The following is a 57,671-nucleotide window of genomic DNA, read 5'->3' on the forward strand; positions in this document are numbered from 1 at the left end:
GGGGTGGGGCTGTTTCACGTGAAACAGCCCCACCCCGGCTGCGCTCTCAAGCCTCAGTCCTGCGCGGCCCACCACTCCTTGAGCGCCGCCCCGGCCGCCTCCCGCTCCATCGGCCCGTTCTCGAGGCGCAACTCCAGCAGGAACTTGTACGCCTTGCCGATCACCGGGCCCGGGCCCACGCCCAGGATCTCCATGATGTCGTTCCCGTCGAGGTCGGGGCGGATCGAGTCCAGCTCCTCCTGCTCCTGAAGGCGGGCGATGCGCTCCTCCAGACCGTCGTACGCGCGCGACAGGGCATTCGCCTTGCGCTTGTTGCGCGTCGTGCAGTCGGAGCGGGTCAGCTTGTGCAGACGCTCAAGGAGCGGGCCCGCGTCGCGTACGTAGCGTCGTACGGCCGAGTCCGTCCACTCTCCCGTGCCGTAGCCGTGGAAGCGCAGGTGAAGCTCGACCAGACGCGAGACGTCCTTCACGAGCTCGTTGGAGTACTTGAGCGCGGTCATCCGCTTCTTGACCATCTTGGCGCCGACCACCTCGTGGTGGTGGAACGAGACCCGGCCGTCGCTCTCGAAGCGCCGCGTCCTCGGCTTGCCGATGTCGTGCAGCAGCGCCGCGAGCCGCAGCGTCAGATCAGGACCGTCCGTCTCCAGTGCCATCGCCTGCTCGAGGACGATCAGCGAGTGGTCGTACACGTCCTTGTGGCGGTGGTGCTCGTCCCGCTCCAGACGCAGCGCCGGCAGCTCGGGCAGGACCCGCTCGGCCAGCCCCGTCTCCACGAGGAGGGCAAGGCCCTTGCGCGGGTGTGCGGAGAGGAGCAGTTTGTTCAATTCGTCCCGCACACGCTCCGCGGAGACGATGTCGATGCGCTCGGCCATCGCCTTCATCGCGGCGACCACCTCGGGAGCCACCTCGAAGTCGAGCTGCGCGGCGAAGCGCGCGGCCCGCATCATCCGCAGCGGATCGTCCGAGAAGGACTCCTCGGGAGTGCCGGGGGTGCGCAGCACACGCTCCTCGAGATCGTCGAGCCCGCCGTGCGGATCCACGAACTCCTTCTCGGGGAGTGCCACGGCCATCGCGTTGACGGTGAAGTCACGGCGCACGAGGTCTTCCTCGATGGAGTCGCCGTAGGACACCTCGGGCTTGCGCGAGGTCCTGTCGTACGCCTCCGAGCGGTACGTGGTGACCTCGATCTGGTAGCCCTCCTTCTGGCTGCCGACCGTGCCGAAGGCGATCCCGACCTCCCATACCGCGTCGGCCCACGGGCGGACGATCTGCAGTACGTCCTCGGGGCGGGCGTCGGTCGTGAAGTCCAGGTCATTGCCGAGCCGGCCCAGAAGGGCGTCCCTGACCGAGCCGCCGACCAGGGCGAGGGAGAACCCGGCCTCCTGGAAACGGCGGGCGAGATCGTCCGCGACAGGGGACACGCGCAGCAGTTCGCTGACCGCGCGGCGCTGCACCTGGCTCAGTGCGCTGGGATTGTCTTCATTGGCGTTCGGCACAACAGAAAAGGGTACGTGGCCCGGACGCCCGCGGCCGACCCGATTCCTCCCCGGCCCCACAGGGCTCCCGCCGCCGCTCCGGACAGGTCTTCCGATCACGTGGAGCAGTCCGCGGCACTTCGCCACAGCGCGCATCGTTACCATGCGTGGACGCACAACCGACGACCACTGACGACGAGGGACGGGCGAACGCGTGGCCGAGGCGGCAGACACCCCGGGGACAAGCCCCTCACCTGCCCGCCGGTGGCTGCGGCGCACCGCAGCACTGCTGGTGGGTACCCCCTTGCTGGCCGGCCTCCTGCAGGTCCCGGCAGGTCCTGTGGCACACGCCACAGGGCCCGGCGCCAGAAGCGCCGCCGTGCAGAGCGCGAAGGCCGACGCGACAGGCTCCCGTACCGTCGACGTCTCTGTGGACTCGCTCACCCCCACCGCTCCCGGTGAAGGTGACACCCTCACGGTGTCGGGCACGGTCACGAACAACGGCAAGCAGACGGTGACCGGGGCGCAGGTGGGCCTGCGTGTCGCACCGGTCAGCTCCCGGAGCTCCATCGAGAGCGCCGCCCGGCGCACGGGCTTCCAGCCCGGGTCCGAGGGCACGGAGGTCGGCGGGAAGTACGTCGACAAGTTCAGCAGGCTCGCTCCGGGGGTCCGGCAGGACTTCAGCATCTCCGTACCGGTCAAGGAACTGCCCCTGGGCATGGACGGCGTCTACCAGCTGGGGGTCGCCCTCACCGGCCAGACGAGCGCCCAGCCCTACCCGCAGGTGCTGGGCATCGAGCGCACCTTCCTGCCGTGGCAGCCCGACGCCGCAGGCACGAAGACGAAGACCTCGTATCTGTGGCCGCTCATCTCCACCAACCACCTCACGGCGAAGACCGGCTCCGACGAACAGCAGACGCCCGTCTTCAAGAACGACGACCTGGCCGATGAACTGGCCACGGGCGGGCGCCTGGAGCAGCTGCTGTCCCTCGGCAGCGGCCTGGACGTCACCTGGGTCGTCGATCCGGGCCTGCTCGCCTCGGTGGATGCGATGACGAAGAGCTACCGGATCGAGAACCCCGACGGGAAGACCACCAGGGCGGGCAGGCACCAAACGGTCGCCAATCAGTGGCTCAACAACCTCCAGGCCGCCGTCAAGGGCAAGAAGGTCGTCGCGCTGCCCTTCGCCGACCCCGACCTCGCCTCCCTCGCGCACACCGGCAAGGCGGTCACCGGCTCGCTCGGCCACCTCAAGGAAGCCACCGACGTGGGCGCCAACGCGGTGAAGACGATCCTCCAGGTGAAACCGAGCACGGACTTCGCGTGGCCCGCCGACGGAGCGGTCGATCCGTCGATCGTCGACGTCGCCACCTCCGCGGGCGCCCACTCGGTGATCGCCCGTAGCGACAGCATGGGGGAATCGGACGACCTGCAGTACTCGCCCAACGCCGCCCGCCCCATCGGCGGCGGCACAACCGCCGTGGTGGCCGACGCGCGCCTCTCGACGGCCTTCCAGCGCGACATGACAGAGGCCGAGAACTCCACACTCGCCGTCCAGGAGTTCCTCGCCCAGAGCTTGATGGTCAACCTGCAGAACCCCGACAAGCAGCGGCACATCGTCGTCGCCCCGCAGCGCATGCCGTCGGCGAGCCAGGCCCAGGCCATGCACAAGGCGCTCTCCGCTCTCGCCGACGAGAAGTGGTCGCAGCCCGAGGACCTGCCCGCCGCGGCGAAGGCGAAGCCGGACCCGCAGGCCACCACCCGGGTCCCGTCGGCCGGTTCCTACCCGGCATCGCTGCGCAGGCAGGAGCTGCCGCAGCGGTCCTTCGAGAACATCCAGAACACCCATAACCGGCTCGCCCGCTTCCAGGTGATCCTCACCGAGAAGGATCGCGTGGTCACCCCCTTCGGGCGGGCCATAGACCGTGAGATGTCCACGTCCTGGCGGGGGCGCCCGAAGGAGGCGAAGGCCTACCAGGACAGCGTCTGGGCCTACCTGAACGACCTCACCAGGCAGGTGTCCCTGATCCAGCGGGCCGACGCGAAGCTCTCCGGCCGCAGCGCGACCATCCCCGTGTCGGTGCAGAACAACCTGGTGCAGGGCGTCGAGCACCTGGTGCTGCGGCTTTCCTCGAGGAACCCCACCCGTCTGAAGATCGGCGACGGGCAGTTCGAGGAGAAGCCGATCAAGATCTCGGGCGGGCACTCCCAGTCCGTGAAGTTCACGACCACAGCCAATGCCAACGGTCCGGTCCCCGTGTACGCCCAGCTGTACACGGAGGACAACGAGCCCTACGGCGAGCCCGTCCGCTTCGACGTCAACGTCACCGAAGTCACCCCCACGGTGATGCTGGTCATCGCCGGCGGGCTTCTGCTCCTCGTACTGGCCGGATTCCGGATGTACACGCAGCGCAAGCGCGCGGCCCGGAAGCAGGCCCAGGAAGGCCCGGACACGGGGCCGGGCGACGGGCCGGAGGGCGAATCCGGCACCGAACCCGGCAAGGACGACCCCGAGCAGCCGAGTGACCCGACACCGGACACCGCCCCGGAAAGCACCGACCCGTCGGACACGGGTGAGAGAGTGGACCGTTGAGCGATGTCGTGGCCGGTGGGCCCGGGGACGATGAGGTGGGGTAACCATGAACGCGCCGTACGACGGTGACCGTGGCCAGGGCACGGGCGGTTCCGCCTCGCCCGAGGGCCCACCGCCCGGCTCCCCCGAGCACGGGCAGGTACCCCCGCAGCCCGCGCCGGACATGTATCTCCAGGACGCCTACGACCAGGATCCCTACCGGGCGCAGGACCTCTCCGCTCAGGACCCGGTGACCGAGGCGCTCTACGATCGCGCGGCGCACCCCCCGCCCCCGCCGGGCACCTACCCGCAGCAGCCGCTCTACGCCCAGCCACCCGCCTCGCAGCACTCGCCGGACCCGCGCGTGTGGGCGCAGACCCCGGCCCCCGAGCCGGAGGGGGTGACCCGGCACCTCCCGTACGGCGACGACGCCCGTACGACGCAGTTCGTGGGCGTCGACGACCTGGTCACCCAGGCCGGCGAGGAACGCCACGAGCCGGATGCCTTCGCTCACCTCTTCCGCGACCAGCAGCCCGGTGGCTACCGCGGTCGACAGGCCGACTATCAGCAGGACGCGCCCCCCCAGGCCGGCTATCAGCAGGGCGGGTACCAGCAGAGCGGCTACCCGCAGGGCGCGTACCAGCAGGACGGCTATCCCCAGGACAACGGTTACCCGCAGGACAACGGCTACCAACAGGGTGGCGGTTACCCGCAAGGCGACGGCTATCAGCAGGGCGGCGAGTACCCCCAAGGCAACGGTTACCCGCAGGACAACGGCTACCAGCAGCCCGTCGGCGGCGGCTATCAGCCCGCCGCGGAGCAGCCGATCGTCCCCGCGCCGGCCGCCGACCCGACCCCGCCGCCCGCTCCGGCGCCCGCACCCGTGCCTGCCGGCAAGTCCGGCGGCCGCGCGTCGAGTCTGCTGAAGTCCAGCGCCGTCATGGCGGCGGGCACGCTCGTCTCACGCCTCACCGGCTTCGTCCGCTCCGCCCTGATCGTCTCGGCGCTCGGCGTCGGCCTGCTCGGTGACACCTTCCAGGTCGTCTACCAGATCCCGACGATGATCTACATCCTCACCGTCGGCGGCGGCCTCAACTCCGTGTTCGTACCGCAGCTCGTGCGCTCCATGAAGGAGGACGACGACGGCGGCGAGGCCTACGCCAACCGCCTGCTGACCCTCGTCACGGCCGCGCTCGGCGTGCTCACCGTCCTCGGCATCGTGCTGGCTCCGCAGCTGGTGCGGCTGATGTCCGTCCCGGTCGCCAACGATCCGGCGGCCACCGAGGTCGGCACCACGCTGCTGCGGTACTTCCTGCCCTCGATCTTCTTCATGGGCGTCCACGTGGTGATGGGGCAGATCCTCAACGCACGCGGCAAGTTCGGCGCGATGATGTGGACCCCGGTCCTCAACAACATCGTCATCATCTCCACGCTCGGCATGTTCATCTGGGTGTACGGCACCTCGGAGTCGTCCGGCATGACCGTCACGAGCATCCCGCCGGAGGCCGAGCGCCTCCTCGGCATCGGTGTTCTTCTCGGTCTCGTCGTCCAGGCCCTGGCGATGATCCCGTACCTGCGCGAGACCGGGTTCAGGCTGCGCCCGCGCTTCGACTGGCGGGGCCACGGCCTGGGCAAGGCCGCCAAGCTCGCCAAGTGGACGATCCTGTTCGTCCTCGCCAACCAGGCGGGCGCCCTCGTCGTCACCCAGCTGGCCACCGCGTCCACCGTCGACCTGCCCTCGACGAGTGGCATCGGCTTCGCCGCCTACGCCAACGCGCAGCTCATCTGGGGCCTCCCGCAGGCGATCATCACGGTCTCCCTGATGGCGGCCCTGCTGCCGAGGCTCTCCCGTTCCGCGCAGGACGGGGACACCGGTTCCGTCCGCGACGACATCTCCCAGGGGCTGCGCACGACGGCCGTCGCCATCGTGCCGATCGCCTTCGGATTCGTCGCGCTCGGCATCCCCATGTGCACGCTGATCTTCGGCTCCTCGGGCAGCGCGCAGGCCACGAACATGGGCTTCATGCTGATGGCCTTCGGTCTCGGCCTCATCCCCTACTCCGTGCAGTACGTCGTGCTCCGCGCGTTCTACGCCTACGAGGACACGCGGACGCCCTTCTACAACACGGTCATCGTCGCCGTCGTGAACGCCGCCGCATCAGGGGGCTGCTACGTCGCCCTGCCCACGCGCTGGGCGGTGACCGGCATGGCCGCCGTCTACGGCCTCGCGTACGCCATCGGCGTGGGCGTCGCCTGGCGCAGGCTGCGCAAGCGTCTCCGCGGCGATCTGGACGGCGCCCACGTACTGCGTACCTACGCCCGTCTGGGCATCGCCGCGCTGCCCGGGACACTGCTCGGCGGCGGCGCCGCCTACGTGGTCACCAAGGGCCTCGGACAGGGCGTCATCGGGTCCCTGGCAGCGCTTCTCGCAGGGGGTGTGGTGCTGCTCGGCGTCTTCTTCGTCGCCGCGAAGAGGATGCGCATCGCGGAGCTCAACTCGATGGTCGGCATGGTCCGCGGCCGTCTCGGTCGCTGAGATGGTCGGCCTCGCACAACCATCGTCGGCCACCGTGTGTCGTGCATAGCGCCAGACTGTGGGCACAATTGGCTTTGGCGTCTGACGAAGCGCAACGGATGGGGAGGCAGGAACGACGGTGGCGGAACGGAGCACGGCTGCCGTCGACGTGGCAGACAACAGCGGTGACGAGCCGCTGACCGCCAAGGCGGAGCAGGCCACGGCCGACGGGGTGGCCCAGACCCGGGAGCGGGAAACGGCAGCAGAAGAAGACGTGGCGGAGAACGACGAACCCACGAGCCACGGGGCCTCCTCACCCCCAGAACTGCACAGCGGCCACAAACTCGCCAGACGCTACCGACTCGAAGAATGCGTCACCCGTCTGGACGGTTTCAGCAGCTGGCGTGCGGTCGACGAGAAGCTCCGCCGTGCCGTCGGCGTGCATCTCCTGCCCGCCGACCACCCGCGAGCCCGCTCGGTTCTCGCGGCGGCCCGCTCCTCGGCGCTGCTCGGCGACCCGCGCTTCGTGCAGGTCCTGGACGCCGTGGAGGAGAACGATCTCGTCTACGTGGTCCACGAGTGGCTGCCCGACGCCACGGAGCTGACCACGCTCCTGGCCGCCGGCCCGCTCGAGGCGCACGACGCCTACCAGCTCGTCAGCCAGGTCTCCCAGGCCATGGCCGCCGCACACCGCGAAGGCCTCGCGCATCTGCGGCTGACTCCAGGAGCCGTACTGCGCACCTCCACGGGCCAGTACCGCATCCGAGGTCTCGCCGTGAACGCCGCATTGCGCGGCATCAGCTCCGAAACCCCTCAGCGCGCGGACACCGAAGCGATCGGCGCCCTCTTGTACGCCTCGCTGACCCAGCGCTGGCCGTACGAGGACGACGCGTACGGCCTCTCCGGGCTCCCCAAGGACATCGGCCTCATCGCCCCCGACCAGGTCCGCGCGGGCGTCCACCGCGGCCTGTCAGAGCTCGCCATGCGTGCTCTCGTCAACGACGGCGCGACCGCGTCCCGCCAGGATCCACCGTGCACGACGCCGGAGGAACTGGTGAAGGCGATCGGCGAGATGCCCCGCATCCGTCCGCCGGAGCCGGTGTTCACCGCGCCGCCCGAGTACCAGCGCACCACGTACCAGCAGGGCACCTACGGCCGCCCCGCGGCTCATCCGGGGGCCACCCAGCCCGTACCCGCTCCGCTGCCGCCGCTGCAGAGCCGTACCGGCAAGGCACTCAAGTGGACCGTCTCCGCGCTGCTCATCGCCGCGCTCGGACTGGGCAGCTGGCAGCTGGCGGACGCCCTGATGGACCGCGAGAACTCCAGCGACCCCGGCACGTCGCACACCAACGGAGGCGGCGGCGACAAGGGTCAGCCGAAGCCCGCGAAGCCGGTTCAGATCAAGAGCGGTCAGGAGCTGGTCCTGAAGGGCGACCCCCAGGCTCCGGAAGACGTCCCCAACACCTTCGACAACGATCCCTCCACGCTCTGGCGTACCAAGACGTTCAAGGAGGGCCCGCCTCTTGCCCCGTACAAGCCCGGTGTCGGTATCGTCTACGACCTCGGATCGGAAAAGGACGTCTCGGAGGCGTCGGTGGCCCTGCGCTACCAGGGCGACCGCACCACGGTCGCGCTGTATGCCACGGACTCGCTGACGCCGACCACCGACATCGCATCCATGAAGAAGATCGGCACCGCCACCACATCGGGCAAGACGGCGACGATCAAGAGCAAGAAGCCCGTGAAGTCGCAATACGTTCTCCTCTGGATGACCGAGGTGCCCAACTCCGGCCAGGACGGGTACTACCGGGCGGGATACAAGCAAGCCATCACGGACGTGCAGCTCAAGGGCTGAGGGATCGGCCCGCCACGGCGCTGGGGGAGGGGGTTCGGCGATGGACGGCACCGCGCACGGTGACCTGAGCGATCAGGAACTCCTCACCCGCCATGTGGCCGGCGACAAAGACGCCTTCGGCGAGATCGTGCGGCGCCATCGCGACCGGCTCTGGGCCGTGGCCCTGCGCACGCTCGGCGACCGCGAGGAGGCCGCCGACGCGGTGCAGGACGCCCTGGTCTCCGCCTATCGCGCGGCGCACACGTTCCGCGGGCAGTCCGCCGTGACGACCTGGTTGCACCGGATCACCGTGAACGCCTGCCTGGACAGGGCGCGCAAAGCAGCCTCGCGCAAGGCCACACCGATCGACGACACCGAGCGCCTCGAGCAGCTCCTGGAGCCGGCGGAGTCGGCTGCCGCCCCGGTCGAGCGGGGCGACCTGCACCGGGAGCTCATGGAGGCACTGGGCACTCTGCCCCACGACCAGCGCGCCGCTCTCGTCCTGGTCGACATGCAGGGCTATCCCGTGGCCGAGGCGGCCAGTGTCCTCGACGTTCCCACCGGGACGGTCAAGAGCCGCTGCGCACGCGGCAGAGCCAGACTCCTGCCGCTTCTCACCCATCTGCGTACGGAGTCGGCTCCGGGCAACGGGGACGGCGGCGCAGGCGAAGGAAGCAGGAAGCCCGGCTCGGGAAGGAACCGGACGCAGGGGACATCCGTCCCACCGGCAGCGGGGCCACGGGATACAGGACCGAGCGATTCAGCTGCGGTGAAGGGCGGAGGTGGGCGAGCGTGACAACCACGACCGATACGGCCGGGCACCCGGACGTCGCTGAGATCTCCGATCTGACCGAGGGACTCCTCTCCCCGTCGCGCACGAGCGACGTGCGCAGGCACTTGGACAGCTGCGAGCTCTGCGCCGACGTCTATGCCTCTCTGGAGGAGATCCGCGGCATGCTCGGCACCCTTCCGGGCCCACCACGGATGCCGGACGACGTGGCCGGGCGCATCGACGCGGCACTCGCGGCCGAGGCGCTCCTCGATTCCACCCCGTCCGGAGACCTTTTCTCGGAAGATGCGAACTCGGAGAGGGCGACCTCGGAACCGGCAGGCCTCGCCTCTGCGCCCGCTGCCGCACGTGTTTCACGTGAAACATCGCCCGCCCCTGCCGCGGCTGGGGCCACCGACAGGCCCGCGGGCCATTCCCGTGCGGCCACCGGACCAGGACGTGGCGGCCGCCTTCGGAGCACGCGCCGACGGACGACCGTGCTCGGCGCCGTCTTCACCGCCGCCGCCATCGGCCTCGGGACTCTGCTGATCCAGACCCTGGGCAGCGACACCGACGGGACGGCCGGGTCTGCCTCGAAGAGGCCCAACACCGCGAACTCCTTCTCCGAAGGAAAGCTCGAGGGACGCGTCGCCGACCTCCTCAACAAGAACCACGTGCGGAAGCCCCAAGGACAGTCGGACGCCTCGACGCCGTCCTTCGACACACGCTCCAGCTCGGAGTCCCCCAAGAAGAACTCCCCGATGACCACGGTCCAGGTACCGGAGTGCATCCAGCGCGGCATCGGTGACAGGACACCGCTCGCCGCCGAAGAGGGTTCCTACGACGGTAAGGACGCCTACCTCGTGGTCGTCCCCCATGACTCCGACACCACCAAGGTCTCCGCGTACATCGTCGACGCCGCCTGCGTGGGCAAGTCCTCGTCGGCCACGGGCAAGGTCCTCGCGACGCACGCCTACCCGCAGGGCTGACAGTCCCGGGCTTTTTCCTCCCCTCGCCCGGGCCGCGCTCGGCGCTACGGCCAGCGCTCTTGTGGCACATGGCACTCTTCCGCCTGCCGTGCTTCCGTGCGCTCGGCCATGTCGGGGAATGCATGCCCCGTAGGATCCGTTGGGTGGGGTGAGAGTCCTGAGACGGGCACCCACCAGCACTACACAGCAGTCCCCAGAGACGAGGAATCAAGCCGTGACCGACGTCCGTAACGTGATCATCATCGGCTCCGGGCCCGCCGGCTACACGGCGGCGCTCTACACCGCGCGCGCGTCGCTGAAGCCGCTGGTGTTCGAGGGCGCCGTCACCGCCGGCGGTGCGCTGATGAACACCACCGAGGTGGAGAACTTCCCCGGCTTCCAGGACGGCGTCATGGGTCCCGAGCTCATGGACAACATGCGGGCCCAGGCCGAGCGCTTCGGTGCCGAGCTCATCCCCGACGACGTCGTCGCCGTCGACCTCAGCGGTGAGATCAAGACCGTGACGGACACCGTCGGCACCGTGCACCGCGCGAAGACCGTCATCGTCACGACCGGGTCTCAGCACCGCAAGCTGGGCCTGCCGAACGAGGACGCCCTCTCCGGACGCGGCGTCTCCTGGTGCGCCACCTGTGACGGCTTCTTCTTCAAGGACCAGGACATCGCCGTGATCGGCGGCGGCGACACCGCGATGGAGGAGGCCACCTTCCTCTCGCGCTTCGCCAGGTCCGTGAAGATCGTGCACCGCCGTGACACCCTGCGTGCCTCCAAGGCGATGCAGGAGCGCGCCTTCGCCGACCCGAAGATCTCGTTCGTCTGGGACAGCGAGATCGCCGAGATCAAGGGCGACCCGAAGCTCGAGGGCCTGACGCTGCGCAACCTGAAGACGGGCGAGACGTCCGAGCTGCCGGTGACGGGCCTCTTCATCGCGATCGGCCACGACCCGCGCACCGAGCTCTTCAAGGGGCAGCTCGAGCTGGACGACGAGGGTTACCTGAAGGTCGAGGCGCCCTCGACCCGGACGAACCTGACCGGTGTCTTCGGCGCCGGTGACGTCGTCGACCACACGTACCGTCAGGCGATCACGGCGGCCGGCACCGGCTGCTCCGCCGCTCTCGACGCCGAGCGCTACCTGGCGGCACTGTCCGACGCCGAGGCCCCGGAGCCCGAGAAGACCCCGACCGCCAGCGTCTGACCTACCCCACCTGTGCACCACCCCGAGAAATGAGGAGCCCGCAGTGGCCGGCAACCTGAAGAACGTGACGGACGCCTCCTTCGAGGAGGACGTCCTCAAGAGCGACAAGCCTGTCCTGGTGGACTTCTGGGCCGCCTGGTGTGGCCCGTGCCGTCAGATCGCGCCCTCCCTGGAGGCGATCGCTGCCGAGCACGGCGACAAGATCGAGGTCGTCAAGCTCAACATCGATGAGAACCCGGGCACGGCCGCCAAGTACGGCGTCATGTCCATCCCGACGCTGAACGTGTACCAGCACGGTGAGGTCGCCAAGACCATCGTCGGCGCCAAGCCCAAGGGCGCCATCGAGAAGGACCTGGCGGACTTCATCGCCGAGTAATCGGCGGCTATGTTTCACGTGAAACACGAATGGACCAGCCCCTCCGGGGTTGGTCCATTCGTCGTTCAGTGACCTGAGTTCTGCGTTCAGCGACCTGAGTCTGCTCGGGCTCCGGGGCTCCCGCGAGACCCGCGCGCCGGTTCACAACGGTCGGAGCGCGGGCTCCTTCTGCACCGCCCCCAGCAGCCGGTCGAGCGCCAGCTCGACGTCCTCCTTCCAGGAGAGCGTCGTCCGCAGTTCGAGCCTCAGCCTCGGATAGGCGGGATGCGGGCGGACCGTCTTGAAGCCCACCGCCAGGAGATGTTCCGCGGGCAGCACACACGCGGGCTTCTCCCACCGTGCGTCCCCGAAGGCCTCGATCGCCTTGAATCCTCTGCGCAGCAGATCCTTCGCGACCGTCTGGACCATCACTCGGCCCAGCCCCTGTCCCTGATACCCAGGCATGATCCAGGCCGTCATCAGCTGGACGGCATCCGGAGACACCGGGCTCGTGGGGAATGCCGTGGAGCGGGGCACGTACGCCGGAGGCGCGTAGAGCACGAAGCCGACCGGCACGTCGTCGACGTAGACGACGCGGCCGCAGGACCCCCACTCCAGCAGGACGGCGGAAATCCACGCCTCCTTCTCCGTCTCCGGGGTACCGGCCTTTACCGCGGCCTGGCCGCTGACCGGGTCCAGCTCCCAGAAGACGCACATCCGGCACCGCTTGGGGAGATCCGGGAGGTTGTCCAGTGTGAGCGGTACGAGCCGACGCCCCATGAAGGCGGATCCTCATTTCCATCGGCCGCCGCACTACGGGCGGCTGTCAGAGCGCTGCGTTCCCTGAGCAGGCTGCCGACGAAGCCGCCGACCGCTCCCAACCCCAGGCCCGCGGTCATCAGTCCGGTGCGGCTCATCGATCGCATGGCCCCTGCCTCCCCATAGAGGTGCCGTCAGGTGGATGCGCCATACCTGATCGCATCGTATCCACGATGTGATTGCATCGAAACCGTAAGAAAGCAAAGAGCGGGCCGTGTTCCGGTACCAACCGGACACGGCCCGCTCTCGCGGTGCCGACCCCTGAGGGTCAGCCCTTGTCGTCCTCGTGGGCGTCCTCCGACTCGTCCTCGCCCGGCCCGTTCTTCAGCACCGGCCCCTCTCCCGGCGCCAGGGTGCTGAGGATGCGCTCCAGGTCCTCCAGAGAGGCGAAGTCGACGACGATCTTCCCCTTCTTCTGGCCGAGGTCCACCCGGACCCGGGTCTCGAACCGGTCGGAGAGCCGCGTGGCGAGGCTGCTCAGCGCCGGCGAGAGCCGGGCGCCCGCGCGCGGTCCCTTCGCCTTAGGGGCCCGCTGCGGCCGCGAACCCATGAGGGTCACGATCTCCTCGACAGCACGCACCGAGAGGCCTTCTGCCACGATCCGGTGGGCGAGTCGGTCCTGCTCCTCCGAGTCCTCGACGGAGAGCAGCGCACGGGCATGCCCCGCGGAGAGGATCCCGGCCGCGACGCGGTTCTGCACCGTCGGCGAAAGCTTCAGCAGCCGCAGAGTGTTGGAGACCTGCGGGCGGGACCGGCCGATGCGGTCCGCCAGCTGGTCGTGCGTGCAGTTGAAGTCCTTGAGCAGCTGGTCGTAGGCGGCGGCCTCTTCCAGCGGGTTCAGCTGGGCACGGTGCAGGTTCTCGAGCAGCGCGTCCAGGAGGAGCTTCTCGTCGTCCGTGGCCCGCACGATGGCCGGGATGCGCTCCATGCCCGCTTCCCGGCACGCACGCCAGCGCCGCTCGCCCATGATGAGCTCGTAGCGCGCGGGCCCCAGCTGCCGTACGACGACCGGCTGGAGAAGCCCGACTTCCTTGATGGAGGTCACCAGCTCGGCGAGAGCGTCCTCGTCGAACACCGCACGCGGCTGCTGCGGGTTGGGCTTGATGACGTCGAGCGGCAGCTCGGCGAAGTGCGCACCGGCGACAGTCTGGTTCTCCGGCACCTCCGCGGCGTGCTGAGGCGGCTCGGCCGTTTCATGTGAAACAGGGCTCTGCGGAAGCGCCGCCACCTTCGCGGCCGCCACTCCTCGCTCGGCGGTCAGTACCGGCACTGCCGAGGGAGAGGTAGAGGCTCCTCCCGCGCTCTGCGAGGGCTGCCTCTCCGTCGGGGCCGCAGGGATCAAGGCGCCGAGGCCTCGCCCCAGTCCCCTCCGTCGCTCGCTCACTGCATCCCCTCCGTCATGCTGTGCTGGTCGTTCTGAGCGCCCGTGTGGGCGTGCTGGACGTCGTAGCGCACTCCGACTCCTCGCAGCGCGATCTCTCGTGCCGCTTCGAAGTAGGAGAGGGCGCCGCTCGATCCCGGATCGTAGGTGAGCACCGTCTGGCCGTAGCTCGGCGCTTCAGAGATACGGACCGATCGCGGGATGCTCGTCCGCAGGACCTCTTCGCCGAAGTGGCTACGCACCTCGTCCGCCACCTGGGAGGCGAGCCGTGTCCTGCCGTCGTACATGGTGAGCAGGATCGTCGACACATGCAGGTTCGGGTTGAGGTGCCCGCGCACCAGGTCGACGTTGCGCAGGAGCTGGCCGAGCCCTTCCAGCGCGTAGTACTCGCACTGGATGGGGATCAACACCTCGGCGCCTGCCACCAGGGCGTTGACCGTCAGCAGGCCCAGCGACGGCGGGCAGTCGATGAGGATGTAGTCCAACGGCTGCTCGTACACCTGGATCGCTCGCTGCAGTCGGCTCTCCCGTGCCACCAGCGACACCAGCTCGATCTCCGCACCGGCGAGATCGATGGTGGCCGGGGCGCAGAAGAGTCCTTCTACATCGGATACCGGCTGGACGACGTCGGAGAGCGGCTTGCTCTCGACCAGGACGTCGTAGATGGACGGGACCTCGGCGTGATGGTCGATGCCGAGAGCCGTGGAGGCGTTGCCCTGCGGGTCGAGGTCGATCACCAGGACACGGGCACCGTGCAGAGCGAGCGAGGCGGCGAGATTGACGGTCGTCGTCGTCTTGCCCACCCCGCCCTTCTGGTTGGCGACCACCATGACGCGGGTCTGCTCAGGACGTGGCAGACCCTCGCCTGCGCGGCCGAGTGCTTCTACTGCCAGTTGGGCAGCACGACCGATGGGTGTGTCGTCCATCGGGGTCGGTGTTTCACGTGAAACATCCTCCCCCGCCGATTCGGTACGGGGGCCGGGGACCGGATCGGTCATCGGTCCCGCGATGTTGGCGTCGGACCGCAAGGATTCACTCTCCTCGACATCAGGCTCGCAATGAACAGAGCCTCCCATGCTTTGAGGTTCGTGAACCAGCGAGGTCCGGTCTTCTGTGGACGAATCCACCTCTGTGGAAAACTCCGTGCCCTTATCGAGGGAACCGAGTGGCCGACGGTCGCGAGGTTCCGCGGCGCGGCCGCGACTGATGATGCCATGCAGCAGTGAGCGACGTTTCACGTGAAACACGATGCACGGCAGCCGGGGTGCCGCTCGTGCGACACCCCGGTATGGGTACGTTTGACTGCTTTTGTGGAGTACGGCTCGTCGTCAGGACGGATCAGCGGCGACGCTGCGAGAAGTTCAGCGGCGACGACGGGCACGGCCGGCGCGGGCGGCCTTGGCCCGCTTCGCCGCGAAGCGCACACCGCCGGGGCTCTCCCCGACCTCGACCCGGACCACGGTGGACCGCGGGTCCACCACGCCCTCGCCCACATGCAACACCGAGGTGTCCACCGCGCCGAGCTTGCTCAGGGCGGCGCCCGCCGCCTTGACCTCTTCCTCGGCGGTGTCGCCCTTGAGCAGCAGCATCTCCCCGTACGGACGGAGCAGCGGCACGCCCCAGGCCGCCAGACGGTCCAGCGGCGCGACGGCTCGCGCGGTCACCACATGGACGGGCGGCAGCTTGCCGAGGACTTCCTCGGCACGACCCCGCACCACCGTCACGTGGTCGAGCCCGAGCAGCTCCACGACCTCGGTGAGGAAGTTCGTGCGCCGCAGCAGCGGCTCGAGGAGCGTGATCTTCAGGTCCGGGCGGACGAGCGCCAGAGGAATGCCCGGCAGTCCGGCGCCCGAGCCGACATCGCACACCGTGACGTTCTCGGGCACGACCTCGGACAACACGGCGCAGTTCAGCAGGTGCCGCTCCCACAGCCGGGGTACTTCGCGAGGGCCGATCAGGCCTCGCTGCACTCCCGCATCGGCCAGCAGTTCCGCGTACCGGACCGCGTCCGAGAAGCGCTCACCGAATACCGTCCGGGCCTCTTCCGGCGCCGGGGGGAGTTCCGCTGCCTCCGTCACGGGGACCGTCCTTCCGTACCGCACTGGGGTGGCTGTCTATCAGGCTGACAAAGATCGGCCCCGCCTGCGAACAGACGGGGCCGGGAAACGCTGTGCCGATCAGGCAGGGAGGACGACGACGAAGCGCTGCGGCTCCTCGCCCTCGGACTCGCTGCGCAGGCCGGCGGCCTTGACCGCGTCGTGCACGACCTTGCGCTCGAAGGGGGTCATCGGCTCGAGCTTGGCCGGCTCGCCCGAGCTCTTCACCTCGGCCGCGGCCTTGGCGCCCAGCTCCGAAAGCTCCTCGCGCTTCTTGGCACGGTAGCCCGCGATGTCCAGCATCAGACGGCTGCGGTCACCGGTCTCGCGGTGGACGGCGAGACGGGTGAGCTCCTGGAGGGCCTCAAGGACCTCGCCGTCGCGGCCGACCAGCTTCTGCAGATCGCGGCTGCTGACGTCGCTGATGATCGAGACAGCGGCCCGGTCGGCCTCGACGTCCATGTCGATGTCGCCGTCGAGGTCGGCGATGTCGAGCAGACCCTCAAGGTAGTCCGCCGCGATCTCCCCCTCCTGCTCGAGGTGGGAGAGGGTGTCGCCGGCCTCAGCTGCGGCGGAGGTGGTGGTGCCTTCCGTCACTGGATGGGCTCCTTCTACTTCTTGGAGGACGGGTGCTTGGGCCGCTGCTGGCCCTTGCGCTGCTGTCCCGACTTGGCTCGGCTGCGCTGACCGGAGCCGGGCTTGTTGCCCTGCTTGTTGTCGCCACCGGTCTGCTTGGTCATGGGGGAGTCGTCCGCGGGCTCGGCCTCGGACTTCTCCAGCGACGTCTTCGCGTCGGGAACGGCGTCCGCCTTGGTGGCGCCGGCCGCTCCCTGTGCCGGGGCCGCCTGGCGCTTGGACTTGCTCTGCCGCTTGGGCTGCTGGCGCTTCGGGGCGCCTCCGGCGGAAGTGCCGTCCTCGGTCTCGGTGACGACGGTGCTGTCGCTCTCCACCACGGTGCCGTCGGTCTGGGCCACGAGGCCCGCCTTGGTCAGACCGTTGATGAACTTGCGCTCGAACTCGTTGCGGTCACGGCCCTTGGCGACGATCGCCTTGATCACGTTCGTGTTGCCACGCCCCCGCACCGACTTGGTGTGCACGACCTGCTTGTGCAGGCGCTCCAGGAACGCGGCCTGGGCCTTGGAGCCGGGGGTGGGGTTCCGGCGGATGACGAACATCTGCTGGCCCATGGTCCACACGTTGGTGGTCAGCCAGTAGACGAGGACACCGACCGGGAAGTTGATGCCGAAGACGGCGAACATGACCGGGAAGACGTACATCAGCATCTTCTGCTGCTGCATGAACGGCGTCTTGACCGTGGTGTCCACGTTCTTCGTCATCAGCTGGCGCTGCGTGAAGAACTGCGACGCCGACATCATGATGATCATGATCGCGGTGACGACCCGGACATCGGTCAGGGTGGCACCGAGGGAGGCGACCTTGTCCGCGCCGTCGGTGAACTTCGCCGCCAGCGGAGCACCGACGATGTGCGCCTTACGCGCGCTCTCCAGGAGCTGGTCGTCGATGACGCCGATCGTCTTGCCGGTCGCGATGCCGTTGAGCACGTGGTACAGGGCGAAGAAGAACGGCGACTGCGCCAGGATGGGAAGGCACGAGGAGAGCGGGTTGGTGCCCGACTCCTTGTACAGCTTCATCATCTCTTCGGACTGGCGCTGCTTGTCGCTCTTGTAGCGCTCCTGGATCTTCTTCATCTCGGGCTGCAGCGTCTGCATCGCCCGAGTGGCCTTGATCTGCTTCACGAAGAGCGGGATCAGGCAGATCCGGATGAGGATCACCAGGGACACGATGGACAGGCCCCAGGCCCAGCCCGTGTCGGGACCGAAGATCTTCCCGTACACCGAGTGGAACTGGACGATGACCCACGAAACTGGTGTCGTGATAAAGCTGAAGAGACTGGCAATCGTGTCCACTAATCAGGCTCCTTGAGCATGGGACGGGGTCTCGGTCTCGGCGGCCGTTCCCGGGGGCAGGTTCCCGGTCGGCGCGCCTGCGGCGGAGGGCCCGCCCTTGCGTTCGCGCCAGGCAGCGCGCAGCATCTCGTGCCACCGCGGACGCTTGCGCGGCGGAACATGGTCGACTCCACCCAGCGACCACGGATTGCACCGCAGGATGCGCCAGGCAGTGAGCGCCGTTCCCTTGATCGCACCGTGCCGGTCGATGGCCAGGTAGCCGTAGCGGGAACACGACGGGTAGTACTTGCACACCGGGCCCAGGAGCGGACTGATCGTCCACTGGTACAGCTTGATCAGAGCCAGCAGCGGGTACTTCATCGCGCGCCCCCTCCCAGCAACCGCTCGAGGGCGGCATCCAGGTCTCGGGCCAGCTGTGCATGGTCGGCGTCGCCCGCTCCGGGCAGCGCTCGTACTACTACCAGGCTACCGGGGGGCACCTTGGCCAACCGGTCGCGCATCAGATGGCGAAGCCTGCGCTTCACCGCATTGCGTATGACCGCTCCACCCACGGCCTTGCTGACGACGAAACCCGCACGTGTCGGGGGATGGCTCTCCCCTGGCACGTGCGGGTCCGTTGCACCGCTACGTAGATGGACGACGAGAAGCGGGCGTCCGGCCCGGCGTCCTCGGCGTACCGCGGTCGCGAAGTCTTCGCGCCGCCTCAGCCGATGCTCGGTAGGCAGCACGACGTCATGACCTGACTGAAATCAGGCGGACAGGCTGGCGCGACCCTTGCCACGACGGTTCGCGAGAATCGCGCGGCCGGCGCGGGTGCGCATCCGCAGGCGGAAGCCGTGGGTCTTGGCGCGGCGACGGTTGTTCGGCTGGAAGGTGCGCTTGCTCACTCGGGGGCTCCAGAAATGATCGTGTGGTGGCGGGACATCGCCTGGCTGTCACCGTGCGCCCACGAGAAGCTCGCGAATACGCACCGAGTGCACCGCTTCACAATCACAGATCGTGATCTTTGCCCATCGGAGGCAGGCGGCAGCAGCCATCGACAACTCGACCTGGTCACGGTACGCGGGGCTACGCCATCCGGTCAAACCGGCCGCCGGGGGGAGACACTGTGCACAGCCTGTGGACAACAACTTGAACCCTACCGGTCGCCCTGACTACCGTGACGGAACTCCGATTCGTTCCCTTCCTTCTCCCCATACCGATTTCCGTCCCGAGAACCACACGTTCGTGGGACCCCGTGAGAGAGCGTGCCCTGTGGCTGACGTACCTGCCGATCTTGCCGCAGTGTGGCCACGAGTTCTGGAACATCTGCTGGGTGAGGGCCGCGGGCAGGGCGTCGAGGCGAAGGACGAGCGGTGGCTCCGGAGCTGCCAGCCCCTGGCACTCGTCGCCGACACCGCACTCCTGGCCGTTCCGAACGAATTCGCCAAGGGCGTACTGGAAGGCCGTCTCGCCCCCGTGGTCAGCGAGACCCTGAGCCGCGAGTGCGGCCGCCCGATCCGTATCGCGATCACCGTCGACGACTCCGTCGGCGAACCCATGGGCCCGCCGGCCCCGCCCACCCAGCACCAGTCCGCTCCTCAGCACCCGCAGTCCCACCAGCAGCGCTACGAGGAACCCGAGCTGCCACCCGCCTCCGGTCAGGGGCACGACTCCTACGAGAGTTACGGCCGCCGCCCCTCGGACGAGCACCAGGGCGGCTCCCGGTCCGACCAGATGCCGACCGCACGCCCCGCCTACCCGGATTACCAGCGCCCGGCCCCCGGCGCCTGGCCGCAGCCGCAGGACGACTACGGCTGGCAGCAGCCTCGGCTCGGCTTCCCCGAGCGGGACCCGTACGCGAATCCGGTGCAGCAGCCGCAGCGGGACTACCGCTCGCAGCCGCCGCAGGAGCGTTCGCCCTACGAGCAGCAGCGCTCCGATCCGCAGGACCGGCGCGAGCGCCACGACATGTCCGAGCCGCCCGGCGGACACCGCGGCGGGGGTCACGGGGGCCACGGAGTGCACCGGGGCGGCCCTGTGGGGCCCACCTCGTCCAGCGGCGCCCCCGGCCCGCTGGCCGCGCAGCCGGCGCCCGCGACGGGGCCCGGCGAGCCCACCGCGCGCCTCAACCCGAAGTACCTCTTCGACACCTTCGTCATCGGCGCGTCGAACCGTTTCGCCCACGCGGCCGCGGTCGCCGTCGCCGAGGCGCCCGCGAAGGCGTACAACCCCCTCTTCATCTACGGGGAGTCGGGGCTCGGCAAGACGCACCTGCTGCACGCCATCGGGCATTACGCCCGCAGCCTCTACCCCGGCACGCGCGTGCGCTACGTGAGCTCGGAGGAGTTCACCAACGAGTTCATCAACTCCATCCGCGACGGCAAGGGCGACAGCTTTCGCAAGCGCTACCGCGAGATGGACATCCTGCTCGTCGACGACATCCAGTTCCTCGCGGACAAGGAGTCGACGCAGGAGGAGTTCTTCCACACGTTCAACACGCTCCACAACGCGAACAAGCAGATCGTTCTCTCCAGTGACCGGCCGCCCAAGCAGCTGGTCACCCTGGAGGACCGGCTGCGCAACCGCTTCGAATGGGGTCTGATCACCGACGTCCAGCCGCCGGAGCTGGAGACGCGTATCGCGATCCTTCGTAAGAAGGCGGTGCAGGAGCAGCTCAACGCCCCGCCCGAGGTGCTCGAGTTCATCGCGTCGCGGATCTCGCGGAACATCCGTGAGCTGGAGGGCGCGCTGATCCGGGTCACCGCGTTCGCGTCGCTGAACCGCCAGCCGGTGGACCTGGGGCTCACCGAGATCGTCCTCAAGGACCTGATCCCGGGCGGCGAGGACGCGGCTCCGGAGATCACCGCGACGGCCATCATGGCGGCGACCGCCGACTACTTCGGTCTGACGGTGGACGACCTGTGCGGATCCTCGCGCAGCCGCGTCCTGGTGACGGCACGCCAGATCGCCATGTATCTCTGCCGGGAGCTCACCGACCTCTCCTTGCCGAAGATCGGCGCGCAGTTCGGCGGTCGCGACCACACGACCGTCATGCACGCGGACCGCAAGATCCGCGCGCTGATGGCGGAGCGTCGCTCCATCTACAACCAGGTCACCGAGCTCACCAACCGCATCAAGAACGGCTGACAGAGGCCGCGACGCGTCGCTGAGGGCGTTCCAGGGCAACTCCTGGGGCGCCCTTTTTCGTTGCTCACGCACGCGTGGAGGCCGTTTTGGGGTCCATCGGGCCTCACTCCGAGTGCGCGGAACCGTACGGAGACGTCGTACGGCCGCCGTCCACTGTTCGATTTCCCCTGCTCAGACGGCTGTTCTCCACAGATGTGCGTACTTTCTTCCTTCCACACCCTGGGGACTGGAAAGTTGTCCAGACGCTGTCCACAGGTGACGCTGCTGAGAGATCATCAGGCCAGGTCACATGGCTGTGGATTCGTGGACGAAGACTCTCCACAGGCTGTGGAGGAAAATCTCGTCCACAGGCTGTGCATGAAGTTGTCCACCGGCAACCCACAGGGTGGGAGCCGTTGTCCCCAGCTTTCCTCAGCTTCTCCACACGGCTGTCCACTGTTCGGCAACGCAACGCGCCCTCTCACCGGGTCGAGTGAAAGGCGTCACACCAAGGTGGTCGGTTGGCCTGTGGGGAAGCTGGGTAAAGCTGGGGACAGCGCTGGGGAGAAGTCGCCCCCTCCTGTGCATCGGGTGTGCAGAACTTTCGCCCGTCCACAGAAACACCCGGTTGTCCACGGGCTCCGCCCACAGGCTCGGTGGATAAAAAACCGGTGCTGACCTGCGCAAACAGGGTTATCCACGGTTTCCACAGCCCCTACTACTACTCCCAACTAGAGAGACCGGGGAAATGGTTTCGAAGGAGGGCCTGTGCACAACTCGCTCTCCGGACCTCCGGCACCGCTCGCCACGACTTGACCCCGACAGGCAACGACTGTCAGCGCCGTACGTCAGACTGGTCCCCGGTGTCCTTCCCACGGCATGGCTGAGAGACACCGAGTCAGACGACGAGGGCCACAGGCCCAGCGGGCGAGAGCAGCCAGCAACAGCAGGAGGGCGGCTTACGGTGAAGATCCGGGTTGAACGCGACGTACTCGCGGAGGCGGTGGCCTGGGCGGCGCGCAGCCTCCCGGCCCGGCCGCCAGCGCCCGTCCTCGCAGGACTGCTGCTGAAGGCCGAGGAAGGCGCACTGAGCCTGTCGAGCTTCGACTACGAGGTCTCGGCACGCGTCTCGGTGGACGCCGAGATCGACGAGGAGGGCACGGTCCTCGTATCGGGCCGACTGCTCGCGGACATCTGCCGCGCGCTCCCCAACCGCCCGGTGGAGATCTCCACAGACGGTGTACGGGCGACGGTGGTCTGCGGCTCCTCGCGATTCACACTCCACACGCTTCCTGTGGAGGAGTACCCCGCGCTGCCCCAGATGCCGACCGCCACGGGCACCGTCCCCGGTGAGGTCTTCGCCTCGGCCGCCTCGCAGGTGGCCATCGCGGCGGGCCGCGACGACACGCTGCCCGTGCTCACCGGTGTGCGCATCGAGATCGAGGGCGACACGGTCACCCTGGCCTCCACCGACCGCTACCGCTTCGCGGTCCGCGAGTTCCTGTGGAAGCCGGAGAACCCCGAGGCGTCCGCGGTCGCCCTGGTGCCCGCCAAGACCCTCCTGGACACCGCCAAGGCGCTCACGAGCGGCGACACGGTCACCCTGGCCCTGTCCGGCTCGGGTGCCGGTGAGGGCCTGATCGGTTTCGAGGGCGCCGGACGGCGTACGACCACGCGTCTCCTCGAGGGCGACCTGCCGAAGTACCGCACGCTGTTCCCGACCGAGTTCAACTCGGTCGCCGTGATCGAGACCGCCCCCTTCGTAGAGGCCGTCAAGCGTGTCGCCCTGGTCGCCGAGCGGAACACCCCGGTGCGGCTCAGCTTCGAGCAGGGCGTGCTGATCCTGGAGGCAGGCTCCAGCGACGACGCACAGGCTGTGGAAAGGGTCGACGCCCAGCTGGACGGCGACGACATCTCGATCGCGTTCAACCCGACGTTCCTGCTCGACGGCCTCAGCGCGATCGATTCGCCGGTCGCCCAGCTGTCGTTCACGACGTCGACGAAGCCCGCGCTGCTGAGCGGCAGGCCGGCCGTCGACGCGGAGGCGGACGAGGCCTACAAGTACCTGATCATGCCCGTACGTCTGAGCGGCTGAGCCCACAGGTGTGAGCGTGCGTCCGGGCGTAGGCTCGGGCGCAGGTACGAAAGTGCCGTAACGCCACCTCGCTAGTGAAGGAACTCTGATGGAGCTCGGTCTCGTCGGCCTCGGCAAGATGGGCGGCAACATGCGCGAGCGCATCCGCCGCGCAGGTCACACCGTCATCGGATACGACCGCAATCCGGACGTCGCGGATGTCGCCAGCCTCGAAGAGCTGGTCGGCAAGCTCAAGGGCCCGCGAGTGGTGTGGGTGATGGTTCCGGCCGGTGCCGCGACCCAGTCCACCGTCGACGAGCTCGCCGGGCTGCTGCAGCCCGGCGACGTCGTCGTCGACGGCGGGAACTCCCGCTGGACGGACGACGAGAAGCACGCCGAGGAGCTGAGGGCCAAGGGCATCGGCTTCGTCGACTGCGGCGTCTCGGGCGGCGTCTGGGGCCTCAAGAACGGCTACGCGCTGATGTACGGCGGCGACGCCGAGGACATCGCGAAGGTCCAGCCGGTCTTCGACGCGCTCAAGCCCGAGGGCGACTTCGGTTCGGTCCACGCGGGCAAGGTCGGCGCGGGCCACTTCTCGAAGATGGTCCACAACGGCATCGAGTACGCGATGATGCAGGCCTACGCCGAGGGCTGGGAGCTCCTGGAGAAGGTCGACTCGGTCACGGACGTCCGTGAGGTCTTCCGCTCCTGGCAGGAGGGCACGGTCATCCGTTCCTGGCTGCTCGACCTCGCGGTCAACGCCCTGGACGACGACGAGCACCTGGAGAAGCTGCGCGGCTTCGCGCAGGACTCCGGAGAGGGCCGCTGGACGGTGGAGGCCGCCATCGACAACGCCGTGCCGCTGCCCGCGATCACGGCCTCGCTCTTCGCCCGGTTCGCCTCGCGCCAGGACGACTCCCCGCAGATGAAGATGATCGCCGCGCTGCGCAACCAGTTCGGCGGCCACGCGGTCGAGTCCAAGAGCGAGAACTGATCCACAGCCTGTGCGTAACCGGGGCGGTTTCACACAGGCCTCTCAGCAAGTGAAGGAAGCCGGGGGAGGTCGGCGCACACCATGCACGTCACGCATCTCTCGCTGGCCGACTTCCGTTCGTACGCCCGGGTCGAGGTCCCTCTCGATCCGGGCGTCACCGCGTTCGTGGGGCCCAACGGCCAGGGCAAGACCAACCTCGTCGAGGCCGTCGGCTATCTCGCCACGCTCGGCAGCCACCGGGTCTCCTCGGACGCACCGCTGGTGCGCATGGGCGCCGAGCGCGCCGTCATCAGGGCCGCGGTCCGCCAGGACGAGCGCCAGCAACTGATCGAGCTCGAGCTCAATCCCGGCAAGGCCAACCGCGCCCGTATCAACAGGTCCTCGCAGGTCAGACCGCGTGACGTCCTGGGGATCGTCCGTACGGTGCTGTTCGCGCCCGAGGACCTCGCGCTGATCAAGGGCGACCCCGGTGAGCGGCGGCGCTTTCTCGACGAGCTGATCACCGCGCGCTCCCCGCGCATGGCCGGCGTCCGGTCCGACTACGACCGGGTCCTGAAGCAGCGCAACACCCTTCTGAAGTCGGCCGCTCTCGCCCGTCGGCACGGCGGGCGCTCCATGGACCTCTCCACCCTCGACGTATGGGACCAGCACCTCGCGCGCGCGGGCGCCGAGCTGCTCGTCCAGCGGCTCGACCTGATCTCGGCGCTGCAGCCGCTGGCCGACAAGGCGTACGAGCAGCTGGCGCCCGGCGGCGGCCCGCTCTCCCTGGAGTACAAGTCCTCGGCGCCCGGTGACGGACACACCCGCGAGGCGCTCTACGAGCAGCTGACCGCTGCCCTGGAGGAGGCCCGCAAGCAGGAGATCGAGCGGGGCGTGACCCTGGTCGGCCCGCACCGCGACGATCTCGTGCTCAAGCTGGGCCGGCTCCCCGCGAAGGGGTACGCGAGCCATGGCGAGTCCTGGTCGTACGCCCTGGCGCTGCGCCTGGCCTCGTACGACCTGCTGAGGGCCGAGGGCAACGAGCCGGTGCTCGTCCTCGACGACGTCTTCGCGGAGCTCGACGTGCGCCGCAGGGAGCGCCTGGCGGAGCTGGTGGCCCCGGGCGAGCAGGTCCTTGTCACCGCCGCCGTGGACGACGACGTCCCGGCCGTCCTGAGCGGTACGCGGTACTCGGTGTCGGACGGCGCGGTGGACCGCGTATGAGCTCCGAAGAGGCCGCGGAGGGCGCCCCCAAGGACGCGTCCGGGGGAGCGCCGAAGCCGCCTGAGCCCTCCGGCGTCGACCTGGCCAGGGTCGCCCTGCGTGCCGCGAAGGAACAGGCACGCGCGCGTGGCGACGCCGCGCAGCAGAAGAAGCAGGCCCGCCGCGGCGGACTGCGGTCCGGCGCGCGCGCCGACGGGCGCGACCCGCTGCCGCTCGGATCCGCGATCAACCGGCTGATCACCGAGCGCGGCTGGGAGACGCCGGCCGCGGTGGGCGGTGTGATGGGGCGCTGGCCGCAGATCGTCGGCGACGACCTGGCCAATCACTGCGTCCCGCAGCGGTACGACGAGGACGAGCGCGTCCTGACCGTGCAGTGCGACTCGACGGCGTGGGCCACTCAGCTGCGGCTCATGGCCCCCCAGCTGGTGGCACGCCTCAACGAGGACCTGGGACACGGCACCGTGCGCCTCATCAAGGTGCTCGGTCCCGGTGGCCCCGCGCGCCGCTTCGGACCCCTGCGCGCGCCCGGCAGCACGGGCCCAGGCGACACCTACGGCTGAGGCGTCCTGCGACCGTAGCTGGGGGTTGACGTCCCGAAGCGCTGAGTGCCGCTGTGAGCGTTCTGGAGCCCTGGGCCGCATATGGGGAGTCGGCCGAGGCCGGTTCAGGGCGGCACATGAGGACTCAGGTACCGGCAAACCCCCATCACTGTCAGCGCTACCGGTAGACTGGAAGCTAATCCCGCCCCACTTGTGGGACGCACCGAGCAACGCTGACTAGGGCTTACCGAACAAACACGCCGCAGCCGCTCCGGCCACCGCCGGGAGCTTGGGTTGTGCTGTGCCAGAAAGGGCGCTTCGTGGCCGATTCCGGCAACCCCAACGAGAACATCCCGTCCACCGCCGCCGGCGCGAACGGCGAGGTCACACCGTCGTACGACGCCAGCGCGATCACCGTCCTCGAGGGTTTGGACGCGGTCCGCAAGCGACCCGGCATGTACATCGGCTCGACCGGTGAGCGTGGCCTGCACCACTTGGTCCAGGAAGTCGTCGACAACTCCGTCGACGAGGCCCTCGCCGGGCACGCGGACACCATCGACGTCACGATCCTCGCCGACGGCGGCGTGCGTGTCATCGACAATGGCCGAGGCATCCCGGTGGGCATCCACCCCGTCGAGAAGAAGCCGGCCGTCGAGGTCGTGCTGACCGTGCTGCACGCGGGCGGCAAGTTCGGCGGCGGCGGCTACGCCGTCTCCGGTGGTCTGCACGGCGTCGGCGTCTCGGTCGTCAACGCGCTGTCGACCAAGCTCGCCGTCGATGTCAGGACCGATGGTTACCGCTGGACCCAGGACTACAAGCTGGGCGTCCCCACGGCTCCGCTCGCCAAGCACGAGCGGGTCGAGGACACGGGCACGACGGTCACCTTCTGGGCCGACCCGGACGTCTTCGAGACGACCGAGTACTCCTTCGAGACGCTGGCACGGCGTTTCCAGGAGATGGCGTTCCTCAACAAGGGTTTGACGATCAAACTCACTGATGAGCGCGAGTCGGCGAAGGCCACGGCGGGTGCGGACTCGGCCGAGGCGACCGACGACGAGGCCGCCGAGGCCCGCACGGTCACGTACCACTACGAAGGCGGCATCGTCGACTTCGTGAAGTACCTCAACTCCCGCAAGGGTGAGGTCATTCACCCGACCGTCATCGACGTCGAGGCCGAGGACAAGGAGCGCATGCTCTCGGCCGAGATCGCGATGCAGTGGAACTCGCAGTACACCGAGGGCGTGTACTCCTTCGCGAACACGATCCACACGCACGAGGGCGGTACGCACGAAGAGGGCTTCAGGGCCGCCCTGACGGGCCTGGTGAACCGCTACGCGCGCGAGAAGAAGCTGCTCCGCGAGAAGGACGACAACCTCACGGGTGAGGACGTCCGCGAGGGTCTGACCGCGATCATCTCGGTCAAGCTCGGCGAGCCCCAGTTCGAGGGCCAGACGAAGACCAAGCTGGGCAACACGGAGGCGAAGACCTTCGTCCAGAAGGTCGTCCACGAGCACCTCACGGACTGGTTCGACCGGAACCCCAACGAGGCCGCGGACATCATCCGCAAGGGCATCCAGGCCGCCACGGCCCGCGTCGCAGCCCGCAAGGCCCGCGACCTGACGCGCCGCAAGGGCCTCCTGGAGACGGCGTCGCTCCCGGGCAAGCTGAGCGACTGCCAGTCGAACGACCCCACGAAGTGCGAGATCTTCATCGTCGAGGGTGACTCCGCCGGTGGTTCGGCGAAGTCCGGCCGCGACCCGATGTACCAGGCGATCCTGCCCATCCGAGGCAAGATCCTGAACGTCGAGAAGGCGCGCGTCGACAAGATCCTGCACAACCAGGAAGTCCAGGCCCTGATCTCGGCCTTCGGCACCGGTGTGCACGAGGACTTCGACATCGAGAAGCTCCGCTATCACAAGATCATCCTGATGGCGGACGCCGACGTCGACGGTCAGCACATCAACACGCTGCTCCTTACGTTCCTCTTCCGCTTCATGCGGCCGCTGGTCGAGCAGGGGCACATCTACCTGTCGCGCCCGCCGCTCTACAAGATCAAGTGGTCGCGGGACGACTTCCAGTACGCGTACTCCGACCGTGAGCGCGACGCCCTGATCGAGCTCGGCCGCCAGGCCGGCAAGCGCATCAGGGACGACTCGGTCCAGCGCTTCAAGGGTCTCGGCGAGATGAACGCCGAGGAGCTGCGCATCACGACGATGGACCAGGAGCACCGCGTGCTCGGCCAGGTGACCCTGGACGACGCGGCACAGGCCGACGACCTCTTCTCGGTGCTGATGGGAGAGGACGTCGAGGCACGGCGCTCGTTCATTCAGCGCAATGCCAAGGACGTCCGTTTCCTCGACATCTGAGTCGGCCCGTACAAGCCGCACCTCGAAAGGACTTTGACCAGCAATGGCCGACGAGAACACCCCTGTGACGCCCGAAGAGGAACCCGCCGTTCCCGGCGTGGGCATGCGTGTCGAGCCCGTCGGGCTCGAGACGGAGATGCAGCGCTCCTACCTCGACTACGCGATGTCCGTCATCGTGTCCCGCGCGCTGCCCGACGTACGGGACGGTCTGAAGCCCGTCCACCGCCGCGTCCTGTACGCGATGTACGACGGCGGCTACCGTCCCGAGAAGGGCTTCTACAAGTGCGCCCGCGTCGTCGGCGACGTCATGGGCACCTATCACCCGCACGGTGACTCCTCCATCTACGACGCCCTGGTGCGCCTCGCCCAGCCGTGGTCGATGCGCATGCCGCTGGTGGACTCCAACGGCAACTTCGGCTCCCCGGGCAACGACCCGGCGGCCGCCATGCGGTACACCGAGTGCAAGATGGCGCCGCTGGCCATGGAGATGGTCCGTGACATCGACGAGGAGACCGTCGACTTCACGGACAACTACGACGGCCGCAACCAGGAGCCGACGGTCCTGCCGGCGCGCTTCCCGAACCTGCTGATCAACGGCTCGGCGGGCATCGCGGTCGGCATGGCCACCAACATCCCGCCGCACAACCTCCGCGAGGTCGCGGCGGGCGCGCAGTGGGCCCTGGAACACCCCGACGCCTCCCACGAGGAGCTGCTCGACGCCCTCATCGAGCGCATCAAGGGTCCCGATTTCCCGACCGGTGCCCTGGTAGTGGGCCGCAAGGGCATCGAGGAGGCGTACCGCACGGGCCGTGGCTCCATCACGATGCGCGCGGTCGTCGCGGTCGAGGAGATCCAGAACCGCCAGTGCCTGGTCGTCACCGAGCTGCCGTACCAGACCAACCCGGACAACCTCGCGCAGAAGATCGCCGACCTGGTCAAGGACGGCAAGGTCGGCGGCATCGCCGACGTCCGCGACGAGTCGTCCTCGCGCACCGGCCAGCGCCTCGTCATCGTCCTGAAGCGTGACGCGGTCGCCAAGGTCGTTCTGAACAACCTCTACAAGCACACCGACCTCCAGTCGAACTTCAGCGCCAACATGCTGGCCCTGGTCGACGGCGTGCCGCGCACCCTCTCGCTGGACGCCTTCATCCGGCACTGGGTCACGCACCAGGTCGAGGTCATCGTCCGGCGCACGAAGTACCGGCTGCGCAAGGCCGAGGAGCGGGCGCACATCCTGCGTGGCCTCCTCAAGGCCCTGGACGCCATCGACGAGGTCATCGCGCTCATCCGCGGCAGCCAGACCGTCGACATCGCGCGCGAGGGCCTGATGGGCCTGCTCTCGATCGACGAGATCCAGGCCAACGCCATCCTCGAGATGCAGCTGCGCCGCCTCGCCGCCCTGGAGCGCCAGAAGATCGTCGCCGAGCACGACGAGCTCCAGGCGAAGATCAACGAGTACAACACGATCCTGGCCTCGCCCGAGAAGCAGCGCCAGATCATCAGCCAGGAGCTCGCGGCGATCGTCGACAAGTTCGGCGAGGACCGGCGCTCCGCGCTCGTGCCCTTCGACGGCGACATGTCCATGGAGGACCTGATCGCCGAAGAGGACATCGTCGTCACCATCACGCGCGGCGGTTACATCAAGCGCACCAAGACGGAGGACTACCGCTCGCAGAAGCGCGGCGGCAAGGGCGTGCGCGGCACGAAGCTGAAGCAGGACGACATCGTCGACCACTTCTTCGTGTCGACGACGCACCACTGGCTGCTGTTCTTCACCAACAAGGGCCGTGTCTACCGCGCCAAGGCGTACGAGCTCCCCGACGCCGGACGCGACGCCCGCGGCCAGCACGTGGCGAACCTCCTCGCCTTCCAGCCGGACGAGCAGATCGCCGAGATCCTCGCGATCCGTGACTACGAAGCGGTGCCCTACCTGGTGCTCGCCACCAAGGGCGGCCTCGTAAAGAAGACACCGCTCAAGGATTACGACTCGCCCCGCTCCGGCGGCGTCATCGCCATCAACCTCCGCGAGACGGACGACGGTTCGGACGACGAGCTGATCGGTGCCGAGCTCGTCTCGGCCGAGGACGACCTGCTCCTCATCAGCAAGAAGGCCCAGTCGATCAGGTTCACCGCAACGGACGACGCGCTGCGCCCGATGGGCCGCGCCACTTCGGGCGTCAAGGGAATGAGTTTCCGCGGCGGCGACGAGCTTCTCTCGATGAATGTGGTTCGTCCGGGTACGTTCGTCTTCACCGCCACCGACGGTGGGTACGCGAAGCGGACCAACGTCGACGAGTACCGCGTCCAGGGTCGCGGTGGCCTCGGCATCAAGGCCGCCAAGATCGTGGAGGACCGCGGCGAGCTCGTCGGCGCCCTGGTGGTCGAGGAGACCGACGAGATCCTCGCCATCACGCTGTCCGGCGGTGTGATTCGTACGCGAGTCAACGAGGTCAGGGAGACGGGCCGTGACACCATGGGCGTCCAACTGATCAACCTGGGCAAGCGCGATGCCGTGGTCGGTATCGCTCGTAACGCCGAGGCCGGGCGCGAGGCCGAGGAAGTCGACGGAGACATCGTCGTCGACGAATCGGATGGTGCCGAGCCGGCCACCGGAACGGACGAGGGCACGGATTCCTCGGCCGAGTAGCGCGAGGAGTGAACCATCGTGAGCGGAGCCACGGGCGCCGAGGCAAAGCGGACCGGCACTACCGGTACGGACGGTGCCCGTGGCTCCGCCACTGATGCACACGACTCTCACGAGTCTCATGGATCCCAGGGGGGGACTGTGACGGACACCCGAGGGCCGGGGACTTCTGGTCAGACCGCCGGCCAGACTGGTGGGGCGCTGCCCGGGGAGCGCCAGCCCCAGCAGCAGTCGTCCCAGCCCTACCACCCGCCGCAGGCGTATCAGCAGGGCGCGCAGGCGGGCGCCGTGCGACGGCCGCGGACCGGGGCGCGCACGATTCCGCGCACGCGCAAGGCGCGGCTTCGGGTGGCCAAGGCCGACCCGTGGTCGGTGATGAAGGTCAGCTTCCTGCTCTCCATCGCCCTCGGCATCTGCACGATCGTCGCGGCGGCCGTCCTGTGGATGGTCATGGACGCGATGGGCGTCTTCTCCACGGTCGGCGGCACGATCTCCGAGGCGACGGGCTCGAACGAGTCCAACGGCTTCGACCTGCAGTCCTTCCTGTCGCTGCCGCGCGTCCTGCTGTTCACCTCGATCATCGCGGTCATCGACGTCGTCCTTGCGACCGCGCTGGCGACGCTGGGCGCCTTCATCTACAACCTCTCCGCGGGCTTCGTGGGCGGCGTCGAGCTGACCCTCGCCGAGGACGAGTAGCGCCTGCTCCCCCGCGCGCGGGTATCGATTTTGGGACTGGCCCCCGGGTGCGCTAATCTTCAGAGGTCAGCGCGCGGGACATACCGCAGCGCGGCGGGGCTATAGCTCAGTTGGTTAGAGCGCATCCCTGATAAGGATGAGGCCACAGGTTCAAATCCTGTTAGCCCCACAGTGGCCCGGAGCCAGCCAGAAGGCCGGTAGATCTCCAAGATCTACCGGCCTTCTGCATGTGCTGGCCTTGTGCTGGCCTTCTGCATGTGCCGGCCTTCGTCGTCCAGGCGCAGTCGTCCAGTCGGCCCCGTTTCCCCGTACCGCGCTCAGTGCCGTCGCTCTGTGGCCTGTGCCCCGCAGGGGTGGCTGTCCCGCAGGGGCGGCTGTCCCGGGGATGGCTGTCCCGTATGCGCCTGCGAGAGTCGGTCGCACGAAGAAGACCCCCGGCCTGTGGCCGGGGGTCTTCTGAGGTTCGGGAGGGCGGGTGCCCCGGGCGCGGGGCCGGGGTTACGGCTCCGCGGCGAGCCCTGGTTCCTGCGCGGTGGTCTCAGCCTCGGCTTCCGTGTCCGACGGGGGCAGGTGCCGGCAGCTGGGGGATGATCCATGGGCCTCGGCGCGGATGCGCTGCTTCATCGTGGGCGGCAAGGACCGTTCGTACGCTGCCGACCAGAGGGCCGCCATCATCGGCGTAGGCGCGCACACCGTGGCGCTGCGTGCGTTCGTGGTCTCCTGCGCCGTCGTGGCCGCGGTGGCCGTCGTGGTGAATCCCAGCGCGGCGCAGAGCGCGAGGAATGCGGTGACGATCGTGGTCCACAGCTTCATGGCCTTGTTGCCGGTCATGGCCCCTCAATTCGGGTTGGGCGATTTGCGTACTTTCCTCATGATGTGTATGCGAGGCCCGGAGTGGTGGACCGACGCTCGCGTGGCGTCGATGTTCAGATGAACACCACCCGGATGGCCCCAAGAGGCCAGAGAAGGGGGCAAAGCGGCGAAAGTCACAGTGGAGACGGGATCGGTGTGGAGTTCCTGGGTCCGTTTCGACTGCTGGGCGGAGTGCGGGAGTTGAGGCGGATCCAGGTCACCGATCGATATCGCTCGGTGTGTATAGTCGGGCGCCAGAAGTCCCCTACGTCAAGGAAAGACGAGGTCGCGCGGTGAAGAAGCTTCTCCTGGTCGCACTGGCCGCCATCGGCGGGCTCCTCGTGTACCGCCAGATCCAGGCGGATCGCGCCGAGCAGGATCTGTGGACGGAGGCGACTGACTCCGTGCCCACGGGTTCGTGAGTATCGACGACAGTCACTTCACAAGCCCCGGTCGCAGTTGCGGCCGGGGCTTTGTGGTGCTCGGGGGCCGGGCGGGACTGGAGTGGCGGTAGTGCGCAGTGGGGTGGCGGCGGCCGTGAGCATGGCTTCGGTGTGGTGGACCCGGATGGCAGATTCACCCGTATTCGCATTCGTAAATGAATTCCTTGCATAAGCGAATGCGAGGGTGGCGCGGTTGCGCCGGTGGCGGGTTCGCGGTGGTGTCCGTGCGGCGTCGGGTGGGCAGGACGGTCGGGACGGGCGGGACGGCTGGGTTCGCGACAAGGGGTGCGCGTGATGGGGTGGCGCGTGATGGGGCGGCGGCTGAGTGGGTGCCGGGGCGAGCCGGGAGCGGGCCGTCGTCGAGCCGTGACGGCCGTGGCCGCGGTCGTCGCCGGGCTGTGCGCGGTGGGCCCGGCCCAGGCCACGGGAACGCCCAGCCCCTACGCCTTCGCTGAGGGCGCCGAGACGGTCGTAGGCGCGGCGAGCAACGTGGAGGGGCACCGGCTCAGCCCCGGGAAGACGTACAAAAGCTCTCTCCCGCGCGTGGGACAGCGCTTTTACCGCCTGGAGCTCACGGCGGATGAAAACGCGTATGTCTCCGTCACGGCCGTCCCGGACCCCGGCACCAAAGTCTCTTACGCCGACGGTGTCGAGGTGTCCGTACAGGACGCCGAAGGCAACAACTGCAGCCCGATGGAGGCGGAAGAGGCGCGGTTCGGCTCTTCGGAGAGCCCGCGTCCGATCACCGCCACGGCGGTGCGCAGGGCAGGCCCCGGCGAGAAGAGCTGCGCGCGGGCCGGTACCTACTACGTGCTCGTCGAGCGGACCAGGGCTTCGAGGACGGCGCAGCGCCTTGCCCAGCGTCTCGCTCAGGACGACTGGGACCTGGAAATTCACGTCGCGTCAGAACCCGTGCTGCGGGCGGACGGTGCGACATCGCCGCCGCAGACGTGGAACTCGGCGGCTCCCGTGCCGCCGTCGGGCGAGCGCAGGGCGCGCGAGGGCGGCACGAGCTTCAGCACGGCGCGAGGGCTGGACAAGGGCGTCTGGGGGTCCGGTATCGAGCCCGGCCAGACCCTCTTCTACCGCGTGCCGCTCGACTGGGGGCAGCAGGTCTCGGTCGCGGCCGAGCTCGGCAGTACGAGCGGTACGGGGAGCGCAACCGGCAGTGCGGGGCGGGGACCAGGGCGGGGCGCCGGGTACGTCTCGTCCGCCTTGGTCATGACCCTGGCCAACCCGGTGCGCGCCGAGGTCGACGACGCCGACACGGCGTACGACGGAAGGCAGAAGTCGGCTGCGCTGAAACCCTTGCCGCCGGTCGCGTACGAGAACCGGTTCGCCCTCACCGACGAGATGTCCGCGATGAGGTTCGCCGGCTGGTATTACCTGTCGGTCCACCTCAGCCCCGAGGTCGCGGAGAAGTTCGGCGATGCCCCGCTGGAGCTGACACTGCGGGTGGACGTCGCCGGTTCGCCAGGGCCGGGGCCCTCGTACGCCGGGTCGCCCGTGCCCGCCGAGGACTTCGGCGTCACGCAGCGGGACACGGAGGCGGCGAAGCGCGGGGAGACGGCGGCCGGGAGCGGCGGCGCCGCGGAGGACAACGGGCTGATGGTGGTGGTCGCCGCCGGAGGGATCGGGGCCGGGGCGGTGCTGCTGGGGATTCTCGGCGCGTGGACGCTGATCGCGCGACGCAGGCAGGCGGCGGCGGTCGCGGCGGCGGCCGCTGAGGCAGCGGCTGCGGCGGCTGCGAGTGGGGTGGGGCCCGCGAGTGCTTCCGCGCCGGCGCGGTTCGGGCCTCCGCGGGGCTGGTGAGGGCGGTCGGCTCCTAGGGGCTCCCCCTGGGCTTCCCCTGGTCTCCCCCGCCGACCGGTCAGAGCTGTGTGAGCGCCCAGAAGCCCACTGCGAAGCAGACCAGGGCGAGGAGCAGCATCGGGGCGGCAACCTTCGCGGGCGGGCCGGGGTGCCTCGGCGGGGCGGGAGAGGCTGCGGCGAGGGGTTTGGGATTTGGTCGGTTCAGAGGTGGAACCTGGGCGGCTTGAGCGGGGTATCGATCAGTAGAAGCCGGAGCGCGGTGGGCCGCGGAGGTCACGGCTTGTGCGGGGCCTTGGGGCGTGGGTGCGGGTGCGGGCTGGTGAGGGGACGGCACATGTGTGGGCTCGGGCGCGGGTGCGGGTGGCCGCAGGGGGACGGGAGTGGGGGGAGTGGGCGGCTGAGGCGGCTGCAGGGGCGGAGGCAGGGGGAAGCCGCCCGTGTCCGAGGTGGTGCACGGCGGCCGATCGGGCATCGGCCCTGCGGCGGGGGCGGGCGGGGGTGCGGGCGCTGACCCGGGAGCGGGCGTGGCAGACGCCCCCGGAACCGGTGCGGGTGTCGGTATCGGGGCCGGGAACGGGGGCGGTGGTGGGGTGCGTGTCTCGGACCCGGGTGTGGGGCGCGCGTGACGGGCCCGGGAGCCCGTACGCGGCGTGGGCGTGAGGGGGCCGTCGGGGCCGAACCCGGTGGGCAGGGGAGGGAGCTGGTCGAAGATCTCGATGAGCTCGTCGTCGGGGCCCGGCTCGGGCAGCATCTCCACGGCCGGGGCCAGTGCTTTGCGCGCCCCCGTGGCGGTACGGAAGCGCGTCTGGGGATCCGGCTGGAGAAGGGTGGCGATGACCTGCCAGAGGGGCTCGGGCACGCCCTGCGGCGCCCGCGGCGTGCCGTGCTCGGCGAAGTACTCGACCAGAGCCTTGCTGTCCGGCCTGGCGCCCTCCAGGAGATACAGGGTGACCAGACCGACGGCGAAGAGATCGGCCGTGAAGTCGGGCTCGCTGCCGAGGAGTTGCTCGGGGGCGAAATAGCCGGGCGTCCCCACCACGTAGTCGGTCTCGGTCAGCCGGGGCTCGCCCTTGCGCATCGAGATGCCGAAGTCGGACAGCCGCAGATGCGGGCGGCCGGCGCCGGTGGCGTCCAGCAGGATGTTGGCCGGCTTGATGTCCCGGTGTACGACGCCTTCGGCGTGGACCGCCGCGAGTCCCGAGAGGAGCTGGTCGAGGAGGGTGCAGACGAAGCGGGGCGGCAGCGGTCCGTAGTCCCCGATCACATGCGCCAGCGAGCCGCCGCCGACCAGGTCCATGGTGAAGAGGACCTTGTCGTCGTCGGCGGCCCAGCTGGCGGGCGCGAGCACATGGGGGTGGTCGATGCGCAGGGCCTGTTCCCGTACGAACCTCAACAGGGAGTGCGCGTCGCTCTGTTGCAGCACCTTGGCGGCCACGTACCGGTGTCGCCGGTGGTCCCAGGCGCGCCAGACCGCTCCGACTCCCCCATGTCCGACCGGGTCGACCAGTTCGTACCGGCCGGCGAAGACCTCACCCATGGTCGCGCTCCGCTTCCCCTCCGGGCCGTGCCGCTCCCCCTACGGGCTGTGCCGCTCCCCCTACGGGCCCTTCCGCTCCGCTTCCGGGCCGCGCGGCGACCCGGTCGGCGGCTCAGTTCTGGTGCGCCTCGTAGTGGGCGACCGCGTCCGCGGTGCGCCCGGCGCCGTACACCCGGAGGAACTCTGCCAGTTCCGGGTGGGTCGGGGCGAGGGAGTCGGCGGCATCGATGATGTCACCGGCCGCCGCGACGGAGCGCAGCAGTGACTGGATCTCGCGCACCACGCGCTTGACCGTGGGCGCGCCCGAACTGGTCGCCGTCTGCGCGGTGTTGGTGAGGACGGAGCCGCCCTGGGACTTCTTGATCTCGTCCATGCGGTCGGTGGCCTCGGCGGCGCTGACGCTGCCGTCCGCGACCTGGCCCGACAGTTCCTGCAGGAGCTGGACGCGCTGGACCACGGCAGGGTTGCCGATCTTGGCGCGCTGGCCGCTCATGAGCTGGGACAACATGGGCGCGGAGAGGCCGAGGACGCCCGCGAGGCGTGCCTGGTTCAGGCCGAGGTCATCGATGAGGCGACGGAAGAGCGCCCCCAGCGGCTCCCCGTACCAGTTCCGCTGGAGCTCCCGTGCTCTCGCGGTGGTGTCTTGTTGTGCGGCGTCCATTGCGTCTCCCCATCGCTTCCCCTAAGACCGCGGTTCGCTGCCGCGAACCACGTCGTGCATCTTACGGAGCGTGGTCGTCGACCGGGAGCCCCAATCCTTTTGCGAGATCCGGGGGGTGACCCGGTACTCTGGTCTGCGATGCACGCCGGGAGGTGATTCTTCCGGTCGAGGTATCGGCTCGGGGCCTTAGCTCAGTTGGTAGAGCGCTGTCTTTGCATGGCAGATGTCAGGGGTTCGACTCCCCTAGGCTCCACACAGTAAATGCCCTCTGACCTGCGGAAACGCGGTTTCAGAGGGCATTTTTTGTGCCCATCAGTGGGCACATCGGTGCTCACCGGCCCTGGGGGAGCCCGTACCTTTCAAGGGGTTTGCACGCCCTTCCCTCCCCCGGTGATCTCCTAGGCCCGGGTCGTGGCGTGCTGGCGCAGCGGTGGTGCGTGATGAGTGAGCGGAGCAGCCAGGGCCTACTTCTCTGGTGCTGTCTGCCAAGCGGGCGGAGGGCCTTGGGCCAACCTCGGAGCGGCGGCAGACTTCCATGGGCTCAGTGGCAGCCGATGACGCGGCAGCCCGTGATGGCAGCCGCTACGGTCGGATGTCAGCGCCGGGCTCTGAACGAATCATGAGCGAGCGACGGGTTAGGAGCATCGGCGCCCCGGCTGCGTATTTTCCCTCCGGGAAGGCCTGTCCATGAGAGCTAAAAGGCGCTGACAGGACTGAGGCTGCAGATCAGCGGGGGAGCTTCATCAGTGACAGTGGTGTCCCCTAAGATGAGGTCAACTGGAGCGCATTGACGCGATGAGCGGGGCGGGAGAAGCGCCAGCGTCTCTGCTCTCTACCTCACGGGTGCTGCGACAAACAGATGCACGAGGGTTGGCTTCAGTCTGCCGGAATGGTTGCTTCCGGAGGCGCGATCATGTTGTCCTGGTGCTCGTTCATGTCATGCGTACGGAGGGGTCTGCTGTGGAGAAGGGGAAGTACGAGGTTCCCCTGGAGAGGTCGGACTACCTCCAGCTGACTCGCCATCCGGAAAGCTGCACGGAGGAGGAGTTTCCTGCTTGGCTGGAGAGGCATGCGTCTGACCGACTCGCAGTGGACTTGTTCTCTGGTGCAGGTGGCCTGAGCTCTGGGGTCGAGCAGGCCGGCTGGACCGTAGCCACCGCTGTGGACTTCGATGAACGGGCACTGGAGACGCATGCTGGTAACTTTTCCGGCCTCAGTCTCCGTATGGATCTTGGGGATCCGGGCGAACGTGATCGGCTTGTCGGTCTACTGACGAATGCCAAGATTGATCTGATCGCTGGCGGCCCACCTTGTCAGCCTTTCAGCCGGGCTGGCCGCAGCAAGATCCGGGATCTCGTGCTCAACCACAAGCGGGACCCACGTGATCGCCGAAAGGAGCTGTGGCAGGCGTACCTGGACGTGGTCACCCGCGTACGTCCGCGCGCAGTGCTGATGGAGAATGTCCCTGACATGGGGTTGGGGGACGATTTCGCAGTTGTCCGCATCATCGAGGAGAAGCTGGAGACCCTCGGTTACGCCACGCAGGTGCGGCTGGTCGATGCGTGGCACTACGGGGTGCCCCAGCACAGGAAGCGGCTCATCCTTCTCGCCCGGAACGATGTCGAGAGGTTCGACTGGAGTCCGAAGAGGGACAAGCACGTCTCGCTCCGTGATGCTATCGGGGACCTTCCAAAACTCGACGTCATTGCGCGGGAGAGGGTCGGCGCACGCGCGCTGCCATACCAGGATGGGCAGGAGTTGTCCGAGTTCGCTGCTCAGATGCGTAGGGGTGCCGACCCTGAAGTGGTACATGACCACATGACGCGTCGGGTTCGGCCGGACGACTGGGAGATCTTCTCCTACCACATGGACTCGAGCACGCTGTACTCGGACATCCCCAAGAAGCTGCGACGCTACAGAGCGGACAACTTCACGGATAAGTACAAGAGGTTGGACTGGCAGGACCGTAGTCGTTCGATCACGGCGCATATCGCTAAGGACGGCTACTGGTACATCCACCCCCGGGAGCCTCGGACACTCACCGTGCGGGAGGCAGCTCGGGTTCAGACGTTTCCGGATCGATTCCGCTTCGCCGGAACGCGGAGCGACGCCTTCCGGCAGATTGGTAACGCCGTTCCTCCGCTACTGGGCAAGGAAGCGGCCATGGCGGTTCTGCCTGTCGCTGGTGTGCGGGCGCCTCAAGGCGGGCTTCAGCCGCACTGGCGCGTCGTCCGAGACGACCTGACGGCGTGGGCAGACAAGGCGCGGAAGGGCGAGGAGTGGTACCAGTTCCCAGGTGACGAGATGCTGTCGACGCAGGCCGCCGTCATGGCGGTCCTTTCGGGCTCGAAGATGAAACCCATGCAGCTTCGAGAGCTTATGGAACTCACACGGGGACGCAAGGCGGTCACGCAGCGGTTGTACGAGGCACTTATTAAGAAAGCCCCCACCCCTGGGGTGGCTGCGAAGATCGCACGCCTGCTTCCCCTCGTCGGCGACCGGTACGCGTGGCAGCCGTCGAAAAGCCACGCGGTTCCGGAACGTATCGGGCTGCGCCCCGCAGAGGAGCGTTTGTACAGCCTTCTCGTTGGGGACCAAGATCTTCTTCTGGTCACGCAGGGAGCAATCCGAGTTGCTGCGAGACTCAACAACAGTGACGCCGATCGCACGAACAGACTGAGCGATGGAAGGGTCAATCTCGTCCGAGTGGTGGGTGCAAGTGACGGCCCCCTACGGATGGCCGCGCTGCGTGTCATCGGGAGCACACTGTGCACCGCGAGAAACCCCTACTGCGCACAGTGCCCCCTGCGGAAGCACTGTGCAGGGAAGCCGGAAGGGGAAGACCTCTTTCACCACGCAGCTGAAGCTGGTGTGGGCGCGGCGCACTGACCGGTAGAGATCAGGAGAACCGGCGCGCGCACTCCGCGGTGATCCGAAGCACAGGGTTATCGCTGCTGAGCGAACGTCGCACTACCAGGCTCGGACGATCGACCGCCCCGTTGCCATCACCGCTTCGGTGTTGCGCAGGTCCAAGACCGGTTCGTCTCGATTTTCGCGGTAGCGATGCCAGAAGCATCCGTCGACGAAGACCCGTGACCTAGGGGGCGTGACGGCAGGAAGTTGGTGGTGCAGCGAGGGGAACCTTGTGTGGGATCCGGAAGAGCAGCCATTGCCCGCTGCACTGTTCGTGGAGGAGTGGGGCAGGAAAGCCTGCCACCCCCCCCTCTCGTAATCCGAGTACCAGCCCTGCTGTGAGCCTCGGCACCATGGCAGGGTTGAGCTGCCGTGGGGCTTCCTCGCAGAGGCGAGCCTGCCGCCGGGCCGGAATCCTTGCGGTCAGTGACGGAGGTGATCGGATTGTCCTTCAGCGAGCTGAGGACGCGGTCAGGTGCCGGAACGCTGTGATGCCGACACTCAAGGCCGACACTCAGCAACCCTGACCGCTGCTTCTCAGATCACGGCAGGACTGAACCCGATTCCGATAGCAGTCTCGTGTACCGACAGAACTTGAGCGGCTTGGGTGGCCGTGATGTCGCCACCGGTCCGTAGCCTGGTGGCGATCACGGTCGCGAGCTGCCGTTCGGAGGGCTCGAGGTTTCGGGTCTGACGTGCCCACTCGCCGAGCGCTTCCCACTCCTCGGCACCGATAGCTCGGACGTCGGCCAACCGCTGTTCTTCGGCCTCTGACGTGTCCTTCGTGAACTCCACTGGCTGCGCCAGTAGCTCGGTGCTGAGTTCCTCGGGGATGTCCCACTTGAGGCGGGAGACGTCCTCCCAGCAGGTGCTGCTCTTCGCCCACTCCGTCACGTGCTTGCCCGGCGCGATCACTCTCTCCATCACAAGGGGACACAGGTCGTGAACTGCGGCTACGAGCGCTGGGGAGACACCCTGCTCACGCCAGATTCGGTCGAGATCGATCCGCTTTTCCGTCGCCGAGCACAACCGGGCCATGGTGTAGGCGGTGACGAGAGCCTTGTGACTGCCAGCTTCGTGCTCCTTCGCCACCGCGTCCACAGCCTTGAAGAGCAGCCCCATGGCGATCACTCGCTTGCAGAAGGAGACGTCGACTACGGGCGGCTCTTTCTTCGTGCGTTCCATGAACTCGTTGAAGTTCTTCTGGGCGCCACGGCTCACAAGGTGCGGCAGCTCGTTCCATGAGTTCACGTACTTTGCGAGGTCAGCCTTGCTGAACCGTTGCCTTGTGGGATGAAGAGCCCGGAACTTCCGTCTGGCCGGTACGGTGACGTGCTTTGCCTCCTCCTGCGCGTACTGGCCCCGAGCCCGTTCGTAGAACCAACGAGTCTCCTGGCCGGACTCGTCTGTGGCTGGTGCCCACAGGGCCCGGCTGACTCGCTCGAAGTCCACGTGGAACCTATGGTTGGAGCTGAAGTCGACCAGCGTCACCTTGTTCTGCGTGTTGGAGTACTCCGAGATCCGGGGGACGATCTCCTCGAGATGTTCAGGAGCGACCAGGGACAGCTTCATCTGTACTCTGACCTCGGAGAGGTCCTTCTTGTCCCGCTTCATGACGTGGTGCAGCGTGGCGGTCGTCTGGCCGCCATTCACGATCTGGAGCCCGGTCAGCTGCCGGATAGCGACGCAGTTGCCATTTGCATCCATCACGAATTCCGCCTCTGATGCCGTGGCGGTGATCCCGTTGTTGTACGCCAGGAAGCGCTCCGGCCGCTTCAGCAACGTCTCGCGGATTTTGCGGTTGACGCCGGTGCGGATCTGGAGGAAGGCCCGGACGTTAAGTTCTAGTAGCCGCGCTCGATGGTCGTCGTAAAGCTGGGCAAGTAGTGCTCCCGGCAGTACGGCGAGAGTCACCGAGTGGTCGGGCTCAGTACTCTCCGCCGACAGGCAGGAAAGCGGGGGATCGAAGTCCACCACGATGGGTTCACTGAGGGATCCCGAGGTCTCGTGGCGATGGAGCCGTGTGAGATCCCAGAGCTCGTGGATAACGGGTACGCCGTTCAAGTCCGTCGGTTCTGGGAGAGCACCTGCTGTGCTCACCTGGTTACTGAAAAGAAACAGCCGGATCTTGACGGCGTCGGCGAGGGCTTTCTCAACGCCCTCGCAGAGCTCATGTACCTCTGTCGTCTCGGGGTGGTTGTTGCGGATGGTGCCGCACTTACGGAGGAAAGCGAGTAGCCGACGGTACGCCTTGGCGGTGTCGCCCTTGGTGAGCTTGTCAGCTCCGGGCTGTCCCTGGGCGAGGTCGTACTCGGTGGTGTACAGGTCAAGAGTCGAGCGATCTTCGCTCACGCCGAAGCCATACACGACAACACCGTGCTCTTGGTGGTAGGCGACGTGGGAGTTGGAGACCACGCCCGCCTCCTCGAGCTGCTCCAACACACGTCGAGTGAACGTCTTCGGGATGGAGGCGCCCTCGTTCTCCGCTAGCGACTGTATGTCGTTCATGAGCGTGCGGACGTAGTCGTGAAGGGCCAGCTCAGCCATCGGTACCTCTGATCAGTTCGGCGACCTCGACGGTCGATACACGGTGCTGCTCAAGCGCTGAGACGCTTATGTCATAGATGCAGTTTCCGACTCCCTGAGCAAGATCCGACTCCACGATGCGGGGGAAACCGTCGGCCACTTTCCACAGGTCCGCGCGCCGGAGAGTGAACCGAGGCTCGTCGTAGAGGTCTCGTTGATTCGGGAAGTACCCTGCTCGGATCAGTTGCGCGTCCAGCCGTGCCCGTGCGAGTGGGTTGCCGATCGCGCTCCTGACGCTGTCGACCAGCGTGTTCAGGCTCTCGCCGGCACCACCTCGCCTCTCGTCCACCGAGATCTGGGCCAACAGCAGGGCCTCGACTCCGGTGTCGTCGAGCTGCCGTTCGTTCGAGATACGTACGGTGCTGGGGCTCTTCACGGTCGTCGTCTTGACCTCGACTCCCGCGTGAGTGAGCTGGAAGTCCTGGGCCGTTCCCTCGGGCCCTGTCCATGCGGACACCGCGGCGGTGTGGGGTATCACGGGCAGTACGTACTCGCGCAGGAAGTACAGCTCGCCGAACAGTCCCCGTCGGCCCTCGCTCCCCAGCCCGTCCCGGCTCACGGTCCGCATGAGCTGCTGCCAGTGGAGGAAACGCCGCACCGCCGCCTCGAGCGCCGTCTCGCCCGAGTCCGTATCCCGCACGACCTCCGCGATGTCCTCGACCAACGGAGAGAAGACCTCGCGAAGGTCGTCGGCCGTCAGCGACACCTGGAGTTCGAACTCCCGAGGAGAGATTGAACTGAGTGACAGGCTCAGGCCGCTGGTCTGGGGCAGATCGACGAGGAGGCGCCGGACACGGTCAGCGGCCCTGGCATCGGCGCGCAACAACAGCATCCGGCGGTGCCCCGGGTGGGTCACCGACAGGTGGATGTCGTGAGGCGACTCGGGGAACAGGCGTCGGACGGAACGTCCTGCTCCGGGCTGGGGGGTCTCCAGCTCGTGCCAGATGCTCTCGTCGATCACTCGTCGTCCTCGTCTTCTTCGACGTCCAAGTCGGCTCCCTGCTTCCACCAGACGTCGTTGACAACGTACTCGGTCTTGATCTGGCGCTCCGAGAACGGGAAGCTCACCGCGAATCCGACGAGCGGGGTTGGGTCGGTGGCGTCGGTGCTCTTCGGCGGTGCAAGGGGGTAGATGAGCAGCAGGGGCTGGTCAGGGCGCCGCTGGAAGCGGAGCGGCGTACCGGTTGCAGTCGTGGGGTTGCGGGGTGAACCGTCGCGCTTCTTCGAGCCCTCCGCTGCCTTCTTCGTAGCCGCGAGAGCCAGTGCACTTTGGTCCTTGTCGAGATCGATGCTCTCGTCCCTGGGACTCAGAACGCGCTTGATCGTGTAGCGGCCGGAAGTCTTGCGCCCGGACTCCTGACGCGTGACCAGTGCCACGGAGTAACCAGTGATGTCGACGAAGCCGGCGAGCGGTCGTGAGTTCACGCCGACAACTCGCACCGTCCAGTCGGTCAGTTCACCGTGCGCAGCGCACTTCCGGACGTAGTCAGCGATGAACTTCGGCCGCACACGGTGTGCTTCCTTTGCCGTCTGATAGGTGTCGAAGAAGCTGGCGGCGATGATCTCCGGCGGGACGTGCTTCCACGTGAGGCTGCCGCTGTTCGAATCGACATCGGGTGCCGAGAGGCCAGCCAAAGTCTCCGTGAAGGACCGGAGGGCGTCCAGGTTCTTCTGCGGTGTGCCGTCGTCGAGGTCGAAAATGGTGGTCTCGGGAAGCTCGCCCGAGTAGCTGAGTCGTACGCGCGTCCCCTGCCTCATCTTGTTGGCGGCGGTGATCGCAAGCCCGAGGGAGGAGGTCCGGACCTTGAGGCCGAACTCCCGGGGCGTCAGCCCGAGCACGGACATCTCCTCGACGTCCCGGCGCAGTTCGTCGGTTGCCGCGGTGATTTCCGCGTAGGCGGACTCGAGGGTCGGAGTCGTGTAGAGGCGGCATAGGTCCTCGTAGCCCGGCCGATAACCGAACCATCGGCCCATCTGGAGCAGGGTGTCGTACGTCTTCGAAGCACGCAGGTAGTAGCTGACCGAGAGCCCTTCGAGGGTCAACCCGCGCGAGAGCTTCTCACCACCGATGGCGATGACCGACAGACCCTTGTGACGGTTCTCGTAGTAGTCGAGAACGTCCTTCGCAGCGCCGTTGATCGCCTTGACGCGGAACTTGAGGAGCGCCGGGAGGATCTCCTCGGCGACTGTGTCCCAGGTGAGTCGTTCGGCTTCGTCGGTGGGGAAGTAGGCGGTGGTCGGGACGAAGTTCTCCTCCCAGAGTGTGCGGAGCTCGGCGAGACAGCTTGCGGAGGCGCTGCCGTACCGGTCACGGAGACTCTCCGAGAGGAACCGTACGTAGTCGTCCACCTGGTCGCGTACGTGCCCTTGGACCGCGGTGAACCGGGTGACGTGAACCAGCATGGAGTTGTGCCTGTTCACCTGCCCGCGGGCACGGCGCGCAGCGCAGGTGAGGACGAACGAGTGGATCGCCTGCCGGAGCGAGGACGGAAGGTCTCCACTCGGGACCCAACTCGACTTGTGTTTGTCGGGGACCCACGACGCGGTGTCCGTCACGTGCTCGACCAGCGGCAGCGGGTCGATGTCGTCCTCCTCCTCGTCGTGCACCCGTAGACCGAAGAGGCGCTCCGGGCCAAGGTAGTTGGAAGGAGCACGCAGGGCGCGGATGAAGCTGTGGGGGAACAGGTCCTCGCCGAGGATGTCGTGGTCGGCATCCGAGTCGACGTAGATGTTCGCGAACGGCGTGGCCGTGTACCCGACGTACGAGGCCTTGTCGAAGCTGTTGACCAGCTTCCGGATGGCCTCGTTGATCTTCGTGGGTTCGGAGTCGGGGTCCGCGGTGTTGATGGACGCGTTGTCGGCCTCGTCGTCGATCACGAACAGAGGGATGTCCCGGACGATCTTTCGGCCCGACTGAGGATCCTCCTCGCCGTGGACTTCCGTGACCCAGGTCCGGAGGTAGTCGATGATCCGGCGGTGCTTCTTCACGACGAGCACGACGGGGAAGCTGGCGATGGGGAGGTTGGCCTTCGAAGCGGTCCGCCTGTCGAAGTCGCCCTTCTCCGCGCTGTTGGTCAGTGATGCCACTGGCAACTGCTCCACGTGGGACATGGCCCCCACGCCGATCTTCCGGTTGGCGCCTTCCTGGTCGGAGCGGAGCTGGTACTGCGTGTCGAACCCGAGGAGTCCTTCGTCGATGCGGAGCTGGGTCTGGCTGCGGAGGTCGTTGTGGATGCCCGCGAAGACGACGATCAGTCTGTAGCCGGCGTCCGCGGCCTTCGTGGCGAGCCCGATGTACTGTCCGGTCTTGCCCGACTGGACCTGGCCGATCACCAGGCCCGTCCGCCTCCATCGTCCAGGGCGACGGGGGTCCTCGAGTTCGCCGAGTACCTCCTCGGTGCTCCGGTCCAGCGACCGCACCACCTGGGGAGGCATACCGACGACGGTCTTCAGATACCGGTTGTACCGATCCCAGAAGGCCCAGTCGCGGTCGTTCTTGGCATCCGCCAGCCACGGGACGTGACCCTCGGAGTTGTGCAGGGCTGCCGAGTCCTCTTGGTAGACGTTCGTCTTGGCCTCGAGCTCCTTCGCCAACCGCGTGCGGTCGACTGTCATCCCCTGCAGGCTGACGACGCTCATGGCCATGTTCGTGGCGGTTTCGACCTCCTCAGGGGTGGCCTGACGGTCACCAGGCAGGAACATGAGTGCTGCCGTCACTGCATGGCCGAACGCTTCGTCATCGACGGTACTCACGGGGCCCTCCTGGCTATCTGCTCTGACTGTGCAGGGAGTTGAACGGTATCCGGTACCACTGACAGGGCGTCAGCTGCTCCAGAACCCGTCAAGCTGGTCGAAGGGCTGTGTCGTCCTGATCAGGGCTCTCGCCTCCACGGCGGATCTCCCCTGCGCCAACAGAGCCTCGTACATCTGCCGGGCGACCTCGATCGCTTGCGCATCCGCCGGGCCAGGGCCGCCGAACGGCTCCGGGTCGTCCGGCGTATCCGTCTCGTGCAGGACTCGCAGGGCGGGCACCGGCACCGTCTCCTCTAGAAGACGGAGGAGAGCCCGGATGCGAGCCGGGTCGGAGTCGGTGTCTTTGAGGACCGCTTGTACGAGCGGATGGCGCTTGTTGATCTTGCAGCTGACCTTGCCGTTAGCGCGCCGTACGGTCCAGGGGAACGAGAGCGGCCCGCTGTGTTGTCGCGCTGCGATCTGACCCCGGTGCCGCACAGTCTCGGCGGCCTCCCGACGCACCATCTGGGCGATCCGGGTGAGGTGCCGTCGCAGGGCCACAGGCGGGACGACCGCGGCCTTCCGCACGTCCACGCGCCACTCAGCGTCCATCTCGGCAGGGATGTCCACGGAGACGCGGGCCAGATTGAACCGTTCCTCGCGACGGAGGCCCCGCAGACCGAGCCAGCTGCCAGCGAGGATCAGCCGGTCCCTCCGGTACACGTAGAAGCCCTGGTGCCGCAGCCACCCCTGGGGGCCGCCAGCGTTGTCGTACTCATCGGGGGTCAACCGCTGGGAGCCAGGGAGAACGAAGGGCTCCACGAGGACCGTGTGGCCGTCGAGGGGCAGGGGCTCCGGCGGCAGTCGGCGTAGCGACGGGTTGGATGTGAGGAACGGGTCCCAGGGCGAGACTCCGACACCTGCGACCCGCATAGTCAGCGGGGACGAACCGATGAGGAAGCGTGCGAACACGAGACCGAGATGTGTGCGGACCTTCTCGGCCTCGTCGTAGAACTGCTGCTGGGTCTTCTTATCTTTCTCGGAAACAGCCTGGTAGCCCGAGAGCCGTTGCCACAGGACCACGGTGCCGCGACTCCGGCTTTCGGTGATCCTGTCCAGGATCACCGAGGTCTCGACAGTCGGGGTGTGCAGCAGTCTCCACTCTCCGGTCTTCTCGACGACGTCGAGATCCCAGGTGCGGGTGATCCAGTCGCCGGAGGTGGCGGTGCTCACCGTGAGCAGACGGCACTGCGAGAAGGAGGCAGACTTCAGGCCGACCCCATAGCGCCCGAGATCGGTGGACGATCTGTCCGTTGCGGGCCCGCGGGCGGCGACCGTCATGGCGGTGATGAGCTCTTCTTTCGACATGCCGCAGCCATCGTCTGTGATCGCCATCCAGGACTCTCGCCCGGCCCAGGTGAAGTCGATCTCGATAGTCCGAGCCTCTGCGGAAACGCTGTTATCGACCAAGTCCGCCAAAGCGTCCGGGAGCGAGTATCCAAGGGAGCTCAAGGAGGCCACCATGCCGACGGGCGCCGGGGGCGCGATGTCGTAGGTCATCTCTGGTCTCAGCCTGCTTCCCGCCCCGGACAATGGAGTTCGGTGTACGGCTGCTTCGGAGAACCATGTGGCACCGAGCGGGCGGACACACCGGGTACGGAGGGATCTTCGCCTGCTGGTCATGTAGATCGTTAGTGCATAGCCCCCTACCCAGTGGCGATCGTAGTGGAGGGAGATGCAAGATCCCTGACTTTCTGGACTTTCCCCCTGTCGGCTTGGCACGGGTGCCCGACGTCGAGGTCCCGACGGCGGGTGAAGTCCACCCCGCGAAGTGACCAGGGCGTGGAGTGCGTCATCTGCGTCCCAGCAGCCGATGACCTCCGACAGAATGAGCGCATGATTCCGGACTTCGAGGTGGAAGTACGTCGCGTCTACGAACTCGGAGAACTGACGGACGACTTGACGGCTGAGGATGTTGCGGTCGGTTTCACCGACCACGAGGGGTACGAGTGCATGGGGCTTCCTGCCTGGAGCGAGGTCGAAGCCTGCCTCGTCGAAGAAGCGGAGATCCTGGCGCGTTCTGGGGCGTCCAGTACGTCCGACGGGATCGCGGAGGTGATGAACACGATCTGTGAGCACGACGACGTGGGTCACGCCGAGCTCATGCAAGAGTTTCGTTGGAACGATCCTGGGGTTGCCGGCCTCGTCTTGGCACTCTCTGCTGCACGCACGGCCACGTTCTACTCATGTCGCGGCGGCGTGCCTGGTGAACACCACTCGAAGTACCCACGTGTGGGGCTCGTCCTCGACGCGGGGAGAGCACGGCTCATCGCGCGCCTCGCTGAATTCGCGAGCTGCGGCATCCGGCAGTACGGCGGTGGTTGGTACCTGTACGCACGCTCGGTCGCGGACTTCCACAGGCTGGCGCACCTCGTCCTAGAGCACCGGGACGACTTCGACAACATGCCGCCACCTGGCTGGGTCAACGGGTTGGATGATGCGTTGGCCCGCCTTGATGGCGAGTGACATCATTTGCTCGCTTACTGGATGCGAGTGAGCCGAAGTCGTATTTTATAGGTTTTCAGCACGGCTGAGTTGCAGGAGCAACGATATGTGAGCTGGTGCCCACCAGTGGGCACATCAGGACGAGCCAGTGGGATCGAGCCGAACCCGGCAGGATAGAAAGAGGCGAGAAGGTACGATTTATTCGTAATGAATCGATAAAATCGCAGGTCAGGGCGCTGCTCGTTTAGGGTTCGACTCCCCTAGGCTCCACAATTAAATGCCCTCTGACCTGCGGAAACGCAGTTTCAGGGGGCATTTTTCGTGCCCATCTGCGGGCGGAGCATCTGCCCGGCGGCAAGTCGGCGGTACATGGGGCTGGTGGTGAGCAGTTCCTCGTGACGCCCGAAGGCGGCGGTACGGCCGTTTTCGAGGACGACGATCTGGTCGGCGTGCTGGACCGTGGAGAGCCGGTGGGCGATGACCAGCAGAGCGCATTCCTGGGCGACGTCCTTCATGACGGTGGTCAGCGCGGTTTCGTTGATGGTGTCGAGGTGCGAGGTGGGCTCGTCGAGCAGGAGGAGCGCGGGGCGGGCGAGCAGGGCGCGGGCCAGCGCGACGCGTTGGCGTTCGCCGGCCGAGAGGGTGCCGCCGCGCTCGCCGAGCATGCCCGACAGGCCGCCCGGCAGTCGCCGCACGACTTCTTCCAGCCGCGCGAGTTCGACGACGCGCCGCACTTCGGCGTCGGTGGCGTCGGGTGCGGCGTAGGTGATGTTGTCACGAAGCGTGCCGTGGACGACGTGGGTGGCCTGGTCGACGATGGCGATGCGTTCGCGGCATGCGGCGCGGCTCAGTGTGGTGGAGGGCCGCCCGTCGAACAGCAGGGTTCCGGAGTCGGGTTCGTAGAACCTGGCGGCCAGGGCGAAGATCGTGCTCTTTCCGGCACCCGACCGGCCGACCAGGGCTGTCTGGCGCCGGTGCGGGACGGTGAAGGAGACGCTGTGCAGTACGGGCCGGTCCGGGGTGTATCCGAAACTGAGGTCCCGCAGTGCGAGAGCGGCCCCCTCGTCGTGCCCGGTGCGCCGGGCCGGTTCGCGTGGACGAGTCCGGACCGGCTGCGGCCGCGGGGGCGAGGGCTCCGCAGGCAGGGACAGCGCGTGCTCGATGCGCTGGTAGGCGCCCATGCCGCGCTGGATGAGGCCGACAGCGCGGAAGACCGACGACAGCGGCAGGACGAGGTAGGAGGCGTACAGCAGGAAGGCCACCAGGTCGCCGAGTGAGTTGGCCTGCCCGTTCACCCGCAGTCCGCCGATGACCAGGACGATCAGGAAGGAGCCCTGTACGGCCAGTTCGACGGCCGGGCTCATCACGGAGGCGAGTTTCGCGGTGCGTACGCCCGCGGTGTAGGCGGTTTCGACGCGTTCTCCGATGCGGGCCGCTTCGCGGTCCTCGGCGCGGTGGACCCGGACCATGGGCAGGGCTCCGAGTGCGCGTTCCAGGTCGGCGGCGATCGCGCCGACGGACGTCTGCATGCGCTCGGAGGCGGCGCGGATGCCCTTCAGGAGCGAGGCGACGACCGCGGCTGCGGTGGCCACGGTCAAGGCGACCAGAAGCAGCAGCAGCGGATCGATCCACACCATGAGGACCACCGCGCCTGCTGCGACGAGTGCCCCGGTCACCAGGTCGACGAGCGCCTGGGACACGACCTCTCTGAGGAGGGTGGTGTCTGCCGTGACCCGGGAGATCAGATCGCCGCTGCGATGGTGGTCGTACTCCTTCATCTCCAGCCGGAGCAGCCGCGCCACCAGGCCGTGGCGCAGTCCTCGTACGACGCCCTCACCCATCCGCTCCAGAACGAAACGCCCCACCGCGCCCGTCGCCGCTTCGGTGACGAACAGCACCGCCAGGAGCAGCAGCAGTGGCCACAGCACCTGTCCGCGTCCGCTCGCGTCCACGATGTGCTTGGCGACGAGCGGCTGCGCCAGGCCGAGCGCGGATCCGGCCAGCGTCAGCACGGTGGCCACGACGACGGAGGCCCGGTGCCCGGTGGTGAGCCGGTACATGGTGGCGACCGCGGCCCGGGTCGAGCGGTCGCCGCCCATCCGTACCTCCTCGGAGGTCGCGACGGGACTGCCGTTCACCGGGCCGCCGGCCGGCTCATGGGGGCGACGGCGATCAGGCGGGTGAAGTAGTCGTCCGGTACGCCCTCGTCCACGGGCCTGCCGTCCGCCTCGATCCAGGCATGCGCGGTGAAGGGTGGTACGACGCGTACCCCGGTGCACCAGGTCGGCCAGGAGCCGCCGAGCCTGCACAGCAGCGCGGCGCCCAGCGAGCGCGGCAGGCAGCCTTTCGGGCCCGCGCAGCGCAGGCTCACGGCGCACATCGCGTCCCGGGCGTCCTTGGCCTGTGCGGCTGTGGCCGGGCGGGCCCCGCGGCGTGCGACATCGAGCAGGGCGCGGATCCGGCGGGGCGGCAGGAGCGAGAGGGCGACGGCGGGGAGCAGGACGACGCGTGCGGCCATGCGCCGCCCGAAGGGGACGCCGCTGGGCCGCTCCAAGGCGCTCGGCGTCGTCATGCGGCAAGTCCGGACGTGCGCAGCTCCCGTACGAGGGCTTCGACGTCCCGCGTCGCCTGGGCGAGGTCGACGTCGAACTCGTCGGCGAGCGCCGCGACCGCGTCGGCTTCGTCACCGCCCGCCATCAGCGTGCTGACCACCAAGGTCGCGGTGGGATTCAACTCCCAGTACTGCCCGGCGCGCTCGTCGAGGAGGACGGTGCCGTAGTCGGTCTGTGCCGTGGATACGTCGGCGCCGAACTTCAATGCCATGAGTGTGCCTTCCTGCCGGGGGGAGGTGTTGTCACAGGGACGCGGCGGGCGTCTTGGGGCCGTTGGTCCGGTCCAGGCCGCGCAGCCACACTTCGGCGGCGATGGTCGAGTAGAGGACGGCGTCGCGCAGTTCGGGTGTGGACGGCCGCTGGGCGAGGCGGCGAAGGGCGTCTCCGTCGACCAGGCCGAGCTGTTCCAGCCGGGAGCCCTCCCACAGCGCCAGCAGGTCGGCGCGGTGCTCACGCAGTCCGTTGGCGGCGTCCATGGAGGCGGCGGCCTTGTTGGTGCGCCGCAGGCACGCATCGGGGACGATCCCGCTCATGGCGGTGGTCAGGAGGGGTTTGTACTGCCAGGGCGTGACACGCTCGCTCGGGCGGACGGCGAGGCACGCCTCGATGACGCGGTCGTCGAGGAAGGGCGAAGCCATGGGTACGCCGGCCCGGGCGGCCATCCGGTCCCACTGGCGGACGATGCGCGTGCAGGAACGGATCTGGTCGAGGTCGGCGTGCAGGCCGCGGTCCGGGTGCAACGGGACGGCGTGCGCCGCCGCCTCGCGCAGCGCACGTCGCGCTGTCCGTTCGGCGTCGGGGGTGACCCAGTCGAAGAGACGAGGGGGCATGCCCCAGCCGAGGCTGGTGCTGACGGTGGCGGGCAGTGGGTCCCTCAGGCGGCCGCTGGAGTCGGCCAGCCACTTGCCGTACGGCCGGGAGTCGGCCAGTGCGCGTGCCGTGCCGCCGAGCGGCCATTGCCACAGGGCCCGGAACCCGCGCAGCTGTCGCAGGGCGAACAGCGGGCGGGTCCGTGCCAGGCGGTGGTAGTACGCCTCCGAACACCAGGCCACGTGGTCGCCGCCGATGCCGGTCATGTGCAGGCGGCTGCCCCTCTCCGCCAGGCCGGGCAGATGGTGCAGGACCCGTGAGCGGTCCATGACGCCGATGGTCGGCTCGTCCAGCAGGTCGTCGATGCCGAGCAGGTCGGTGTAGACCAGCGGCGAGGCATCGGCGTCCCAGACCACGTGCTCGACGTCCGGCAGCGACCGGATCGCCTGTTCGGCCCAGTACAGATCCGTGTCGGCGGGATCACGGCCCGGCCAGGTGCTGGCCACCACCCGGGCCGCAGAGCGGTCGGCGAGGAAGCAGATGGAGGTGGAATCAAGCCCGCCCGACAGGTCGCAACTGACCACACCACCCTGCCGGGTACGGGCATCGACAGCCGTGGTCAGGGCTTCGCGGACGAGGGGCGCGCCGTCGCTGAGCGTGCGCACCGGCTCGGGCGGTGCCCACCAGCGTGAGTGGCGCACCGTTCGGCCGTCCGCCGCGACGGCCAGCGCGTCCTGCGGGGAGACGGCGGTGATGCCGCGCCACATGGGTGCCTCAGCGAGCGGATGGGGGGTCGGCCACAGCAGCCGGAGGGCCAGTTGCTGCTCGTCCGGGGCGGCGCCGAGCGCGGCGGCGAGTACGTCGGCGCGGGTGGCGGCCACCTGGATTCCGTCAACGGGGGCATGGAAGACCAGCCGGAGCCCGGAGGCGGTGCCCTGCACCCTGAGCCGCCCGTCGAGTGTGGCGACCAGGTGGAAGCTTCCGGGGAGGGAGCGGGCCAGCGCGTCGAGTTCGGCGAGGTCACGCAGGTGCCCGGCATGGCGCTCGAGCTGGGGGGCGTCGATCGGGCAGCAGCCGACGACGGCGAGGGCCGTGTGGCCGGCGCGCGCGGTGACGATCTCCTGGTCGTGCCACTGCCCCACCAGCCAGGGCCGGCCCGAAGCGTGATCCAGGACGCGTGTTCCGGGGTGGGCGAAGGAGCGGGCCACGGCGGCCGCGTCCTCATGGTCGGTGAAGACCGTGAAGTGCGCGTCGCCGGGGCCCGTCCCCGCACTCTCGTGCAGTTCAGTCATGACGTCGGGTCAAGAACCGTCGGTCGTCAGTTCTTGCTCAGGATCAGTCGGTCGTTGCCGGACCTCTGCAGGAGTCCCGTCTTCTTCCGGAACGTCCCCAGCTTCGCGAGCGTCGGCGCTTCGTATGTCTTCTTCATGACGTCTCCTTCTGTGCAGGTGTCATGACCGACTCCCTGGTCGGCGGCGGACCGGAGGCCGGCCCACCGCCGCCCTGCTCAGGCGCTCATCGGGAGCCCTGAGCGAGGAGGCGGGTGCAGGCAATAGTTACGTGCATAGGCGGATGGCATGACAAGGCCCCTAAAGAAAGTGAGATTGTATGTAAAGCGTGAATGCAGTCAGATGACCGCACCGCAGTCCGGGCGGTTCCATTAGGCCCGCAACAGTCTGCCGACTGCGTTGTGGAAAGGTGAAGAAACGTTTTCGACTGCCTAATTGAACCGTGCGGCAGGCGTGCGGAGAAAGGCGTACGCCGGTAGAAGTTGAACGGAGCCGCCGGGGCGCACTCACCCTTGGCGCCGCGCTTTCGACCGGGCCCATCCTGCTTGAACGGCCGGATGTCGCCGTCGTGGGACTCCCGCATCGCGGTCGAAGGTGAGCGCCGAGCCGATGCGGGCGGCGCGGTGCCGGGAGGATTGGGTCTCGCCCTGGAAGCAGTCTCGGGCCGCTTCCGTCGGGGCCGCCGCATTGAAGTAATGCGGTTTCCCGGTTTCCCAAAACGACGGTAAAACCTTGGATATGGGCGCCACCCGGATCCGCATTCTGGAGGACGGCTCGCGCGACCAGGAACGGCTGAAGGACGCAGCGGGCTGAAGGCCGCGTCAGCCGCCGAGAGCCGTGGCGGGTTCGGGTTCGGGTTCGGGTTCGAGGGGTGGCAGTGAGGTGAGGCGCTGCGGGCCGGTGGGGGCGAGGAGGCCGTACTGGGCGGCGCGGGCGCCTGCCGCGAAGCGGCTGGTGACGCCGAGCCGTTGCATCAGGTCGGAGATCAGGCGGCTGGCGGTGCGCGGCGAGACGCCGAGGGTGCGCGCGATGGCCTCGTCCTTCATGCCGTCGGCCAGCAGCTGCACCAGCGTGCGCTGCTCGTCCGAGAGGCAGGACGGGGAGCGTTCGCCCTCGGGGGTGAGGGGGAGCGCTTCGCGCCAGGTGTGTTCGAACACCGCGGAGAACGCGCTCACCAGCGACGTCCCGCGGACCGTGAGCTGGGAGCTGCGCGACTCCCCGTCGGCCGCGGGCAGTACGGCGAAGTCGGAGTCGATGATCACCATGTTGAGCGGGATGACCGAGGCGAGCCGCAGGTCCACGCCCGCGGCCGCCAGGCGGCTGAACGTGTCGTAGGTGCCGGGGGACGCTGAGTCGCGGCGGAGCCGGACGGAGCGGATCCGGATGCCCCGGTCGAACATCTGCTGCCGGATGGGGCCGAGCCTGCGGCGCAGGCGGGCCGGCAGGCTGGCCTCCGCGTAGGCGGTGCGCAGGGTGGAGCGCGCCGAGTCGGTGACGTCGTACAGCGCCTGCACCATCTCGTCCACGGTGCCCGCGGCGGTGACCTCCACGCGCGACTGGGAGGAGCCGGTCGCCGGGAGGTAGACCTCAAGGAGCGACTCCATCGCCTCGTGCATCCGCAGGGACTCCTCCAGGCTGCGCTGGGCCATGGCCTGTTGCTGCCGGAGCATCCGCATCAGCGCGAATTCCGGATCCACCGGCAGGACGCGGTCGCCCGTCTCGGAGGGCCAGCTCACCAGTCCGAGGCGGCGTAGGGAACCCCACGTCGCGCGCGCTTCGGAAGAGGACATTCCGAAACTGTCCGTCAGTTCTTCCGGATCGGAGCCGCCGCGCTCTCGCAGCTCCATGTAGACAGCGAGCCGTGAGGCTTCGGACACCTGGGCATCCGTGCCGGGTCCACGGTTTCTCACAGAGCGGCCCTCCGGTGAATGAGCTTGGCGCTGTCCAGCGGCTACCGACGAATAGAGGGTCACTCTAGGGCGACCTCGCAGGTGAGAGCGGTAAGTGAGAGTCAGATCACGCCTCGTGCAGGAGACTTGCGACAAACGGGGCGGACTCTCCTCTTTTGCGACCGGAGCGGCGTACCGGTGTCGTCCGCACGGCCGGACAGCGAGGAGCGCCATGGCGAATCTTTGCCATGGCGCAATCCAGCCAGTGCCAATTACTTGTTCAGCCAATCTCTGTCACTAGCCTCGAAGGCACGGGGGTTGGGCAGAGTGGAGCCGGTTATTCCGGCTGCCTTCAGCGTGCTCGATTCCCGTGAATCCACTGGTCATCGAGACATGTCAGCAAGGCGGGGGAATGAACGAGACGGCCACGGCCCAACCAGTTACCCATCTGATCCTGAGCGCGCAGGCGGGAAATCACCGTGCGGTGAACGATCTGCTGCTCCACATCACGCCGTTCGTACGACGGCTCTGCTCCTCGGTGGACGCCGGACACCGGCCCGAGGCGGTCCAGGAATCGCTGCTCGCCGTGTACCGGGGGCTGCGCACGCTCAGGGAGCCGGCGGCGTTCTACGGCTGGGTGCGTGCCGTGACGGTGCGGGAGGCCGCGCGGACCGCGCGGCGCGCGGGGCAGACCGCGACGGCCGAACTGGTCGACCAGCCGTCCCCGGCCGACCCCTCGCTCGGCGTCGCCATCGCCGACGTACTGGACCGGCTGCCCTCGCACCAGCGGGACATCCTCACGCTGCGTGCCGTCTACGGCCTGGAGGAGCGGGAGACGGCACGGGTGCTCTCCCTGCCGGTCGGCACGGTGCGGTCGCGGTTGCACCGGGCCCGGCGGAACTTCGAGGAAGCCTGGCGCTGATCCGCCCGACCGCGCGCCCGGGCCGGCCACGTCTGTGCCGGCCCGGGCGCGCGGCAGTCGTCAGCACTGCTCGCGCAGTTGCGCGGGCCATCCCGTCGGGTCGTCGCCGAGGTAACCGCCGAGCCACTGCGCCCAGCGCTCCAGGCCGAAGGCCCAGCAGACGGAGAAGCCCGGCTGCCCGGCGTAGGCGATGTCGAAGCCCTTGCCGAAGTGCTGGTTGTGGTAGTTGAGCGAGGAGATCGCGACGCCCGAGCCGTCGTGCGCCATCCGCCCCACCAGCTCGTACTTGACGTCCATCGCCGCCTGGTACTGGGCCATCTGCGGGCGGGCGCTGGTGAAGAACGGGTCCGAGGCCGGCTGCACCTTGCACGGCAGGCCGAGGCTCTCGGCGAGCGTGAGCAGCTCCTCAAGGACCCGGGCGTGGAAGGCGCGGGCGCCCGGCCGGTCACCCACGTACACGATCTCGCGCATGCTGAACGACCAGCGGCGGGTCGGCGAGGTGTCGGCGGTGGCCTTGCCCTCGTAGCGGCTGCACTGGCCGGTGGCCGTGACCGTCAGCGGCTCGTCGAGGCGCGCGCCCTGGAAGCGCTCGAACAGCCCCAGGCAGGTGGCGGGCGCGAGCGCGACCGGGGTGAACTCCAGCTCGGCCGCGCGGGCCGCCTGATCGGTGGCGGTGCCGAAGCGGTCGAGCGCGTCCAGGTCGGGGCGGACGACCCCGGCGGCGGTGATGTGCTGCGGGAAGTTGCCGGTGTAGCCGGCCTTCTCCAGGGTGGTCCAGGGCAGCAGCGCGGGCACCGTGTACTCGGCGGCGCCGAGCCGTGCGGCGGTCTGCCCGAGCAGCCGCTCCAGGGTGCGGATCAGCAGCGCGTTGCGGGGGCCGCTGACGAACAGGCCCGGACCGATGCGGCCGTCGGCGGGGGTGTCGCCGAGCGGGCCGGAGGCGGCGGGCGCCGCGGGCTCGGCGGCCAGGTCCCAGCGGTCCAGGCGGGTGCGGTCGGCGCGCTGCGGGGCGCCCGCGAAGCGCCTGAAGGCCTCGCCGAGGAGCCGTTCGACCCGGTCGGCGTGCGCGGCGTCGGCGGCGCCGAACTCGATCCGCGGCACGGTCTCCAGGTCGATCCGTCCCTCGTCGGTGCCGTCCAGGCAGTAGCGCAGCATCGCGCCGAACTCGCGGCGGTCGTCGGGGTGCAGCTCGCCGGGGGCCTGCCAGGTCCGCCGGACGGCGGCATCGGCCCGGACCGGGGCAACGGTGTCAGTCATGCTCGTGTACCTCTCTCCATCACACTCGGGGGCACTCACACTCGGGGGCGCTCACACACAGGGCACGCTGCCGGCGGGCTGCGGCCGCCGTGCCAGTCGCGCGAGGACATTGCCGATCAGCAGCTGTCCGTGGTTGTCGAACTGCGTCATCAGGGACTCGGGGTGGAACTGCACGCCCGCCAGCGGCCGGCTCTCGTGCTCGACGGCCATGGCCACCCCGTCCGGGCAGCGGGCGGTGACCCGCAGGCCGGGCGGCAGCGCCCCGGCATCGGCGTACAGGGAGTGGTAGCGGCCCGCGGTGA

45 protein-coding genes and 2 tRNA genes (1 of these 47 only partly in view) are annotated in these 57,671 nt (G+C 68.2%); 22 read left to right on the top strand and 25 right to left on the bottom strand.

The window, feature by feature from the left end:
- Window positions 1–53: 53 nt before the first annotated feature.
- On the bottom strand, window positions 54–1,496 hold the full coding sequence (locus ACFVYL_RS16235) for a CCA tRNA nucleotidyltransferase (protein WP_389716159.1): 1,443 nt from the start codon (window positions 1,494–1,496) through the stop codon (window positions 54–56).
- A 193-nt stretch (window positions 1,497–1,689) separates the two neighbouring features.
- Between ACFVYL_RS16235 and ACFVYL_RS16240 the strand changes: the two genes are divergently transcribed.
- The 7 genes from ACFVYL_RS16240 (at window position 1,690) to trxA (ending at window position 11,722) form a co-directional block, all read left to right on the top strand.
- A complete protein-coding gene (locus tag ACFVYL_RS16240) occupies window positions 1,690–4,068 on the top strand; it encodes a DUF6049 family protein (protein ID WP_389716162.1) in 2,379 nt (792 codons plus the stop codon).
- 46 nt (window positions 4,069–4,114) lie between these two features.
- Complete coding sequence (murJ, locus tag ACFVYL_RS16245; RefSeq protein WP_389716164.1) at window positions 4,115–6,583, top strand: murein biosynthesis integral membrane protein MurJ; 2,469 nt, start codon at window positions 4,115–4,117, stop codon at window positions 6,581–6,583.
- 118 nt (window positions 6,584–6,701) lie between these two features.
- The gene (locus ACFVYL_RS16250; protein ID WP_389716167.1) at window positions 6,702–8,417 is read left to right on the top strand and encodes a protein kinase family protein; all 1,716 of its coding nucleotides are present in this window, start codon (window positions 6,702–6,704) and stop codon (window positions 8,415–8,417) included.
- Window positions 8,418–8,457: 40 nt separating this feature from the next.
- The gene (gene sigM, locus ACFVYL_RS16255) at window positions 8,458–9,192 is read left to right on the top strand and encodes an RNA polymerase sigma factor SigM (RefSeq protein ID WP_389716169.1); all 735 of its coding nucleotides are present in this window, start codon (window positions 8,458–8,460) and stop codon (window positions 9,190–9,192) included.
- On the top strand, window positions 9,189–10,154 hold the full coding sequence (locus ACFVYL_RS16260; RefSeq protein ID WP_389716171.1) for an anti-sigma factor family protein: 966 nt from the start codon (window positions 9,189–9,191) through the stop codon (window positions 10,152–10,154). The genes sigM and ACFVYL_RS16260 overlap by 4 nt, the downstream gene beginning before the upstream one ends.
- Before the next feature lie 214 nt (window positions 10,155–10,368).
- A complete protein-coding gene (trxB, locus tag ACFVYL_RS16265; protein ID WP_389716173.1) occupies window positions 10,369–11,346 on the top strand; it encodes a thioredoxin-disulfide reductase in 978 nt (325 codons plus the stop codon).
- Window positions 11,347–11,389: 43 nt separating this feature from the next.
- Window positions 11,390–11,722 carry a thioredoxin gene (trxA, locus tag ACFVYL_RS16270; protein WP_389716176.1) on the top strand — a complete coding sequence of 111 codons (333 nt, stop codon included), beginning with the start codon at window positions 11,390–11,392 and terminating at the stop codon, window positions 11,720–11,722.
- Window positions 11,723–11,863: 141 nt separating this feature from the next.
- Here the strand turns inward: trxA and ACFVYL_RS16275 are convergent, their stop codons facing one another.
- The 9 genes from ACFVYL_RS16275 to rpmH form a co-directional block, all read right to left on the bottom strand.
- Window positions 11,864–12,481 carry a GNAT family N-acetyltransferase gene (locus ACFVYL_RS16275; protein WP_389716178.1) on the bottom strand — a complete coding sequence of 206 codons (618 nt, stop codon included), beginning with the start codon at window positions 12,479–12,481 and terminating at the stop codon, window positions 11,864–11,866.
- A gap of 307 nt (window positions 12,482–12,788) precedes the next feature.
- Window positions 12,789–13,904 carry a ParB/RepB/Spo0J family partition protein gene (locus ACFVYL_RS16280; RefSeq protein WP_389716180.1) on the bottom strand — a complete coding sequence of 372 codons (1,116 nt, stop codon included), beginning with the start codon at window positions 13,902–13,904 and terminating at the stop codon, window positions 12,789–12,791.
- The gene (locus ACFVYL_RS16285; protein WP_389716182.1) at window positions 13,901–14,977 is read right to left on the bottom strand and encodes a ParA family protein; all 1,077 of its coding nucleotides are present in this window, start codon (window positions 14,975–14,977) and stop codon (window positions 13,901–13,903) included. Before ACFVYL_RS16285 ends, ACFVYL_RS16280 begins: the two co-directional genes overlap by 4 nt.
- Before the next feature lie 285 nt (window positions 14,978–15,262).
- Window positions 15,263–15,979, bottom strand: coding sequence for a 16S rRNA (guanine(527)-N(7))-methyltransferase RsmG (rsmG, locus tag ACFVYL_RS16290; RefSeq protein ID WP_389716184.1), 717 nt, complete (start codon window positions 15,977–15,979; stop codon window positions 15,263–15,265).
- 99 nt (window positions 15,980–16,078) lie between these two features.
- Window positions 16,079–16,594 carry a protein jag gene (locus ACFVYL_RS16295; RefSeq protein WP_389716186.1) on the bottom strand — a complete coding sequence of 172 codons (516 nt, stop codon included), beginning with the start codon at window positions 16,592–16,594 and terminating at the stop codon, window positions 16,079–16,081.
- 14 nt (window positions 16,595–16,608) lie between these two features.
- Window positions 16,609–17,925, bottom strand: a complete 1,317-nt coding sequence (yidC, locus tag ACFVYL_RS16300; protein ID WP_389716188.1) for a membrane protein insertase YidC — start codon at window positions 17,923–17,925, stop codon at window positions 16,609–16,611.
- Between the two features lie 3 nt (window positions 17,926–17,928).
- The gene (yidD, locus tag ACFVYL_RS16305) at window positions 17,929–18,285 is read right to left on the bottom strand and encodes a membrane protein insertion efficiency factor YidD (protein ID WP_389716190.1); all 357 of its coding nucleotides are present in this window, start codon (window positions 18,283–18,285) and stop codon (window positions 17,929–17,931) included.
- Window positions 18,282–18,653: a ribonuclease P protein component gene (gene rnpA / locus ACFVYL_RS16310; RefSeq protein WP_389716192.1), complete on the bottom strand. Its 372-nt coding sequence runs from the start codon at window positions 18,651–18,653 to the stop codon at window positions 18,282–18,284. The genes yidD and rnpA overlap by 4 nt, the downstream gene beginning before the upstream one ends.
- 21 nt (window positions 18,654–18,674) lie before the next feature.
- Window positions 18,675–18,812 carry a 50S ribosomal protein L34 gene (gene rpmH / locus ACFVYL_RS16315; protein ID WP_006381191.1) on the bottom strand — a complete coding sequence of 46 codons (138 nt, stop codon included), beginning with the start codon at window positions 18,810–18,812 and terminating at the stop codon, window positions 18,675–18,677.
- A gap of 367 nt (window positions 18,813–19,179) precedes the next feature.
- On the opposite strand from rpmH, the gene dnaA reads away from it, so the two are divergent.
- The 9 genes from dnaA (at window position 19,180) to ACFVYL_RS16360 (ending at window position 31,718) form a co-directional block, all read left to right on the top strand.
- Complete coding sequence (gene dnaA, locus ACFVYL_RS16320) at window positions 19,180–21,054, top strand: chromosomal replication initiator protein DnaA (protein ID WP_389716193.1); 1,875 nt, start codon at window positions 19,180–19,182, stop codon at window positions 21,052–21,054.
- 943 nt (window positions 21,055–21,997) lie between these two features.
- Entirely contained in the window at window positions 21,998–23,128 is a 1,131-nt protein-coding gene (gene dnaN / locus ACFVYL_RS16325) for a DNA polymerase III subunit beta (protein ID WP_389716195.1), read from the top strand.
- 88 nt (window positions 23,129–23,216) lie between these two features.
- Window positions 23,217–24,101, top strand: coding sequence for a phosphogluconate dehydrogenase (NAD(+)-dependent, decarboxylating) (gene gnd / locus ACFVYL_RS16330; protein ID WP_389716197.1), 885 nt, complete (start codon window positions 23,217–23,219; stop codon window positions 24,099–24,101).
- 81 nt (window positions 24,102–24,182) lie between these two features.
- On the top strand, window positions 24,183–25,304 hold the full coding sequence (gene recF / locus ACFVYL_RS16335) for a DNA replication/repair protein RecF (protein ID WP_389716199.1): 1,122 nt from the start codon (window positions 24,183–24,185) through the stop codon (window positions 25,302–25,304).
- A complete protein-coding gene (locus ACFVYL_RS16340; RefSeq protein ID WP_389716202.1) occupies window positions 25,301–25,864 on the top strand; it encodes a DUF721 domain-containing protein in 564 nt (187 codons plus the stop codon). The genes recF and ACFVYL_RS16340 overlap by 4 nt, the downstream gene beginning before the upstream one ends.
- A 275-nt stretch (window positions 25,865–26,139) precedes the next feature.
- Window positions 26,140–28,209 carry a DNA topoisomerase (ATP-hydrolyzing) subunit B gene (gene gyrB / locus ACFVYL_RS16345; RefSeq protein WP_389716204.1) on the top strand — a complete coding sequence of 690 codons (2,070 nt, stop codon included), beginning with the start codon at window positions 26,140–26,142 and terminating at the stop codon, window positions 28,207–28,209.
- 43 nt (window positions 28,210–28,252) lie between these two features.
- Window positions 28,253–30,856 carry a DNA gyrase subunit A gene (gyrA, locus tag ACFVYL_RS16350; protein ID WP_389716206.1) on the top strand — a complete coding sequence of 868 codons (2,604 nt, stop codon included), beginning with the start codon at window positions 28,253–28,255 and terminating at the stop codon, window positions 30,854–30,856.
- Window positions 30,857–30,874: 18 nt separating this feature from the next.
- Window positions 30,875–31,549: a DUF3566 domain-containing protein gene (locus tag ACFVYL_RS16355; RefSeq protein WP_389716209.1), complete on the top strand. Its 675-nt coding sequence runs from the start codon at window positions 30,875–30,877 to the stop codon at window positions 31,547–31,549.
- A gap of 95 nt (window positions 31,550–31,644) precedes the next feature.
- Window positions 31,645–31,718, top strand: a tRNA-Ile gene (locus ACFVYL_RS16360).
- A gap of 329 nt (window positions 31,719–32,047) precedes the next feature.
- Here ACFVYL_RS16360 and ACFVYL_RS16365 read toward each other — a convergent pair.
- Window positions 32,048–32,380 carry a DUF6344 domain-containing protein gene (locus tag ACFVYL_RS16365; RefSeq protein ID WP_389716212.1) on the bottom strand — a complete coding sequence of 111 codons (333 nt, stop codon included), beginning with the start codon at window positions 32,378–32,380 and terminating at the stop codon, window positions 32,048–32,050.
- A 314-nt stretch (window positions 32,381–32,694) separates the two neighbouring features.
- On the opposite strand from ACFVYL_RS16365, the gene ACFVYL_RS16370 reads away from it, so the two are divergent.
- Window positions 32,695–32,823 carry a DLW-39 family protein gene (locus ACFVYL_RS16370; protein WP_003999697.1) on the top strand — a complete coding sequence of 43 codons (129 nt, stop codon included), beginning with the start codon at window positions 32,695–32,697 and terminating at the stop codon, window positions 32,821–32,823.
- A gap of 387 nt (window positions 32,824–33,210) precedes the next feature.
- Window positions 33,211–34,656, top strand: coding sequence for a hypothetical protein (locus ACFVYL_RS16375; RefSeq protein ID WP_389716214.1), 1,446 nt, complete (start codon window positions 33,211–33,213; stop codon window positions 34,654–34,656).
- 58 nt (window positions 34,657–34,714) lie between these two features.
- Here ACFVYL_RS16375 and ACFVYL_RS16380 read toward each other — a convergent pair whose 3' ends face one another.
- Both ACFVYL_RS16380 and ACFVYL_RS16385 read right to left on the bottom strand, forming a co-directional pair.
- Entirely contained in the window at window positions 34,715–36,193 is a 1,479-nt protein-coding gene (locus tag ACFVYL_RS16380) for a serine/threonine-protein kinase (protein WP_389716217.1), read from the bottom strand.
- A 112-nt stretch (window positions 36,194–36,305) separates the two neighbouring features.
- A complete protein-coding gene (locus tag ACFVYL_RS16385) occupies window positions 36,306–36,854 on the bottom strand; it encodes a helix-turn-helix domain-containing protein (RefSeq protein ID WP_389716220.1) in 549 nt (182 codons plus the stop codon).
- Window positions 36,855–37,034: 180 nt separating this feature from the next.
- On the opposite strand from ACFVYL_RS16385, the gene ACFVYL_RS16390 reads away from it, so the two are divergent.
- Window positions 37,035–37,107 (top strand) — tRNA-Ala (locus tag ACFVYL_RS16390).
- Between the two features lie 707 nt (window positions 37,108–37,814).
- Window positions 37,815–39,743, top strand: a complete 1,929-nt coding sequence (dcm, locus tag ACFVYL_RS16395; protein WP_389716223.1) for a DNA (cytosine-5-)-methyltransferase — start codon at window positions 37,815–37,817, stop codon at window positions 39,741–39,743.
- A 561-nt stretch (window positions 39,744–40,304) separates the two neighbouring features.
- On the opposite strand, the gene ACFVYL_RS16400 is transcribed toward dcm, so the two are convergent.
- The 4 genes from ACFVYL_RS16400 to ACFVYL_RS16415 all read right to left on the bottom strand — a co-directional run bounded on the left by ACFVYL_RS16400 (window position 40,305) and on the right by ACFVYL_RS16415 (window position 47,645).
- Window positions 40,305–42,314 carry an AIPR family protein gene (locus tag ACFVYL_RS16400; RefSeq protein WP_389716226.1) on the bottom strand — a complete coding sequence of 670 codons (2,010 nt, stop codon included), beginning with the start codon at window positions 42,312–42,314 and terminating at the stop codon, window positions 40,305–40,307.
- On the bottom strand, window positions 42,307–43,314 hold the full coding sequence (locus tag ACFVYL_RS16405) for a PD-(D/E)XK motif protein (protein ID WP_389716229.1): 1,008 nt from the start codon (window positions 43,312–43,314) through the stop codon (window positions 42,307–42,309). The genes ACFVYL_RS16400 and ACFVYL_RS16405 overlap by 8 nt, the downstream gene beginning before the upstream one ends.
- Window positions 43,311–46,106: a Z1 domain-containing protein gene (locus tag ACFVYL_RS16410; protein ID WP_389716231.1), complete on the bottom strand. Its 2,796-nt coding sequence runs from the start codon at window positions 46,104–46,106 to the stop codon at window positions 43,311–43,313. The genes ACFVYL_RS16405 and ACFVYL_RS16410 overlap by 4 nt, the downstream gene beginning before the upstream one ends.
- A gap of 69 nt (window positions 46,107–46,175) precedes the next feature.
- Window positions 46,176–47,645 carry an ATP-binding protein gene (locus ACFVYL_RS16415; protein WP_389716233.1) on the bottom strand — a complete coding sequence of 490 codons (1,470 nt, stop codon included), beginning with the start codon at window positions 47,643–47,645 and terminating at the stop codon, window positions 46,176–46,178.
- A gap of 336 nt (window positions 47,646–47,981) precedes the next feature.
- Here ACFVYL_RS16415 and ACFVYL_RS16420 point away from each other — a divergent pair, with 336 nt between their 5' ends.
- Window positions 47,982–48,611: a hypothetical protein gene (locus ACFVYL_RS16420; RefSeq protein WP_389716236.1), complete on the top strand. Its 630-nt coding sequence runs from the start codon at window positions 47,982–47,984 to the stop codon at window positions 48,609–48,611.
- Window positions 48,612–48,895: 284 nt separating this feature from the next.
- Here the strand turns inward: ACFVYL_RS16420 and ACFVYL_RS16425 are convergent, their stop codons facing one another.
- The 6 genes from ACFVYL_RS16425 to ACFVYL_RS16450 form a co-directional block, all read right to left on the bottom strand.
- Window positions 48,896–50,689 carry an ABC transporter ATP-binding protein gene (locus ACFVYL_RS16425; RefSeq protein WP_389716239.1) on the bottom strand — a complete coding sequence of 598 codons (1,794 nt, stop codon included), beginning with the start codon at window positions 50,687–50,689 and terminating at the stop codon, window positions 48,896–48,898.
- 35 nt (window positions 50,690–50,724) lie between these two features.
- On the bottom strand, window positions 50,725–51,162 hold the full coding sequence (locus ACFVYL_RS16430; protein WP_389716241.1) for a lasso peptide biosynthesis B2 protein: 438 nt from the start codon (window positions 51,160–51,162) through the stop codon (window positions 50,725–50,727).
- Window positions 51,159–51,413, bottom strand: a complete 255-nt coding sequence (locus ACFVYL_RS16435; protein ID WP_389716242.1) for a lasso peptide biosynthesis PqqD family chaperone — start codon at window positions 51,411–51,413, stop codon at window positions 51,159–51,161. The genes ACFVYL_RS16430 and ACFVYL_RS16435 overlap by 4 nt, the downstream gene beginning before the upstream one ends.
- A 31-nt stretch (window positions 51,414–51,444) precedes the next feature.
- Window positions 51,445–53,304 (bottom strand): lasso peptide isopeptide bond-forming cyclase, encoded by a 1,860-nt coding sequence (locus ACFVYL_RS16440; protein WP_389716244.1) that lies wholly within the window; start codon window positions 53,302–53,304, stop codon window positions 51,445–51,447.
- A 26-nt stretch (window positions 53,305–53,330) separates the two neighbouring features.
- Entirely contained in the window at window positions 53,331–53,441 is a 111-nt protein-coding gene (locus tag ACFVYL_RS16445) for a keywimysin-related RiPP (protein ID WP_388923736.1), read from the bottom strand.
- A gap of 681 nt (window positions 53,442–54,122) precedes the next feature.
- On the bottom strand, window positions 54,123–55,091 hold the full coding sequence (locus ACFVYL_RS16450) for a LuxR C-terminal-related transcriptional regulator (RefSeq protein ID WP_389716246.1): 969 nt from the start codon (window positions 55,089–55,091) through the stop codon (window positions 54,123–54,125).
- Window positions 55,092–55,602: 511 nt separating this feature from the next.
- Here ACFVYL_RS16450 and ACFVYL_RS16455 point away from each other — a divergent pair.
- Window positions 55,603–56,112, top strand: coding sequence for an RNA polymerase sigma factor (locus tag ACFVYL_RS16455; RefSeq protein WP_389716248.1), 510 nt, complete (start codon window positions 55,603–55,605; stop codon window positions 56,110–56,112).
- A 60-nt stretch (window positions 56,113–56,172) separates the two neighbouring features.
- On the opposite strand, the gene ACFVYL_RS16460 is transcribed toward ACFVYL_RS16455, so the two are convergent.
- Window positions 56,173–57,369, bottom strand: coding sequence for a hypothetical protein (locus ACFVYL_RS16460; RefSeq protein WP_389716250.1), 1,197 nt, complete (start codon window positions 57,367–57,369; stop codon window positions 56,173–56,175).
- A 51-nt stretch (window positions 57,370–57,420) separates the two neighbouring features.
- Window positions 57,421–57,671: the 3' end of an anthranilate synthase component I gene (locus ACFVYL_RS16465; RefSeq protein WP_389716251.1), read on the bottom strand. 2,041 nt of this gene lie beyond the right edge of the window; 251 of the gene's 2,292 nt are visible here — the last part of the coding sequence; its start codon lies beyond the right edge, outside the window; it ends in the stop codon at window positions 57,421–57,423.

The organism is Streptomyces sp. NPDC058308 (assembly GCF_042880275.1).
Classification (GTDB): Bacteria; Actinomycetota; Actinomycetes; order Streptomycetales; family Streptomycetaceae; genus Streptomyces.

Coding starts and splice junctions, on each gene's coding strand:
- murJ (WP_389716164.1), top strand. CDS start 4,115: ATGAACGCGCCGTACGACGGTGACCGTGGCCAGGGCACGGGCGGTTCC.
- sigM (WP_389716169.1), top strand. CDS start 8,458: ATGGACGGCACCGCGCACGGTGACCTGAGCGATCAGGAACTCCTCACC.
- ACFVYL_RS16275 (WP_389716178.1), bottom strand. CDS start 12,481: ATGGGGCGTCGGCTCGTACCGCTCACACTGGACAACCTCCCGGATCTC.
- ACFVYL_RS16285 (WP_389716182.1), bottom strand. CDS start 14,977: ATGGGAGGCTCTGTTCATTGCGAGCCTGATGTCGAGGAGAGTGAATCC.
- yidD (WP_389716190.1), bottom strand. CDS start 18,285: ATGAAGTACCCGCTGCTGGCTCTGATCAAGCTGTACCAGTGGACGATC.
- gnd (WP_389716197.1), top strand. CDS start 23,217: ATGGAGCTCGGTCTCGTCGGCCTCGGCAAGATGGGCGGCAACATGCGC.
- recF (WP_389716199.1), top strand. CDS start 24,183: ATGCACGTCACGCATCTCTCGCTGGCCGACTTCCGTTCGTACGCCCGG.
- ACFVYL_RS16340 (WP_389716202.1), top strand. CDS start 25,301: ATGAGCTCCGAAGAGGCCGCGGAGGGCGCCCCCAAGGACGCGTCCGGG.
- gyrA (WP_389716206.1), top strand. CDS start 28,253: ATGGCCGACGAGAACACCCCTGTGACGCCCGAAGAGGAACCCGCCGTT.
- ACFVYL_RS16365 (WP_389716212.1), bottom strand. CDS start 32,380: ATGACCGGCAACAAGGCCATGAAGCTGTGGACCACGATCGTCACCGCA.
- ACFVYL_RS16380 (WP_389716217.1), bottom strand. CDS start 36,193: ATGGGTGAGGTCTTCGCCGGCCGGTACGAACTGGTCGACCCGGTCGGA.
- ACFVYL_RS16385 (WP_389716220.1), bottom strand. CDS start 36,854: ATGGACGCCGCACAACAAGACACCACCGCGAGAGCACGGGAGCTCCAG.
- ACFVYL_RS16400 (WP_389716226.1), bottom strand. CDS start 42,314: ATGGCTGAGCTGGCCCTTCACGACTACGTCCGCACGCTCATGAACGAC.
- ACFVYL_RS16415 (WP_389716233.1), bottom strand. CDS start 47,645: ATGACCTACGACATCGCGCCCCCGGCGCCCGTCGGCATGGTGGCCTCC.
- ACFVYL_RS16420 (WP_389716236.1), top strand. CDS start 47,982: ATGATTCCGGACTTCGAGGTGGAAGTACGTCGCGTCTACGAACTCGGA.
- ACFVYL_RS16425 (WP_389716239.1), bottom strand. CDS start 50,689: ATGGGCGGCGACCGCTCGACCCGGGCCGCGGTCGCCACCATGTACCGG.
- ACFVYL_RS16430 (WP_389716241.1), bottom strand. CDS start 51,162: ATGACGACGCCGAGCGCCTTGGAGCGGCCCAGCGGCGTCCCCTTCGGG.
- ACFVYL_RS16435 (WP_389716242.1), bottom strand. CDS start 51,413: ATGGCATTGAAGTTCGGCGCCGACGTATCCACGGCACAGACCGACTAC.
- ACFVYL_RS16440 (WP_389716244.1), bottom strand. CDS start 53,304: ATGACTGAACTGCACGAGAGTGCGGGGACGGGCCCCGGCGACGCGCAC.
- ACFVYL_RS16445 (WP_388923736.1), bottom strand. CDS start 53,441: ATGAAGAAGACATACGAAGCGCCGACGCTCGCGAAGCTGGGGACGTTC.
- ACFVYL_RS16450 (WP_389716246.1), bottom strand. CDS start 55,091: ATGTCCTCTTCCGAAGCGCGCGCGACGTGGGGTTCCCTACGCCGCCTC.
- ACFVYL_RS16455 (WP_389716248.1), top strand. CDS start 55,603: ATGAACGAGACGGCCACGGCCCAACCAGTTACCCATCTGATCCTGAGC.
- ACFVYL_RS16460 (WP_389716250.1), bottom strand. CDS start 57,369: ATGACTGACACCGTTGCCCCGGTCCGGGCCGATGCCGCCGTCCGGCGG.